The sequence below is a fragment of the Methylomarinovum caldicuralii genome, from assembly GCF_033126985.1.
GTDB lineage: Bacteria > Pseudomonadota > Gammaproteobacteria > Methylococcales > Methylothermaceae > Methylohalobius > Methylohalobius caldicuralii.
This window is the reverse complement of the sequence record NZ_AP024714.1, coordinates 1,956,549-2,010,514: the sequence shown is the minus strand read 5'-3', so window position 1 is coordinate 2,010,514 and position 53,966 is coordinate 1,956,549. Positions and strand designations below refer to the sequence as shown.

The 53,966-nt window shown below is 65.5% G+C and carries 62 protein-coding genes and 2 tRNA genes (2 of these 64 cut by a window edge); 49 read left to right on the top strand and 15 right to left on the bottom strand.

Annotated features, from left to right (window positions below):
* The 8 genes from MCIT9_RS10250 to MCIT9_RS10215 all read left to right on the top strand — a co-directional run.
* A protein-coding gene (locus MCIT9_RS10250; protein WP_317704790.1) for a M16 family metallopeptidase crosses the window boundary here: on the top strand, positions 1-813 show its 3' portion. It extends 576 nt beyond the left edge of the window; only the last 813 of its 1,389 coding nucleotides appear in the window; its start codon lies off the left edge, out of view; the stop codon is at positions 811-813.
* Positions 803-2,134 (top strand): M16 family metallopeptidase, encoded by a 1,332-nt coding sequence (locus tag MCIT9_RS10245; RefSeq protein WP_317704789.1) that lies wholly within the window; start codon positions 803-805, stop codon positions 2,132-2,134. Before MCIT9_RS10250 ends, MCIT9_RS10245 begins: the two co-directional genes overlap by 11 nt.
* Complete coding sequence (gene rsmD, locus MCIT9_RS10240; protein WP_317704788.1) at positions 2,118-2,681, top strand: 16S rRNA (guanine(966)-N(2))-methyltransferase RsmD; 564 nt, start codon at positions 2,118-2,120, stop codon at positions 2,679-2,681. Before MCIT9_RS10245 ends, rsmD begins: the two co-directional genes overlap by 17 nt.
* Positions 2,678-3,169 carry a pantetheine-phosphate adenylyltransferase gene (gene coaD, locus MCIT9_RS10235; RefSeq protein ID WP_317704787.1) on the top strand — a complete coding sequence of 164 codons (492 nt, stop codon included), beginning with the start codon at positions 2,678-2,680 and terminating at the stop codon, positions 3,167-3,169. Before rsmD ends, coaD begins: the two co-directional genes overlap by 4 nt.
* A 1-nt stretch (position 3,170) precedes the next feature.
* Entirely contained in the window at positions 3,171-3,419 is a 249-nt protein-coding gene (locus tag MCIT9_RS10230) for a YfhL family 4Fe-4S dicluster ferredoxin (RefSeq protein WP_317704786.1), read from the top strand.
* 23 nt (positions 3,420-3,442) lie between these two features.
* Entirely contained in the window at positions 3,443-5,104 is a 1,662-nt protein-coding gene (gene ggt, locus MCIT9_RS10225) for a gamma-glutamyltransferase (protein ID WP_317704785.1), read from the top strand.
* Positions 5,105-5,188: 84 nt separating this feature from the next.
* On the top strand, positions 5,189-5,710 hold the full coding sequence (locus tag MCIT9_RS10220) for a hypothetical protein (protein WP_317704784.1): 522 nt from the start codon (positions 5,189-5,191) through the stop codon (positions 5,708-5,710).
* 13 nt (positions 5,711-5,723) lie between these two features.
* Complete coding sequence (locus MCIT9_RS10215; protein WP_317704783.1) at positions 5,724-6,509, top strand: 4'-phosphopantetheinyl transferase family protein; 786 nt, start codon at positions 5,724-5,726, stop codon at positions 6,507-6,509.
* On the opposite strand, the gene tsaC is transcribed toward MCIT9_RS10215, so the two are convergent.
* The 5 genes from tsaC to MCIT9_RS10190 all read right to left on the bottom strand — a co-directional run bounded on the left by tsaC (position 6,423) and on the right by MCIT9_RS10190 (position 12,155).
* Positions 6,423-6,986 (bottom strand): L-threonylcarbamoyladenylate synthase type 1 TsaC, encoded by a 564-nt coding sequence (gene tsaC, locus MCIT9_RS10210; RefSeq protein WP_317704782.1) that lies wholly within the window; start codon positions 6,984-6,986, stop codon positions 6,423-6,425. The two genes, MCIT9_RS10215 and tsaC, sit on opposite strands and share 87 nt — an antisense overlap.
* A 147-nt stretch (positions 6,987-7,133) precedes the next feature.
* Entirely contained in the window at positions 7,134-9,446 is a 2,313-nt protein-coding gene (gene topA, locus MCIT9_RS10205) for a type I DNA topoisomerase (protein WP_317704781.1), read from the bottom strand.
* A gap of 28 nt (positions 9,447-9,474) precedes the next feature.
* Entirely contained in the window at positions 9,475-9,939 is a 465-nt protein-coding gene (locus MCIT9_RS10200) for a Smg family protein (protein ID WP_317704780.1), read from the bottom strand.
* 27 nt (positions 9,940-9,966) lie between these two features.
* Positions 9,967-11,064, bottom strand: a complete 1,098-nt coding sequence (gene dprA / locus MCIT9_RS10195; RefSeq protein ID WP_317704779.1) for a DNA-processing protein DprA — start codon at positions 11,062-11,064, stop codon at positions 9,967-9,969.
* The gene (locus MCIT9_RS10190) at positions 11,061-12,155 is read right to left on the bottom strand and encodes a LysM peptidoglycan-binding domain-containing protein (RefSeq protein ID WP_317704778.1); all 1,095 of its coding nucleotides are present in this window, start codon (positions 12,153-12,155) and stop codon (positions 11,061-11,063) included. The genes dprA and MCIT9_RS10190 overlap by 4 nt, the downstream gene beginning before the upstream one ends.
* Before the next feature lie 100 nt (positions 12,156-12,255).
* Between MCIT9_RS10190 and def the strand changes: the two genes are divergently transcribed.
* The 23 genes from def (at position 12,256) to MCIT9_RS10075 (ending at position 31,637) form a co-directional block, all read left to right on the top strand.
* Positions 12,256-12,786 (top strand): peptide deformylase, encoded by a 531-nt coding sequence (gene def / locus MCIT9_RS10185; RefSeq protein WP_317704777.1) that lies wholly within the window; start codon positions 12,256-12,258, stop codon positions 12,784-12,786.
* Positions 12,786-13,709 carry a methionyl-tRNA formyltransferase gene (gene fmt / locus MCIT9_RS10180; RefSeq protein ID WP_317704776.1) on the top strand — a complete coding sequence of 308 codons (924 nt, stop codon included), beginning with the start codon at positions 12,786-12,788 and terminating at the stop codon, positions 13,707-13,709. Before def ends, fmt begins: the two co-directional genes overlap by 1 nt.
* On the top strand, positions 13,706-15,004 hold the full coding sequence (gene rsmB / locus MCIT9_RS10175) for a 16S rRNA (cytosine(967)-C(5))-methyltransferase RsmB (protein WP_317704775.1): 1,299 nt from the start codon (positions 13,706-13,708) through the stop codon (positions 15,002-15,004). The genes fmt and rsmB overlap by 4 nt, the downstream gene beginning before the upstream one ends.
* A complete protein-coding gene (locus MCIT9_RS10170; RefSeq protein WP_317704774.1) occupies positions 14,995-15,540 on the top strand; it encodes a DUF4390 domain-containing protein in 546 nt (181 codons plus the stop codon). Before rsmB ends, MCIT9_RS10170 begins: the two co-directional genes overlap by 10 nt.
* The gene (locus MCIT9_RS10165; RefSeq protein WP_317704773.1) at positions 15,537-17,711 is read left to right on the top strand and encodes a sensor histidine kinase; all 2,175 of its coding nucleotides are present in this window, start codon (positions 15,537-15,539) and stop codon (positions 17,709-17,711) included. The genes MCIT9_RS10170 and MCIT9_RS10165 overlap by 4 nt, the downstream gene beginning before the upstream one ends.
* The gene (locus MCIT9_RS10160) at positions 17,704-19,062 is read left to right on the top strand and encodes a sigma-54-dependent transcriptional regulator (RefSeq protein WP_317704772.1); all 1,359 of its coding nucleotides are present in this window, start codon (positions 17,704-17,706) and stop codon (positions 19,060-19,062) included. Before MCIT9_RS10165 ends, MCIT9_RS10160 begins: the two co-directional genes overlap by 8 nt.
* Positions 19,059-20,435, top strand: a complete 1,377-nt coding sequence (gene trkA, locus MCIT9_RS10155; protein ID WP_317704771.1) for a Trk system potassium transporter TrkA — start codon at positions 19,059-19,061, stop codon at positions 20,433-20,435. Before MCIT9_RS10160 ends, trkA begins: the two co-directional genes overlap by 4 nt.
* On the top strand, positions 20,432-21,898 hold the full coding sequence (locus MCIT9_RS10150; protein ID WP_317704770.1) for a TrkH family potassium uptake protein: 1,467 nt from the start codon (positions 20,432-20,434) through the stop codon (positions 21,896-21,898). The genes trkA and MCIT9_RS10150 overlap by 4 nt, the downstream gene beginning before the upstream one ends.
* A gap of 1 nt (position 21,899) precedes the next feature.
* Positions 21,900-22,490 (top strand): class I SAM-dependent methyltransferase, encoded by a 591-nt coding sequence (locus MCIT9_RS10145; RefSeq protein WP_317704769.1) that lies wholly within the window; start codon positions 21,900-21,902, stop codon positions 22,488-22,490.
* The gene (locus MCIT9_RS10140) at positions 22,487-22,885 is read left to right on the top strand and encodes a rhodanese-like domain-containing protein (RefSeq protein WP_317704768.1); all 399 of its coding nucleotides are present in this window, start codon (positions 22,487-22,489) and stop codon (positions 22,883-22,885) included. Before MCIT9_RS10145 ends, MCIT9_RS10140 begins: the two co-directional genes overlap by 4 nt.
* A 22-nt stretch (positions 22,886-22,907) precedes the next feature.
* Positions 22,908-24,725 carry a translational GTPase TypA gene (typA, locus tag MCIT9_RS10135; RefSeq protein ID WP_317704767.1) on the top strand — a complete coding sequence of 606 codons (1,818 nt, stop codon included), beginning with the start codon at positions 22,908-22,910 and terminating at the stop codon, positions 24,723-24,725.
* 199 nt (positions 24,726-24,924) lie between these two features.
* The gene (hisB, locus tag MCIT9_RS10130) at positions 24,925-25,524 is read left to right on the top strand and encodes an imidazoleglycerol-phosphate dehydratase HisB (protein ID WP_317704766.1); all 600 of its coding nucleotides are present in this window, start codon (positions 24,925-24,927) and stop codon (positions 25,522-25,524) included.
* Positions 25,521-26,159, top strand: a complete 639-nt coding sequence (hisH, locus tag MCIT9_RS10125) for an imidazole glycerol phosphate synthase subunit HisH (protein ID WP_317704765.1) — start codon at positions 25,521-25,523, stop codon at positions 26,157-26,159. Before hisB ends, hisH begins: the two co-directional genes overlap by 4 nt.
* Positions 26,160-26,172: 13 nt before the next feature.
* Positions 26,173-26,904, top strand: coding sequence for a 1-(5-phosphoribosyl)-5-[(5-phosphoribosylamino)methylideneamino]imidazole-4-carboxamide isomerase (gene hisA, locus MCIT9_RS10120; RefSeq protein WP_317704764.1), 732 nt, complete (start codon positions 26,173-26,175; stop codon positions 26,902-26,904).
* Positions 26,904-27,662, top strand: a complete 759-nt coding sequence (gene hisF, locus MCIT9_RS10115) for an imidazole glycerol phosphate synthase subunit HisF (protein ID WP_317704763.1) — start codon at positions 26,904-26,906, stop codon at positions 27,660-27,662. Before hisA ends, hisF begins: the two co-directional genes overlap by 1 nt.
* Positions 27,659-28,045 (top strand): phosphoribosyl-AMP cyclohydrolase, encoded by a 387-nt coding sequence (gene hisI / locus MCIT9_RS10110; protein ID WP_317704762.1) that lies wholly within the window; start codon positions 27,659-27,661, stop codon positions 28,043-28,045. The genes hisF and hisI overlap by 4 nt, the downstream gene beginning before the upstream one ends.
* Positions 28,035-28,358 (top strand): phosphoribosyl-ATP diphosphatase, encoded by a 324-nt coding sequence (locus MCIT9_RS10105; RefSeq protein WP_317704761.1) that lies wholly within the window; start codon positions 28,035-28,037, stop codon positions 28,356-28,358. Before hisI ends, MCIT9_RS10105 begins: the two co-directional genes overlap by 11 nt.
* Positions 28,359-28,366: 8 nt before the next feature.
* On the top strand, positions 28,367-28,618 hold the full coding sequence (tatA, locus tag MCIT9_RS10100) for a twin-arginine translocase TatA/TatE family subunit (protein ID WP_317704760.1): 252 nt from the start codon (positions 28,367-28,369) through the stop codon (positions 28,616-28,618).
* Between the two features lie 6 nt (positions 28,619-28,624).
* Positions 28,625-28,927, top strand: coding sequence for a Sec-independent protein translocase protein TatB (gene tatB / locus MCIT9_RS10095; protein ID WP_317704759.1), 303 nt, complete (start codon positions 28,625-28,627; stop codon positions 28,925-28,927).
* Entirely contained in the window at positions 28,911-29,672 is a 762-nt protein-coding gene (gene tatC / locus MCIT9_RS10090; RefSeq protein ID WP_317704758.1) for a twin-arginine translocase subunit TatC, read from the top strand. The genes tatB and tatC overlap by 17 nt, the downstream gene beginning before the upstream one ends.
* An 18-nt stretch (positions 29,673-29,690) precedes the next feature.
* On the top strand, positions 29,691-30,110 hold the full coding sequence (gene gspG / locus MCIT9_RS10085) for a type II secretion system major pseudopilin GspG (RefSeq protein ID WP_317704757.1): 420 nt from the start codon (positions 29,691-29,693) through the stop codon (positions 30,108-30,110).
* A gap of 5 nt (positions 30,111-30,115) precedes the next feature.
* A complete protein-coding gene (locus MCIT9_RS10080) occupies positions 30,116-30,919 on the top strand; it encodes a sulfite exporter TauE/SafE family protein (RefSeq protein ID WP_317704756.1) in 804 nt (267 codons plus the stop codon).
* Positions 30,912-31,637, top strand: a complete 726-nt coding sequence (locus tag MCIT9_RS10075) for a pteridine reductase (RefSeq protein ID WP_317704755.1) — start codon at positions 30,912-30,914, stop codon at positions 31,635-31,637. Before MCIT9_RS10080 ends, MCIT9_RS10075 begins: the two co-directional genes overlap by 8 nt.
* Here MCIT9_RS10075 and folK read toward each other — a convergent pair.
* Together folK and folB are read right to left on the bottom strand one after the other, a co-directional pair.
* Positions 31,632-32,126: a 2-amino-4-hydroxy-6-hydroxymethyldihydropteridine diphosphokinase gene (folK, locus tag MCIT9_RS10070; RefSeq protein WP_317704754.1), complete on the bottom strand. Its 495-nt coding sequence runs from the start codon at positions 32,124-32,126 to the stop codon at positions 31,632-31,634. The two genes, MCIT9_RS10075 and folK, sit on opposite strands and share 6 nt — an antisense overlap.
* A complete protein-coding gene (folB, locus tag MCIT9_RS10065; RefSeq protein ID WP_317704753.1) occupies positions 32,119-32,481 on the bottom strand; it encodes a dihydroneopterin aldolase in 363 nt (120 codons plus the stop codon). The genes folK and folB overlap by 8 nt, the downstream gene beginning before the upstream one ends.
* A gap of 75 nt (positions 32,482-32,556) precedes the next feature.
* Between folB and plsY the strand changes: the two genes are divergently transcribed.
* Positions 32,557-33,141 carry a glycerol-3-phosphate 1-O-acyltransferase PlsY gene (plsY, locus tag MCIT9_RS10060; RefSeq protein ID WP_317704752.1) on the top strand — a complete coding sequence of 195 codons (585 nt, stop codon included), beginning with the start codon at positions 32,557-32,559 and terminating at the stop codon, positions 33,139-33,141.
* Here the strand turns inward: plsY and tsaD are convergent.
* Positions 33,131-34,150, bottom strand: coding sequence for a tRNA (adenosine(37)-N6)-threonylcarbamoyltransferase complex transferase subunit TsaD (tsaD, locus tag MCIT9_RS10055; RefSeq protein WP_317704751.1), 1,020 nt, complete (start codon positions 34,148-34,150; stop codon positions 33,131-33,133). The two genes, plsY and tsaD, sit on opposite strands and share 11 nt — an antisense overlap.
* 86 nt (positions 34,151-34,236) lie before the next feature.
* On the opposite strand from tsaD, the gene rpsU reads away from it, so the two are divergent.
* The 6 genes from rpsU (at position 34,237) to MCIT9_RS10025 (ending at position 39,852) form a co-directional block, all read left to right on the top strand.
* The gene (gene rpsU, locus MCIT9_RS10050) at positions 34,237-34,470 is read left to right on the top strand and encodes a 30S ribosomal protein S21 (protein ID WP_317704750.1); all 234 of its coding nucleotides are present in this window, start codon (positions 34,237-34,239) and stop codon (positions 34,468-34,470) included.
* Positions 34,470-34,916: a GatB/YqeY domain-containing protein gene (locus tag MCIT9_RS10045; protein ID WP_317704749.1), complete on the top strand. Its 447-nt coding sequence runs from the start codon at positions 34,470-34,472 to the stop codon at positions 34,914-34,916. The genes rpsU and MCIT9_RS10045 overlap by 1 nt, the downstream gene beginning before the upstream one ends.
* A gap of 25 nt (positions 34,917-34,941) precedes the next feature.
* Entirely contained in the window at positions 34,942-36,651 is a 1,710-nt protein-coding gene (gene dnaG / locus MCIT9_RS10040; RefSeq protein ID WP_317704748.1) for a DNA primase, read from the top strand.
* 86 nt (positions 36,652-36,737) lie between these two features.
* On the top strand, positions 36,738-37,859 hold the full coding sequence (locus MCIT9_RS10035; RefSeq protein WP_317704747.1) for an ISAs1 family transposase: 1,122 nt from the start codon (positions 36,738-36,740) through the stop codon (positions 37,857-37,859).
* A 114-nt stretch (positions 37,860-37,973) separates the two neighbouring features.
* Positions 37,974-39,767 carry an RNA polymerase sigma factor RpoD gene (gene rpoD, locus MCIT9_RS10030; protein WP_317704746.1) on the top strand — a complete coding sequence of 598 codons (1,794 nt, stop codon included), beginning with the start codon at positions 37,974-37,976 and terminating at the stop codon, positions 39,765-39,767.
* 8 nt (positions 39,768-39,775) lie between these two features.
* Positions 39,776-39,852 (top strand) — tRNA-Ile (locus MCIT9_RS10025).
* Between the two features lie 41 nt (positions 39,853-39,893).
* Here the strand turns inward: MCIT9_RS10025 and MCIT9_RS10020 are convergent.
* From MCIT9_RS10020 to MCIT9_RS09995, 6 genes are all read right to left on the bottom strand, one after another.
* Positions 39,894-40,958 (bottom strand): integrase core domain-containing protein, encoded by a 1,065-nt coding sequence (locus tag MCIT9_RS10020; protein WP_317704745.1) that lies wholly within the window; start codon positions 40,956-40,958, stop codon positions 39,894-39,896.
* 64 nt (positions 40,959-41,022) lie between these two features.
* Positions 41,023-41,307 (bottom strand): hypothetical protein, encoded by a 285-nt coding sequence (locus tag MCIT9_RS10015; RefSeq protein ID WP_317704744.1) that lies wholly within the window; start codon positions 41,305-41,307, stop codon positions 41,023-41,025.
* Between the two features lie 99 nt (positions 41,308-41,406).
* Positions 41,407-41,661, bottom strand: a complete 255-nt coding sequence (locus tag MCIT9_RS10010) for a Txe/YoeB family addiction module toxin (protein WP_317704743.1) — start codon at positions 41,659-41,661, stop codon at positions 41,407-41,409.
* Complete coding sequence (locus MCIT9_RS10005) at positions 41,654-41,890, bottom strand: type II toxin-antitoxin system Phd/YefM family antitoxin (protein WP_317704742.1); 237 nt, start codon at positions 41,888-41,890, stop codon at positions 41,654-41,656. Before MCIT9_RS10005 ends, MCIT9_RS10010 begins: the two co-directional genes overlap by 8 nt.
* 2 nt (positions 41,891-41,892) lie before the next feature.
* Positions 41,893-43,137 (bottom strand): tyrosine-type recombinase/integrase, encoded by a 1,245-nt coding sequence (locus tag MCIT9_RS10000; protein ID WP_317704741.1) that lies wholly within the window; start codon positions 43,135-43,137, stop codon positions 41,893-41,895.
* Between the two features lie 324 nt (positions 43,138-43,461).
* Positions 43,462-43,538: transfer RNA gene (locus MCIT9_RS09995), tRNA-Arg, on the bottom strand.
* A 143-nt stretch (positions 43,539-43,681) separates the two neighbouring features.
* Between MCIT9_RS09995 and MCIT9_RS09990 the strand changes: the two genes are divergently transcribed.
* The 7 genes from MCIT9_RS09990 (at position 43,682) to MCIT9_RS09960 (ending at position 50,513) form a co-directional block, all read left to right on the top strand.
* Positions 43,682-44,803: an ISAs1 family transposase gene (locus tag MCIT9_RS09990; protein ID WP_317704740.1), complete on the top strand. Its 1,122-nt coding sequence runs from the start codon at positions 43,682-43,684 to the stop codon at positions 44,801-44,803.
* Positions 44,804-44,901: 98 nt separating this feature from the next.
* Positions 44,902-46,176, top strand: coding sequence for a formylmethanofuran dehydrogenase subunit B (locus MCIT9_RS09985; protein ID WP_317704739.1), 1,275 nt, complete (start codon positions 44,902-44,904; stop codon positions 46,174-46,176).
* Positions 46,176-46,658 (top strand): DUF3592 domain-containing protein, encoded by a 483-nt coding sequence (locus MCIT9_RS09980; RefSeq protein ID WP_317704738.1) that lies wholly within the window; start codon positions 46,176-46,178, stop codon positions 46,656-46,658. Before MCIT9_RS09985 ends, MCIT9_RS09980 begins: the two co-directional genes overlap by 1 nt.
* A 28-nt stretch (positions 46,659-46,686) precedes the next feature.
* Positions 46,687-48,348 (top strand): formylmethanofuran dehydrogenase subunit A, encoded by a 1,662-nt coding sequence (locus tag MCIT9_RS09975; RefSeq protein ID WP_317704737.1) that lies wholly within the window; start codon positions 46,687-46,689, stop codon positions 48,346-48,348.
* Positions 48,348-49,244: a formylmethanofuran--tetrahydromethanopterin N-formyltransferase gene (gene fhcD, locus MCIT9_RS09970; protein ID WP_317704736.1), complete on the top strand. Its 897-nt coding sequence runs from the start codon at positions 48,348-48,350 to the stop codon at positions 49,242-49,244. The genes MCIT9_RS09975 and fhcD overlap by 1 nt, the downstream gene beginning before the upstream one ends.
* Entirely contained in the window at positions 49,241-50,053 is an 813-nt protein-coding gene (locus tag MCIT9_RS09965; protein ID WP_317704735.1) for a formylmethanofuran dehydrogenase subunit C, read from the top strand. The genes fhcD and MCIT9_RS09965 overlap by 4 nt, the downstream gene beginning before the upstream one ends.
* A 31-nt stretch (positions 50,054-50,084) precedes the next feature.
* Entirely contained in the window at positions 50,085-50,513 is a 429-nt protein-coding gene (locus tag MCIT9_RS09960) for a hypothetical protein (protein ID WP_317704734.1), read from the top strand.
* Positions 50,514-50,516: 3 nt separating this feature from the next.
* Here MCIT9_RS09960 and MCIT9_RS09955 read toward each other — a convergent pair whose 3' ends face one another.
* The gene (locus tag MCIT9_RS09955) at positions 50,517-50,834 is read right to left on the bottom strand and encodes a C40 family peptidase (protein WP_317704733.1); all 318 of its coding nucleotides are present in this window, start codon (positions 50,832-50,834) and stop codon (positions 50,517-50,519) included.
* Positions 50,835-51,031: 197 nt separating this feature from the next.
* Here MCIT9_RS09955 and dapD point away from each other — a divergent pair, with 197 nt between their 5' ends.
* From dapD to MCIT9_RS09935, 4 genes are all read left to right on the top strand, one after another.
* Positions 51,032-51,850, top strand: a complete 819-nt coding sequence (gene dapD, locus MCIT9_RS09950) for a 2,3,4,5-tetrahydropyridine-2,6-dicarboxylate N-succinyltransferase (RefSeq protein WP_317704732.1) — start codon at positions 51,032-51,034, stop codon at positions 51,848-51,850.
* A gap of 2 nt (positions 51,851-51,852) precedes the next feature.
* Complete coding sequence (gene dapE / locus MCIT9_RS09945; protein WP_317704731.1) at positions 51,853-52,986, top strand: succinyl-diaminopimelate desuccinylase; 1,134 nt, start codon at positions 51,853-51,855, stop codon at positions 52,984-52,986.
* Positions 52,987-52,993: 7 nt separating this feature from the next.
* A complete protein-coding gene (locus tag MCIT9_RS09940) occupies positions 52,994-53,740 on the top strand; it encodes a TIGR00266 family protein (RefSeq protein WP_317704730.1) in 747 nt (248 codons plus the stop codon).
* 213 nt (positions 53,741-53,953) lie between these two features.
* Positions 53,954-53,966, top strand: the 5' end (the start) of a protein-coding gene (locus MCIT9_RS09935) for a DUF255 domain-containing protein (RefSeq protein WP_317704729.1). It continues 2,279 nt past the right edge of the window; the window shows 13 of its 2,292 coding nt (coding positions 1-13); it begins with the start codon at positions 53,954-53,956; the stop codon falls past the right edge of the window.

Below are 53,966 nucleotides of genomic sequence, written 5' to 3'. Positions count from 1 at the left end.
GTCGCCGACCTGCGCCAGTGGTACCGGCAGTGGTACGCCCCCAACAACGCCACCCTGGTGGTGGTGGGAGACGTGGATCCCGAGCGGATTCTCACGTGGGCGAAAAAGTGGTTCGGCCCGCTCGAACCCAGTGAGATTCCGCCGCTCAAGCCCCGCACCGAAGTCGAGCAGCGGGGAGAGCGGCGGCTGACGGTGAAGGTGCCGGCCAAACTGCCCTATCTGCTCATGGGGTACAAGGTGCCGGTATTGGCGAGTCTGCCCGAGGACCGGCAGTGGGAAGCCTACGCCCTCACCGTGCTGGCCGGCGTTCTCGACGGCGGTGAAAGCGCCCGCCTGGCCACCCACCTGGTGCGGGGCAGACAGATCGCCGCCGCCGCCGGCGCCGGTTACGATCTCTACGACCGTTTGCCGACACTGTTTCTGTTCAATGGCACCCCTGCTCAGGGTCATGACCTGGACGAACTGGAACAGGCCCTGCGCCAGGAGGTCAAGCGGTTGCAGGAAGAACCGGTGTCCGCCGGGGAGCTGGAACGGGTCAAGACCCAGGTGACCGCCGAAGCCGTCTACGAACGGGACTCCATGTTCTACCAGGCCATGCAGATCGGCCTGCTGGAGACCAACGGACTGGGCTGGCGCCGCCTGGACGAGTACGTCGACCGCATTCAGCAGATCACCGCCGCCCAGGTGCAGGAAGTGGCGCGCAAGTACCTGACCGCCGATCATCTCACCGTCGCCCGGCTGCAGCCGTTGCCGATCAAGGCCGGTCAGCGTCCGCCCGCACCGGCAGGTTTAGGAGGTAACCATGTCCGTTAAAGCTTGTTTCGCGCTCTTTGTGGGGCTGGTGCTGGCCTTCGATGTCTGGGCCGGGCCCAAGATCCAGTCCTGGCGGACCGAAAACGGCGTGAAGGTCTATTACGTCCACACGCCGGAATTGCCGCTGGTAGACGTGCAGGTGGTGTTCGCCGCCGGCAGCGCCTGGGACGGGGACCGCTTCGGTCTCGCCCACCTGACCTCGGCGCTGCTCGATACCGGCGCCGGCCGCTGGGATGCCGATGCCATCGCCCAGCGTCTGGAAAACGTGGGCGCGCAGCTGAGCACCGGGGTGTCGCGCGACTCCGCCTGGCTCGATCTGCGCAGCCTCACCGCCGCGGACAAGCTGGACGTCGCCCTGGAAACCGCCGCCGAGATCCTGGCCCACCCCCGCTTCGCCCGGGCCGATTTCGAGCGGGAAAGGAAGCGCCTGCTGCTGGCCCTGAAACAGCGGGAGGAATCGCCCGGGCAGCTGGCAGCGATGCGTTTCTACCAGATGATCTACGGCGACCACCCCTACGCCCATCCCAGCGAAGGGGAGATCGACACCGTCAAGGCGATGCGGCGCCAGGATCTTGAGGACTTTCACCGTCGCTATTACGTCGCCCGCAACGCCCTGGTGGTGGTGGTCGGGGCCGTGAGCCGCACCGAAGCCGACCGCATTGCCCGCCGCCTCACTGATGCACTCCCGCAGGGGGAGCCGGCCGCACCGATCCCGCCGGTCCCCGCGCCGCAGCACGCCCGTACCGAGCGCAAACCCTTCCCCTCGGCCCAGACCCACATCTATACCGGCATGCCGGTGATCAGACGGGGCGATCCCGACTACTACGCCCTCTACGTCGGCAACCACATCCTCGGCGGGGGCGGCTTCACCTCGCGCATCGTCAAGGAAGTGCGGGAGAAGCGGGGGCTGTCCTACAGCGCCTACAGTTACTTCGTGCCGCTGAAGGAAAAGGGGCCGTTCGTCGCCGGCCTGCAGACCCGCAACGATGCGGCGGAGTCCGCCCTCGAGGTGCTGCGCCGGACCATCGACCGCTATCTGGCCGAAGGGCCAACCGAGACGGAGCTGGAGGCGGCCAAGAAGAACATCACCGGCGGTTTCGTGCTGCGTTACGACAGCAACGCCAAACTGGCCGACTACGTCGCCATGATCGGTTTCTACGGTCTGCCGCTGGACTATCTCGACCGCTTCCCCCGCGAGGTGGCCCGGGTCGACCGCACGGCGGTCGTCGAAGCCTTCCGGCGTCATCTGGATCCCGACCGTTTCCAGACGGTTCTGGTGGGCGGGGGCGCCGTTTCCAGGGGTGATGGCGAAAAGCAGTGAAGTCCGCCTGATCGCCGGCCGCTGGCGCGGGCGCCGGCTGCGTTTCCCGGCGGTTTCAGGATTGCGGCCGACGCCGGGGATCGTGCGCGAGACCCTGTTCAACTGGCTGCGGGAGGCGGTTTCAGGGGCCCGCTGTCTTGACCTCTACGCCGGCAGCGGCGCCTTGGGGCTGGAGGCCGCCTCGCGGGGGGCGGGTGAGGTGGTGCAGGTGGAATCCCATCCTGGCGTCGTGCGCCATCTGCAGGCGACCGCCCGCCAGCTGAACGCCGAAATCCGCGTGGTCCGTGCCGACGTGCCGCGGTTCCTGCGCCGCCCGCCCGACCGCCCCTTCGACATCGTGTTTCTCGATCCGCCCTTCGGACGCGGCCAGGTGGCACCCGTCTGCCAGGCCCTGGAACAAGGCGGGTGGCTGACGGCGACCGCCTGGATCTATGTCGAGGCCGAAGCGGTGCTGACGCCGGCGGTGCCGTCCGACTGGACGCTGTGGCGCCACAAACGGGTGGGGGAGGTCGGTTGTCATCTGTACCGGAGGCAGGCACAGGCATGAACGTCACCGCCATTTATCCCGGCACCTTCGATCCCATCACCAACGGTCACGTGGATCTGGTCGGGCGCGCCGCCGGGGTCTTCTCCCGGGTGGTGGTGGCGGTGGCGGAAAACCGCGGCAAGGGGCCGCTGTTCACCCTCGACGAGCGCGTCGCCCTGGCCCGGCAGGTCCTGGCGCCCTGGGACAACGTCACCGTGATCGGCTTCGGCAATCTGCTGGTGGACTGCGCCCGCGAGCACGGGGCCCGGGTCATCCTCCGGGGGCTGCGGGCGGTGTCGGACTTCGAGTACGAATTCCAGCTGGCGGCGATGAACCGGCGCCTCACCGGCGACGCCATCGAAACGATGTTCCTGACCCCGGCGGAGCAGTACGCGTTCGTGTCCTCGAGCCTCATCAAGGAGATCGCCCGGCTCGGGGGGGACGTGACCCCGTTCGTTCCGGAACCGGTCGCCCACAGGCTCAAGCAGGTTTTTCAAGCAGGAGAATGATATGGCCCTGAAGATCACCGACGAATGCATCTGCTGCGATGTGTGCGTGTTGGAGTGCCCCAACGACGCCATCTCCCTGGGAGAGGAGATCTACGAGATCGACCCGGACCGCTGCACCGAATGCGTGGGCCATTACGAAACCTCCCAGTGCGTGGAGGTGTGTCCGGTGGACGCCATCATTCCCGATCCCGACATCCGCGAAGACCGGGAAAACCTGCAGCGCAAGTACCTCAGGCTGCAGCAGGAATGAAGCCGGTGCGGGGTGGCGGCAGGATGAGGCCGTTTCTGCTGCTCTGGCTGGCCTGGTCGGTGGCGGTCTGGGCCGGGCCGAAACCGCCCCGGGCCGCCATCGCCTCCGCCCATCCGTTGGCGACCGCTGCCGGTTTCGAGATCCTCGACCAGGGCGGCAACGCCTTCGATGCCGCCGTGGCGGTGGCCGCCGCGCTGGCGGTGGTGGAGCCGGCCGGTTCCGGTCTCGGGGGTGGCGGCTTCTTCCTGCTTCATCGGGCCCGCGACGGCCGTCAGGTGATGCTCGACGCCCGGGAAACCGCTCCGTTGGCGGCCCGGCGCGACATGTATCTGGATGCCGCCGGCAATCCCATCCCCCGCGCTTCCATCGACGGCCCGCTGGCGGCCGGCATTCCCGGGGTGCCGGCCGCCCTGGCGCATCTGGCGGAGAACTACGGCCGCCTGCCGCTGCGCCGCTCCCTGGCCCCGGCGATCCGCTACGCCCGCGAAGGCTTCGTCGTCGGTCCCCGCTATCTGGAACAGGTCGAGCGGCGTCAGGCGGTGTTGCGCCGCTATCCCGCCGCGGCGGCGGTCTTCCTGGAAAAGGGGCAGGTGCCCCGGCCCGGCTTCCGCCTGGTGCAGCCGGATCTGGCCCGGGTGCTGGAGGCGCTTGCGGCCCGGGGCCTGGCCGGTTTCTACGACGGTTGGGTGGCGGAACGTCTGCTGGCCGGGGTGCGGGCCGCCGGCGGTATCTGGAGCCGGGCGGATCTGGCCCGCTACCGGGTGGTGGAGCGGCGGCCCGTCGTCGGTCGTTACCATGACGTCCGCATCGTCAGCGCCGCGCCACCGTCTTCCGGCGGGGTGGTGCTGGTGGAAACCCTCAACATCCTGTCGGCCTATACGCTGACCCGTCTCGATCCGGCCACCGCCAAGCATCTGATCGTGGAAGCCTGGCGTCGGGCCTACCGCGACCGGGCGCTGTATCTGGGCGATCCGGATTTCGTCTCCATGCCGCTGCGGCGGCTGCTCAGCCCCGATTACGCCGCCGGTTTGCGGGCCGCCATCCGTCCCGACCGGGCCCTGCCCAGCGCCTGGCTGGCCGCGGAACCGGAAACTGGCGGCGCCGGGGCCGACACCACCCATTTCTCCATCCTTGACCGTGACGGCAACCGGGTGGCGGCGACCCTGAGCGTCAATTACCTGTTCGGCTCCGGCTTCGTGGCGCCCGGTACCGGTGTGCTGCTCAACGACGAGATGGACGATTTTGCCATCAAGCCCGGGGTCCCCAACCTCTACGGCCTGGTCGGCGGCAGCGCCAATGCCATCGCCCCCGGCAAGCGGATGCTGTCGAGCATGACGCCCACCTTCCTGGAAACCCCGGACCGGATCGCCGTCCTCGGCACGCCCGGCGGCAGCCGCATCATCTCCATGGTGACCCTCGCGGCGCTGGATTTCGCCGCCGGCTTCCGTCCGGCCCTGTGGGTCGCCTGGCCCCGCTTCCATCACCAGTATCTGCCGGACGAGATCCAGTACGAGCCCGGCGCCCTGAGCGGCGCGGAACGCCGGGCCCTGCGCCGTCGCGGCCACCGGCTCAAGGCCCTGGGAAGGACTTACGGCAACATGCAGGCGATTCTGTGGGACTGTTTTCTGGACCGGGTGGAGGCGGCCAGCGATCCGCGCGGGGAAGGAAGGGCGGTGGTTCGATAGGTGCTGCTGGAAAGTTTTGTTACCCTACGATCTGGCGGCAAGGGGAGCCGTCGATCATTTCCATGACTTTCGAGGGTAACAATTATGCAAACAATCAGACAAATCAGCCTGGTCCTCGCCCTGAGTGCAACCGTTTCCGCAGCAGGCGCTTTGGAATGCGACGATGGAGTGCCGGTCACGGTCAGCGGCACGATCGATACAATCAATCTTTCCGAAACCATTCAGGTGGGACACATCCATTTGGTGCTGACGGACTTGGGAGGAAGCGAGGTGTTTGCGGACACCGGCGGTATCTTGGGTCAAATTAGCGGTACTCAGCCGGACGGCACGGTGCTGCTCAATCACTACGTTTGTTTTAATAACAATGACTGCCTGACGACCCGCAAAGACCAGGCGACGCTGACGCCGGCGGCGAATCCGTTGTGCGCTGATAATAGCGTGGGCCGTTTCGACGTCGTGGAAATCGTCTCCCACACCAGGGGAAAGGGGTTTTTCAAAGGAATTGAAGCAGCCATCGAGGCGAACGGGACCGTCAATTATTGCCCTGAGGACAATGGCAATCATTTTGTCCTGACAGGTGAAGCCTGCGTCGCTTCGCTAGACTGACGCAGCAATTTCCATGCTCCCCTTGCTGCCGCTGGACAACGAAATCCGCGTCTGGCGTCTGTCTCTGGATTTGCCGCCGAATCTGCTGGCGTGCTGTGAGGCGGTGCTCGCCGAAGACGAACGCCTCAGGATAAGCCGCCTGCAACGGCCCGGGCACCGCCGCCGGGCCGTTGCCGCCCGGGGGCAGCTGCGCTGGCTGCTGGCGCACGGGCTGGGCGTGGCGCCGCAGGCGCTGAGCTTCGGCCGGGAGCCCCGCGGCAAACCCTATTTGCTGGATCATCCGCTCCGCTTCAACCTGTCCCACAGCGGGGACTGTCTGCTGGTCGCCCTGGCCTGGGACGGCCGCTTGGGCGTGGACGTGGAACAGGTTCGCGTCTTGCCGCGGATGGCGGCGCTGGCCGGACGCTGCTTCGCCCCTCAGGAATATCAAACCTGGCAGGCCGCTGGCGCCAGGGGGGACGATTTTTTCCGTCTCTGGACCTTGAAGGAAGCCTTCGTCAAGGCGGACGGGCGGGGACTGGCGCTGGGGCTTGAGCGCTGCCGCTTCGACCTGCATCCGCCGCGCCTGGTGGCGGCACCGCCGGACTGCGGTCGGGTCGCGGCGTGGCAGGTGCATGCCTGGTCCCCGGCGCGAGGCTGGCAGGCGGCCCTGTGCGTGCATGGCGGCGGTGGCCGGCTGGTGACAGGAATGCTGGCGCCCGAGCGGTTGCTGTCAGGGGCGCAGGCAGCGGCCGGTGAGGGCGTCGAAGATGGGGGTGGGGCGTTCGAGGCCGCCGAGCGGGCCGGGGACCGGCAATAGCTCCGGCCGGTCGCGAAAATACCGCCGCACTTCAAGCAGGCAGCGGGCCGGCCGGTGGCCGGCGGGATTGGCGCTGGTGGACACCAGCGGGCCGCCGAAGGCGCGGCACAGCTGGGCGGCGACCGGGTGGGCGGTGACCCGGCAGGCGACGGTGGGACGCTTCCCCCGCAGCCATTCCGGCGCCAGCGGGGAGGCGGGCAGGATCCAGGTGACCGGTCCCGGCCAGGTTTCGAGCAGTCTTTCCACCACGGTTTCCGACGGCAGCCGGACGAACGGCAGCAGCTGCTCGATATCGGCAGCGATCAGGATCAGGCCCTTGTCCGCCGGCCGGCCTTTCAGCGCCAGAATGATCTCGACCGCCGCTTGGTTCCAAGGGTCGCAGCCGAGGCCGTAGACTCCCTCGGTGGGATAGGCGATCACCCCGCCGCGGCGCAGGTGACGGACGATGAGCCGCAGACGCCAGCGGGATAGGATCATGGCATTGCTTTGAGATGCAGAAGCCGGCCGGAGGGGGTGGCGGTCAGGGCGTACTCGGCCTGGATGGCCGAGTTCGAGTCTCCACGGATGGATTCACGACGTCCCTGACTGCCACTCCCTCCGGTCGGCCAGAACATGGCGGGGAAGTTATCCGGTCCCGGCGGCGGCCGCTTCCGCCGCTTCGGTTTCCTCGTAAGGGGCGGTGTAACCGCAGTGCTTCTGCGGGCAGACCTTCTCCGTGCCCCGCCGTTTGGTGGTCTTGAGGGTGAGGATGGGCCAGCCGCACTCTGGGCAGGGTTCGGCCAGGGGCGGGTTCCAGACCGCATAGCGGCACTTGGGATAGGTGGCGCAGGAATAGAAGATCTTGCCCCCGCGTGACTTGCGCTTGAGCAGGTTGCCCTGATGGCACTGGGGGCATTCGACGCCGGTGTCCTCCGGTTTTTCCAGCGGCTCGACGTAGCGGCACTTGGGATAGCCGCTGCAGCCGATGAACTTGCCGTAGCGGCTGACCTTGATTTGCAGCGGCTTGCCGCATTGGGGGCACTGGCGGTCCAGGGTTTCCGGTTCCTGGGCCTTGCCGTCGCTGTCCAGGTTGCGGGTGTACTTGCACTCGGGGAAGTTGGTGCAGCCGATGAAACGGCCGTTGCGTCCCAGGCGGATGGACAGCTGGCCGCCGCACTCGGGGCACTTTTCGTCCAGGGCCTCCTGGGTGACGTCCTTGCGCTGGACGCTGCTGTCCTTGTCCAGCACCAGGCGCTTGAAGGGTTCCCAGAAGTGCTTCAGCAGCCCGATCCACTTCTTCTCGCCGCGCGACACCGCATCGAGCTCGTCCTCCAATCCGGCGGTGAAGTGATAGTCCACGTAGCGGGTGAAGTGCTCGGTCAGGAACTTGTTGACGATGCGGCCGATGTCGGTGGGCTTGAAGCGCTTGTTCTCCAGCACCACGTATTCGCGGTTGAGCAGGGTGGAGATGATGCTGGCGTAGGTGGAGGGACGGCCGATGCCGTATTCCTCCAGCGCCTTCACCAGACTGGCCTCGGTGTAGCGGGGCGGCGGTTCGGTGAAGTGCTGGTCGGCGAGGATGTCCTCCAGGGCCACCTGCTGGCCTTCCCGCAGCGGCGGCAGGATTTTGTCACCGTCCTCTCCGCTGCCGTCGTCCTTGCCTTCCTGGTACACCGCCATGAAGCCCGGATGGGCGATGGTGGAGCCGGTGGCGCGGAACAGGTTGTCCTCGTTGCCACAGGCCAGGTCCACCGCTACGGTGTTCAGGGTGGCGTGGATCATCTGGCAGGCGACGGTGCGCTTCCAGATCAGATCGTAGAGCTTGTACTGCTCCGCCGTCAGGTACGGCTTGACCTGCTCCGGCAAGCGCCCCACCGAGGTGGGACGGATGGCCTCGTGGGCCTCCTGGGCGTTCTTGGATTTGGCCTTGAACACCCGCGGCTTGGGCGGCAGGTTGTCCTTGCCGTACACTGAAGCGATCAGGTCGCGGATCTCCGCCACCGCCTCCTGGGCCAGCTGGGTGGAGTCGGTACGCATGTAGGTGATGAGACCGACGGTCTCGCCGCCGATGTCGATGCCCTCGTACAGCTGCTGGGCCACCGACATGGTGCGGCGGGTGGTGAAGCCGAGCTTGCGCGCCGCCTCCTGCTGCAGGGTGGAGGTAATGAAGGGCGGCGCCGGGTTGCGGCGGCGCTGCTTCTTTTCCACCTTGACCACGGTGAGCCGGCCCTGGGCCAGATCCAGCAGGGTCCGGCGCACCTGATGGGCCTGGTCGGCGTCGGTGAAACTGAACTGCTTGACCTTTTCGCCCTGGTACTGCAGCAGGCGGGCTTTGAAGGGCTTTTCCTCGGCTTTGCAGGCGGCTTCGATGGTCCAGTATTCCTGGGGCTCGAAGTTCTCGATCTCGATCTCGCGTTCGACGATCATCCGCAGCGCCGGGCTCTGCACCCGGCCGGCGGAAAGTCCGCGGCGGATCTTGCGCCACAGCAGTGGCGACAGGTTGAAGCCCACCAGATAGTCCAGCGCCCGGCGCGCCTGCTGGGCGTTGACCAGATTCATGGAGATCTCGCCGGGATTTTTCAGCGCCTCCTGCACCGCCCGCTGGGTGATCTCGTGGAACACGATGCGGTGGGCGGGTTTGTCCTTGATGGACTTGTCCTGCTTGAGGATCTCCAGAATGTGCCAGGAGATCGCCTCGCCCTCGCGGTCCGGGTCGGTGGCAAGGAAGAGGGCGTCGGCCTGCTTGGCCGCCTGCTTCAGGGTCTGGACGTGCTTTTTGTTCTTGTCGATGAGTTCGTATTTCATCGCGAAATCGCGCTCGGGATCGACCGCCCCCTCCTTGGGGACGAGATCGCGCACGTGCCCGTAGGAGGCCAGGACCTTGAAGCCGGGCCCCAGGTATTTGGCGATGGTTTTCGCCTTGGCGGGCGATTCGACGATGACGAGATTCTGAGCCATTCGGTTCGGATGGGTTCGGTTGAAAAAATCAGTGCAGGGCGACCGGCGTGGTGCCGTAGACCAGGTCTTCCATGCGGGCGAAGGCCGCCTCCTGGTCCGGCTGGCTGAACAGCACCATGAGGACGATCCATTTGAGGTTTTCCAGGGTCAGTTCCTCGGCGCTGAGCGCCATGGCCCGGTCGATCACCAGTTCCCGGTTAGACGGGGTGAGGATACCGGTTTGTTCCAGAAACAGCAGCAGCCCGCGGCATTCCTGATTCAGTTTGGCCTGTTCCTCCGGCGCGTAGATGCGGAAGGTGGGCATGGTGGTCTGGATCGGCTGGCCGCAGGTGAGCGATTCCAGCCATCCGAACGCCTTGTCGATGTCGCGCTCGGGAAAACCGGCGGCGACCAGTTCGTTGCGGAGCGAATCCGGATCGGGCATGCGTTCCGGATCTTCGTCCATGTAGTTCTCGAACAGGTACAGCAACACGTCAAACACGTTTTCTTTCATGGCATTTTTTCCTGGGCCGTGGGCCGATTAACGAATCCGTTGATAACACCCGCCTGCAGCCGCGGCGATGTGACCTTCCAGTTCGAGGATCAGCAGCATCGAGGCCAGATCCTCCGGCGTCATGCCGGTGCGTTCCACCAATTGGTCCACTGAGGTGGGAGCGTAATCGATTTTAGCCAATAAGTCCCGATAATCGTCGTCAAGTTCATCGCTGGGCGTCACCGCCGGGGGATTGTCGGCGATCGGTGGGGATGTGGCAAGCAGGCCGAGGGCGGTGATGATGTCCTCCACGGTTTCCACCAGGTGGGCGCCGTCGCGGATCAGTGCATTGCAGCCCTTGGTCTGGGGATTGTGAATGTCGCCGGGGACCGCCAGCACCTCGCGGCCCTGTTCCAGGGCGCAGCGGGCGGTGATCAGGGAACCGCTGTGGCGGGCTGCCTCCACCACCAGGGTGCCGAGGGAGAGACCGGCCATGATCCGGTTGCGCCGGGGAAAATGCTGGGCCCGCACCGGCGTGCCAGGCGGGAATTCTGACACGATCGCCCCGCCGCTGGCAATTTCGCCTGCCAACTGCTTGTGGCGGGCGGGATAGACGCGGTCGGGTCCGGTGCCGATGACAGCGACGGTGGTGCCGCCGCGCAGGGCCCCGCGATGGGCGGCGGCATCGATCCCCAAGGCCAGGCCGCTGGTGACCACCAGCCCCAGGGCGGCCAGCTCGGTGGCGAAGGATTCGGCGGTCCGGCGGCCGCCGGCGGTGGGATGGCGGCTGCCGACGATGGCGATCTGGGGCCGTTGCAGCAGTGCCGCATCGCCGCGCACGAACAGCACCGGCGGCGGGGAGGGGATGGTTCTCAGCTGCGGCGGATAGCGCGGATCCGGCAACGGCAGGATGTGGCAGCCGGGTTGCTGTCCCCACTGCAGGCTGCGTTCGACCTGTTCCCAGCGGGGAGACAAGAGGGCGTCGATGGTGGCGTGGGGCAGGCCCAGTTCCCGCAGGACGGCGGCGGGCTGCTGGAAGACCGCCGCCGGGGAGGGGAAATGGCGCAGCAGGGCGGTGATGCGCTGGCCGCCCAGACCCGGGGTCTGGGTCAGGGCGAGCCAGCAGCGCAGGTCGTCTTGGTTCAAGCGTCCGGGGCGGTGACCAGATCGCCGAGGTGAATGGCGCGCGTCGCTTTCATGACGATACCGTAACTGACCCGTTCGAAGGGACGGAAGACCATCACCCAGCCCTCTTCCTCGTCCGGCAGGGTGACCCATTCCGACGCACGGCGCTCCAGATTGTCCAGCACCTTGACCCCGTGGCGCCAGACCTTCAGGACATGCCCCTTTTGTAGGCCGTCGTGCGTGCCGCGGTCGATGACCACCAGCGCGTACTGACCGATCTGGGAGACGCCGTCGAGCACCTTGACGATGTGGCCGCGCACCGATTTCGGGGCCGGCTGTGGATAGTAGTCCAGCGCCAGCTGCGCGGTGCCCACCGGCAGCAGCCGGTCACCCACCAGGATCTCGCGGACGCTGCGGTCCACCTCCAGCACGGCCGGATCACCTCGCTGCCGCAGGTGGCTGTCGGCGACGTAGAGGGCGTTGTAGCCGAGGATTTCCTCGGTTTCCGGGTCGCGGATGGCATCGTCAGGGCGGAACACGGTGTAACTGCCCTCGGCGGCGTTTTTAGGGAAGCGGCGGACGTAGAGGGTGTCACCGCTGCCGCCGATGAGGCGATTGTCCGCCAGGCTGATGATGTAAGGCGCGGTCTCCAGCTCCTCCCGGCTGACCACCTTGGGGGTGGTGAGGAACTGGCGCACCGCCTCGTAAGGGATGGTCGGGATCGCCTGTGTGACGGGACGCTCGCGGATGGCAGGTTCCAGCTTCTCCACCCCGGGCGGCGGATTTCCCCGCTGCAGGGTCAGATAGGGGCGGCCGTTGTCGAATTGCAGCACCAGGACATCGCCGGGATAGATCCAGTGCGGGTTCTTGATTTGGGGGTTGGCCTTCCAAATTTTGGGCCAGTCCCAGGGATTTTTCAGAAACCGGGCGGCGATGTCCCACAGGGTATCGCCCTTGACGACGGTGTAGCGCTGCGGATGGTCAGCCGCCAGGGGCACCTCGGCGGCCTGGATGGCGGCAATACAGCAGCCGAGCACGAGGACGAGACAGAAACGGCGAAGGCGGTGCATGACGGCGATCCCTCCAGTGCGGGCGAAGAAACTTTGGTTCATGGCTCCGGTCCGTATTCAGGAACGACTCCAAGGGTGTCGTTCAAAGTCTAGATCAATTCGGCTAGAATGCCAGGCAAACAGCACTGTGAGGATTCAAACCATGGCCCGCTTGGAGATTCTGGAATTTCCCGACGAGCGCCTGCGCAAGAAGGCGCTGCCGGTGGCGGCGGTGGACGGCGAGATCCGCCGTCTGGTGGACGACATGTTCGAAACCATGTATGCGGCGCCCGGCGTGGGCCTGGCGGCGACCCAGGTGAACGTGCCCAAGCGGGTGATCGTCATCGACGTCTCCGAGGACAAGGATCGGCCCCTGTGTCTCATCAATCCGGAGATCCTCGAACGCGACGGGGCCTGTGAGCAGGAGGAGGGTTGCCTGTCGGTGCCGGGGATCTTCGAGAAGGTGCGCCGCGCCGAGCGCATCAAGGTGAAGGCCCTCGATCGTGAGGGAAATCCCTTCGAACTGGAGGCCGACGGTTTGCTTGCGGTGTGCATCCAGCACGAGATCGACCACCTGGACGGCAAGCTGTTCGTCGATTATCTCTCGCCCCTCAAGCGCCAGCGCATCCGCAAGAAACTGATCAAGGCCAAACGCCAAAGCCGCGAGAAAACCCCGGCGGCCGCCGTCATCTGATGCGTATCGTCTTCGCCGGCACGCCGCAGTTCGCCGTCCCCAGCCTCGAGGCTTTGCTGGCCTCGGGGCATGAGGTCGTCGCCGTCTATACCCAGCCGGACCGCCCTGCCGGGCGCGGGCGCCGGCTGCGTCCGAGCCCGGTCAAGCAGCTGGCCCTGCAGCACCGGCTCCCGCTGCATCAGCCCCGGACCCTGCGCGATCCGGATGCCATCGAAACTTTCGCCTGCCTCAGGCCGGACCTGCTGGTGGTCGCCGCCTATGGCCTGATCCTGCCCCGGGAAGTGCTGGAGATCCCCACCCTGGGAGCCATCAACGTCCATGCCTCCCTGCTGCCGCGCTGGCGCGGCGCGGCGCCGATCCAGCGCGCCATCCTCGCCGGCGACCGGGAAACCGGCGTCACCATCATGCAGGTGGTCGAGGCCCTGGATGCCGGGCCGATGCTGTTGAAGAAGGCCACGCCCATCGGCCTGCGGGAAACCGCCGGGCGATTGCACGATCGCCTGGCCCGCCTGGGGGCCGAGGCGCTGCGGGAAGTCCTGCCGGCGCTGGCCGCCGGCCGGATCGAGGCGGAACCGCAGAACGAGGCCGAAGCCACGTATGCGGCCAAGATCACCAAAGAGGAAGCCCGTCTGGACTGGCGGCGTTCGGCCTGGGAACTGGACCGGGCGGTGCGGGCCTTCAATACCTGGCCGGTGGCCTGGACCCGGTTTCAGGATCAGGTGCTGCGCATCTGGCAGGCGGAACCCTTGGACCGGCCCGCCGGGGCCGAGCCGGGCACCGTCGTCCTCGCCCGCAAGGGGCTGGAGGTGGCGTGCGGGGAAGGGCGCCTGCGGCTGCTGGAGGTTCAGCTTCCCGGCGGCCGCCGTCTGCCGGCCGCCGCTTTCGTCAATGCCCACCCGTGCCAGGGGTTGCAACTGCAGTGAGCCGTCTGCGCCGCCTTGCGGCCGATGTGGTGCGCCGGGTCGAGGAAGGCCAAGCACTGGACGAAGCGCTGGCGGCGATCGTGCCGCAGGATCTGGGCGGGCGCGACCGCGCCTGGGTGCAGGCGGCGTGCTACACCACGGTGCGCTGGTATCACCGTCTCGATTTCATCCTCCGCCAGCTGCTCGCCAAGCCGCTGAAAGACCGTCGGATCCGGGCTCTGGCGCTGGTAGGATTGGCCCAGCTGGGTCACATGGCGGTCAAGCCCCATGCAGCTGTGGCCGAAAGCGTGGCCGCCGCCGGCCGCCGCAAGGCCTGGGCCCGGTCGTTGCTCAACGCCGTGCTGCGAAATTATCTGCGCCGCCGCGACGAATTGGAGGCGGCCGCCGACGGTGATTACGAAGCTGCCTACAGCCATCCGGCCTGGCTGCGGCGGCGGATCGAGGCGGCCTGGCCGGAGGATGCCTTGAGCATCCTCCAGGCCAACAACCGCCAGGCGCCGATGACCCTGCGGGTCAACCTGCAGCGCATCGAGCCGGATGCCTATCGGCGGCACCTGGCCCAGGCGGGCCTGGAGGCCCGGCCCGTGCCCGGCGTACCAGCGGCGCTGATCCTTTCCCGGCCGGTGCCGGTGGAAGCCCTGCCGGGATTCGCGGAAGGCTGGGTTTCGGTGCAGGACGCCGCCGCCCAGCTGGCCGCCTCGCTGCTGGATCTGCGCCCCGGGCAGCGGGTGCTCGACCTGTGTGCCGCCCCCGGCGGCAAGAGCGCGCACATGCTCGAGATCTGCCCCGGTCTGGCGGAGCTGGTCGCCGTCGATGCCGCGGCCGAACGCCTGGAAAAAGTGCGGGAGAACCTTCAGCGCGGAGGCTTCGACACCCCGGTGACCCTGGTTTGCGGCGATGCCCGCCGTCCCCGGGACTGGTGGGACAGCCGCCCCTTCGACCGCATCCTCATCGACGCCCCCTGTTCCGCCACCGGGGTGATCCGCCGTCATCCGGACATCAAGTTGCTGCGCCGGGATGCCGACATCGCCGCGCTGGCGCGCACCCAGGCGGAGATGCTGGCGGCGTGCTGGCCCCTGCTGCGGGAGGGCGGCTGTCTGGTTTACGCCACCTGCTCGATCCTGCCCGAGGAAAACGCCGGCCGGCTGACCGCCTTCCTCGCTGCCCGGGAGGATGCCCGGGTCATCCCCATCAATGCCGACTGGGGCCGGGAAAGCGATCCCGGCCGCCAGATCCTGCCGGGGGAACGGGAAATGGACGGTTTCTACTACGCCCGCCTGGAGCGATGCGCCTGATTGGACTGCTCCTGGGCGTGTGGACGCTGTCGGTAACGGCGGCCGGGGACTACGGCTTCCGCATCCGCCAGGCCAGCCTGGCGCGCGAAGGGGAGCTGACGCTGTTGAGCGCCGCCATCGACTACCGCTTCAGTCCCACCCTGATCGACGCCCTGCGTCACGGAGTTCCCCTGGTGCTGACCGTCGATACCTGCATCCACCGGTCCCGCCGCAGCCTCTGGGACCAAACCCTGTGGTGCCGGGCGCTGGACTTCCGGCTGCAATACTATCCGCTGGCCCAGGTTTACCGGGTGGTGGACGAAACCCACCGTTTCCAGCGCAGTTTTCCCCGTCTCGATGCCGCCCTGGCGGCGCTGGGACGGCTGGAGGCCATCGCGCTGCCGCCACCGTCGCCCCGGTTTCCCCGCCGCGGTTACGCCAGCGTCCGGGTGCGGCTGAACATCGAACGGCTTCCCTGGGCGTTGCGTCCCCAGGCCTATTTCTCTCCCGACTGGTTCCTGCGTTCCGAGCGCTACCGATGGCCGCTCAGCGGATGAAGATCCCCTTAAGCCTCGGGCTGGTGGCGCTGTTCGCCATCATCCTGGTGCCCCTGCACCTGATGAGCTCGGCCACCCAGGCGGCTTCCGAACTCAACCGCTGGTATTCGTGGCTGCTGCTCATCAACGTCGTCGGCAGCCTGCTGCTGCTGGGGCTGGTGGCGGCCAACCTCTGGTGGCTGGTGCGCCAGTTCCGCAGGCGGGCGGCCGGTTCGCGGCTGGCGCTCAGGATGATGCTGCTGTTCGTGTTCCTGGCCCTGACCCCGGCGACCATCGTGTTCTACTACTCGTTCCAGTTCCTCCACCGCAGCATCGACAGCTGGTTCGACGTGGAGATCGACCGCGCCATGGACAGTTCCCTCGAACTGAGCAAGGCGGCGCTGGCCCAGCGCATGCGTACCCTGCTCGAACGCACCCGGCACCTGGGCGAGGCGCTGGCGCAGGTGCCGGAGGAGGTGCGGATCATCGAGCTGGACCGCCTGCGCGCCCGCAGCGATGCGGCGGAACTGACCCTGTTGACCCGTCAGGGGCGCATCGTCGCCGTCAGCAGCGGCAGCGCCGATCTGATCCTGCCGAGCCTGCCGGACATCTCCCTGCTGACGCTGGCGCGGGATTTCGGCTATGTGGGGCTGGATCCGGCGCCGGGGCCGGTGGCGGACCGCAAGGCGACCTCGTTGCTGCAGATCCGGGTGCTGGTGCCGGTCGATCTGGATGCGCCCTATTTCCTCCAGGCCCTCTACCCGTTGCCGGCGCGCCTCAACGAACTGGCGCACACCGTGGAGCAGGCCTACGCCCACTATCAGCAGATGGTTTACTTGCGCCGGTCGCTCAAGTTCAGCTTCTCCCTGACCCTGGCCCTGATCCTGTCGCTGAGCATGCTGGCGGCGATCTGGGCGGCTTTCCTGAGCATCCGCCGCATCGTCGCGCCGGTGAAGATGCTGGTCCAGGGAACCCGGGCGGTGGCTCAGGGCAACCTGGACAAACGCCTGCCGATTCTGCAGAAGGACGACATGGGTTTTCTGGTCAGCTCCTTCAACACCATGACCGCCCACCTGGCTCGCGCCCGTGACGAGGCGGAGCGCTCGCGTCGCGAAGTCGAGGACCAGCGTGCCTATCTGGAGACGGTATTGGGGCATCTGTCCTCCGGGGTGCTGACCCTCAACGAGCAGACCCGTCTCAACACCGCCAATCAAGCGGCACAAAAGATCCTCGGCATTGACTTTCAGACCGTCCGCGGCCAGCCCCTCCGTGCCCTGGGGGAAGCCAATCCGGCGCTGAAGGATCTGGTCAGGCGTATCCGCGACCACCTGCTGGAACGGGACGGCGTCTGGCAGGAGGAGATCCATCTCGACACCGGGCACGGCCAGAAGGTGCTGTTGTGCCGCGGCAGCTGCCTGCTCGGCGCCGACGGCCGTCGCCTGGGGGCGGTGCTGGTGTTCGACGACATCACCGCCCTGGTGCAGGCGCAGAAACACGCCGCCTGGAGCGAGATGGCCCGGCGGCTGGCCCACGAAATCAAAAATCCCCTGACGCCGATCCAGCTGGCAGCCGAACGCCTGCAGCACAAGCTCGGTCCCCAGGTGGACGAACGCGGCGGGCAGGTGCTTGAACGTTCAACCCGCACCATCGTCCAACAGGTAGAGGCGCTCAAGGACATGGTCAACGCTTTTTCCGAATATGCCCGGCTGCCGAAGCTCAAACGCCAACCGGTGGATCTGGGTATACTGATAGACGAGGTGGTGACCCTGTATCCCCCGACCTCCGGCGTCGAAATCGACGTGGATCTGTCGCCGGAGTTGCCGGTGTTGCAGGCCGACCCGTTGCGTTTGCGCCAGGTGCTTCACAATCTGATCAAGAACGCCCTGGAAGCCGGCCAGCCGCCGGTCCATGTGGAAATCGGCGCCCGCGTGACCGAATCCCAGGGGCAGCCCTGGCTGGAATGGTGGGTAAGCGACAACGGCCCGGGTATCGCGCCGCAGCGCGCCCAGCAGATCTTCGATCCCTACGTGACCACCAAGTCCAAGGGAACGGGGCTGGGGCTGGCGATCGTGCGCAAGATCATCGAGGAACACGGCGGCTCGATCCAGCTCGACCCGGCCTGGCGGCAGGGGGCCAGATTCATCATAAGACTGCCGATCGCTACGGCGAACCAGGAACACAGCCATGCATGACACGACCATTCTCGTCGTCGACGACGAACCGGACATCTGCCAACTGCTGCAGGACATCCTGGAAGACGAGGGCTACCAGGTGGTGACCGCCGCCAACGGCGCCGAGGCCCGCAGGCGGTGGCGCGAGGTGCGTCCGGACCTGGTGCTGCTCGACATCTGGATGCCGGACGTGGACGGCGTCACCCTCCTCAAGGAATGGATGGAGGCGGATGACAATCCCGGCCCGGTGGTAATGATGTCGGGACACGGCACGGTGGAGACGGCGGTGGAGGCCACCCGCCTGGGGGCCTTTGACTATCTGGAGAAGCCGCTGTCGATGGGCAAGATCCTGGCTACCGTGGAACGGGCGCTGGAATCGGCCCGCAGCCGCCGCCAGCCGGCTTCCCCGGCGGAAACCGGATACATCGAGCCGGTGGGGAAAAGCGCGGTGATGGCCCAGCTGCGCGACCAGGTCAAACGCCTGGCCCAGTACGACACCCGGGTGCTGCTGGTGGGGGAGCCGGGAACCGGCAAGGAAACCTTCGCCCGCTATCTGCACCATCACAGTCTGCGCCGCGAAGGGCCGTTCGTGGCGGTCGGCGTCGGCACCATCGCCCCGGAGTTTTCCGCGGTGGAGTTCTTCGGCAAGGAGGAGGGCGGCGCCGTCCACCGGGGGCTGCTGGAACAGGCCCACGGTGGCATCCTGTTCCTCGACGAGGTGGGGGACATGGACCCGGAAACCCAGTTGCGTCTGGTCAGCGCCCTGGAATCCAAGACCTTCCTGCGGGTCGGCGGCAGCGCGCAGGTCCAGGTGGATGTGCGGGTGGTGGCCTCGACCCGGCGCAATCTGGAAGACGAGGTCAAGGCCGGTCGTTTCCGCAAGGATCTGTATTACCTGCTCAACGAGGTGGTGCTGACCCTCCCGCCCCTGCGTCAGCACAGCGAGGATGTGCCGGAACTGCTTAACTTCTATGTCGATCGCTTCGTCACCCGGGAGAAGCTGGCCTTCCGCCGTTTCCCGGTGGCGGTGCAGAACTTCCTGCGCAATTACGCCTGGCCCGGCAACGTGCGCGAGCTCAAGAATCTGGTCCACCGCCTGCTGATCCTCGGCAGCGGTGAGGAAGTGGAGCTGGACGAGGTCAAGACCGCCCTGGGCGAGATCGTCACCCGGGAGGCCAGCGACGCGCCGGAATTCTACGACCTGCCTTTGAAGGAGGCGCGCGAGCGCTTCGAGAAGGCCTATCTCGAATATCATCTGGAAAAGCACGGCGGCAGCGTGGCGCGCCTGTCCCAGGCGATCGGGATGGAGCGGACCCATCTGTACCGCAAGCTGCATTCTCTGGGAATCAAGTTCAAGGACAAGCGTGGATGAGGATTCTGGTACTCGGTGCCGGCCGGGTCGGTACCAGCGTGGTCAGCAATCTGGCCCAGGAGAACTACGATGTGGTGGTGGTGGACAAGGATCCAGCCATCCTGCGGACATTACGCGACCGCTTCGATATCGGCACCGTCAGCGGCAACGCCGCCCACCCGCCGGTGTTGGAACGGGCCGGGGTGGCGGGCGCCGATCTGATCGTGGCGGTCACCAGCGACGACGAAACCAACATCCTGGCCTGCCAGGTGGCCCATACCCTGTACCGGGTTCCCAAGAAGATCGCCCGCATCCGCGCCATCGAATACACCCGCAACGCCCGCCTGTTCGGACCCCAGGGGCTGGCGGTGGACGTGGTCATCAGCCCGGAGCAGATCATTAGCGACTTCATCAGCGGCCTGTTGAAGTATCCCGGCGCCTCCCAGGTGCTCGACTTCGCCCGCGGGCGGGTGCGGCTGGTGTCGGTGCAGGCGGTTGCCGGTGGGCCACTGGTGTCCCATCCGATCCGCGAGCTGCACCAGCACATGCCGCGGGTGCACGCCCGCATCACCGCCATCTTCCGGCAGGGACACCCCCTCGTTCCCAGCGGTGACCAGATCATCGAGCCGGGGGATGAAGTATTCTTCGTTGCCCCACCCGCCGAGATCAAAGCGGTGATGAGCGAACTGCGGGGCAGGGACTACGCCTACAAACGGCTCATGTTCGCCGGCGGCGGCCACATCGGCAAGCGGGTGGCCCAGAGTCTGGAGCACCGCTTCCAGGTCAAGCTGATCGAAAAGGATCCGCAGCGGGCCACCAAGCTGGCCGCCGATCTGGAGAACACCGTGGTGCTGGTGGGGGATGCGGCCGACCGCGAACTGCTTCTTAACGAGAACATCGAGAACGTCGATGTCTTCTGCGCCATCACCAACGATGACGAGGCCAACATCCTCTCGGCGATGCTGGCCAAAAAACTGGGGGCGCGGCGGGTCATCAGCCTCATCAACCGCCCGGATTACGCCGATCTGGTGGAGCGCAATCTGGTGGATCTGGTGATCTCCCCCCAGGAGGCCACCATCGGCAGCCTGCTGCGTCACGTGCGCCGGGGCGACGTGGTGCAGGTCCATTCCCTGCGCCGGGGTGCGGCCGAGGCCCTGGAGTCGGTGGCGCACGGTTGTCCGGGGCGGTCCAAGGTGGTGGGGCGCACCATCGAGAAGCTCGGCCTGCCCGGCGGGGTGGTGCCGGGGGTGATCGTGCGCGGCAAGGAGGTGATCCAGGCCCACCACGATACCCGCATCCAGGAAGGCGACCATCTGATCATGTTCCTGCTGGACAAAACGCTGATCCCGGTGGTGGAGAGGCTGTTCGCCCATCCCCTCGTCAGAGCGGCATGACCCTTCCCACCGTGGTCCAGGTGCGGGTGGTGCTGCGCATCATCGGTGCGCTGCTGGTGTTCTTCAGCTTCACCCTGCTGCCGCCCCTGGGGGTGTCGCTGTATTACCGCGACGGCGCCCAGCTGCCGTTTGTGCTCGGTTTCCTCATCGTGTTTGGCTGCGGATTGCTGGTCTGGTGGCCGTTCCGGCAGGCCCGCAGCGAGCTGCGGGTGCGCGACGGCTTTCTGGTGGTGGCGCTGCTTTGGATCATGCTCAGCCTCACCGGTGCGGTGCCGCTGGCGCTGGCGACCCGCCCCCATCTCAGCCTCACCGATGCCGTGTTCGAGGCGGTCTCGGGTCTGACCACCACCGGAGCCACGGTCGTCACCGGTCTCGACACGCTGCCGCGCTCGCTCCTCTACTACCGTCAGCAGCTGCAGTGGCTCGGCGGCATGGGGATCGTGGTGCTGGCGGTGGCCGTGCTGCCGCTGCTGCGGGTCGGGGGGATGCAGCTGTATCGCGCCGAGGCCCCGGGGCCGATGAAGGACACCAAGCTGACGCCGCGCATCGCCGAAACCGCCAAAGCGCTCTGGGGGGGGTATCTGGGGCTGACGCTGCTCTGCGTCCTAAGCTACTGGGGGGCAGGCATGTCCCTGTTCGATGCCGTCGCCCACGCCTTTGCCACAGTGGCTATCGGGGGCTTTTCCACCCACGACGCCAGCCTGGCATATTTTCGCAGCCCGGAAATCGAGGTGATGGCGACGCTGTTCATGCTGCTTGCCGGCGTCAATTTTACCCTCCATTTCGAAGCCCTCCGCAAGCGGCGGCCGCGCGTCTATCTGAGCGACAGCGAAATGCGGGTCTATCTGGGCGTGATCGCGATGGTGGCGATGGGGGTGTCCGGTTATCTGTGGTGGCATGGCGGGCTCGGGCCGGAAGCGGCGGTGCGTTACGGCCTGTTCCAGACCGTTTCCTTTCTGACCACCACCGGTTTCACCAGCACCGACTACAGCGTCTGGCCGCCTTTCGTGCAGGTGTTGCTGATCTTCGCTGCCTTTGTCGGCGGCTGTGCTGGTTCCACCGCCGGCGGTCTCAAGGTCATTCGGGTGTTGTTGCTCTACAAGCAGGGCATCCGCGAGATCCTGCGCCTGATCCATCCCCAGGCGGAGATTCCGGTCAAGGTCGGCAAAATGCCGGTTTCCCCCCGGGTGGTGGAGGCAGTATGGGGTTTCTTCTCCCTGTATGTGGTATCGTTTGCGGCCATCATGGCGGCGATGATGGCCTTCGGCCTCGATCAGGTGACCGCGTTTTCCGCCGTAGCCGCCTGCCTTAACAACCTGGGGCCGGGGCTGGGAGAAGTCACCTCCGGCTTCATGACCATGCCCGACGGGGTCAAGTGGCTGGCGTGTTTCGCCATGCTGCTGGGACGGCTGGAGATTTTCACCCTCCTGGTGCTGCTGACTCCGGCCTACTGGCGCAGCTGACATGGACCAGAACGTGTGGCAAAAATGGGACCGCATTCATGCCGAGGCCGAATGGCCGCCGCCGGCGCGGGTATTGCGCGATTTCGCCCATCTGCTCCCGGCCCGGGGAGAGGCGCTGGAAGTGGCCTGCGGCCTGGGCGGCAACGCCCTGCTGCTGGCCCGTCACGGGCTGGCGGTGACCGCCTGGGACATCTCCCCGGTGGCGATCGAACGCCTGCGCCGGCGGGCGGTCGAAACCGGGGCGGCGGTCACCGCCGAGGTCCGCGACGTGGAAACCGGGCCCTGGCCGCAGGCGGCCTTCGATGTCATCGTCGTCAGCCGGTTTCTGAGCCGGCCGCTGTGTCCGCGGCTTCAGGCCGCCCTGAAGCCTGGTGGTCTGTTATATTATCAGACGTTTATACGCGAGCGGGCCGATCCCAGGCGGGGACCGTCCAACCCCGCCTACCTGCTGGCGGAGAACGCGTTGCTGCGGCTGTTTCCCGATCTGATCGTGCGGGTTTATCGGGAAGAAGGCCGTTGTGGCGACCTCCGCCAGGGTTGGCGTGACGAAGCCTGTCTGGTGGCCCAGAAACCGAAGGAGAAAGCACCATGAGCGAGATTCTGAATCTCAAGCCCCCTGCCGCCTGGCAGTTCATGCAGGAGCACCCCGACGCGGTGCTGATCGATGTGCGCACCACCTGCGAGCATCTGTTCGTCGGCCGGCCGGTCGGCGCGGTGCTGGTGCCCCTGAAGGACGGTCTGCCGATGCAGTCCAATCCCAATTTCGTGCCGTCGGTCAAAGAGATCGTCCCCGACCCGGCCACCCCCATCCTGTTCCTGTGCCGCAGCGGCCACCGTTCCCTGGAAGCGGCCAGACTGATGGCCGCCGAAGGCTACCAGACCCTGGTCAACATCGACGAGGGCTTTGAGGGGCCGCTGGACGCCGACAAACACCGCAGCACCCTCGGTGGCTGGCGTTTCCACGGCCTGCCGTGGGAGCAAAACTGATTCAATACCTTTGGGAGACCGTGTGATCCAAAACATTCGCAACATCGCCATCATCGCCCACGTCGACCACGGCAAGACCACCCTGGTGGACAAGCTGCTGCAGCAGTCGGGGACCTTCGCTGAACACGCCCAGGTCGCCGAGCGGGTGATGGATTCCAACGAGCTCGAACGCGAGCGCGGCATCACCATTCTGGCCAAGAATACCGCCATCCGCTGGAACGGCTACCGTATCAACATCGTTGATACCCCCGGTCACGCCGATTTCGGCGGCGAGGTGGAGCGGGTGCTGTCGATGGTCGATTCGGTGCTGTTGCTGGTGGATGCGGTGGAGGGGCCCATGCCCCAGACCCGCTTCGTGACCCAGAAGGCCCTGGCACGGGGGCTCAAACCCATCGTGGTCATCAACAAGATCGATCGGCCCGGCGCCCGCCCCGACTGGGTGCTGGACCAGACCTTTGACCTCTTCGACCGCCTCGGCGCCAGTGACGAGCAGCTTGACTTTCCGGTGATCTACGCCTCCGCCCTCAAGGGTTACGCCGGTCTGGAGGCAGAGGTGCGCGAAGGCGACATGAGGCCGCTTTTCGAAACCATCGTCGCACAGGTGCCGCCGCCTTCGGTGGAAGTGGACGGGCCGCTGCAACTGCAGGTTTCCAGTCTGGACTACGACAGTTACGTGGGGGTGATCGGCGTCGGCCGCATCCAGCGCGGGCGGCTGGCGCGCAACCAGACGGTCACCGTGGTGGATCGGGAAGGGCAGACCCGCAGCGGCAGGATCGCCAGGATCTACGGTTTCCACGGGCTGGAGCGGATCAAGGTGGAGGAAGCGGCCGCCGGGGACATCGTCGCCTTCTGCGGCATCGAGCCGCTCAACATCTCCGACACCGTCTGCGACCCTGACCGTCCCGAGGCGCTGCCGCCCCTGACCGTGGACGAGCCCACCGTGAGCATGACCTTCCAGGTCAACACCTCGCCCTTCGCCGGGCGTGAGGGCAAGTTCCTGACCTCGCGCCACATCCGCGAGCGGCTGCTGAAGGAGTTGCAGCACAACGTCGCCCTGCGGGTGGAGGAAACCGAGGATCCGGACAAGTTCCGGGTTTCCGGGCGCGGCGCCCTGCATCTGTCGATCCTGATCGAGACCATGCGCCGGGAAGGCTACGAGCTGGCGGTTTCCTGTCCCGAGGTGATCCTCAAGGAGATCGACGGCAAGCTGTGCGAGCCCTACGAGCGGGTCACCATCGAGGTGGACGAGGAACACCAGGGGGCGGTGATGGAAAACCTGGGCGCACGCAAGGGAGAGCTGACCGACATGGCCGCCGACGGCCAGGGGCGGGTGCGGCTCGAGTATCTGATTCCCTCCCGGGGCCTGATCGGCTTTCAGACCGAATTTTTGTCAGCGACCTCCGGCAGCGGGCTGTTCTACCACGTCTTCGATCACTACGGCCCCATCAAGCCCGGCGACATCGGCCGCCGCATCAACGGCGTGCTGATCTCCAACTGCGCCGGCAAGGCCCTGGCCTATGCCCTGTTCAACCTGCAGGAGCGCGGCCGCCTGTTCATCGGTCACGGCGACGAGGTGTACGAGGGCATGATCGTCGGCATCCACGCCCGCAGCAACGACCTGGTGGTCAACCCCACCAAGGCCAAACAGCTCACCAACATCCGCGCCGCCGGCAGCGACGAGAATTTGCTGCTGACGCCGCCGCTGCGTTTCAGCCTGGAGCAGGCGTTGGAATTCATCGACGAGGACGAGCTGGTGGAGGTGACCCCCCAGGCGATCCGTCTGCGCAAGAAGTGGCTCAAGGAGCACGAGCGCAAGCGGCAGTTGCGGGCGGCGGGATAAAAAGCGCCCCGGCGCAAGTCCGGGGCAAATGCCTGCTTGGTTGGCTTTGGTGCTGACAGTATGGCAATCGGGCGGGCGAGTGGAATCGGAAACGATTGAGATTTCTGTAATGGATTTCCGACAACGGCCGGGATGGATTGGCACCGGCCGAGGGGCAGGGTATGATAAGCTCCCTGTCAATAGGGAGCTGAGAGGCTCAATGAAACCCTCCCGTCAGGCTGCAGTGCAGCGCAAAACTTTGGAAACCCGGGTCCGCGTTCGCGTCGATCTCGACGGCAGCGGCCAGGGCAAGTTCGAAACCGGCGTTCCCTTCCTCGATCACATGCTCGACCAGGTGGCCCGCCACGGCGTCATCGACCTGGAAGTGGAAGCCGAGGGCGATCTCCACATCGACGCCCATCACACCGTGGAGGACATCGGCATCACCTTGGGGATGGCCTTCGCCGAGGCGGTGGGGGACAAGAAGGGCATCTACCGCTACGGCCACGCCTACGTGCCTCTGGACGAGGCGCTGTCGCGGGTGGTGGTGGATTTCTCCGGCCGTCCCGGTCTGGTCTACGAAGTGGACTTTCCCCGCGCCATGATCGGCCGGTTCGACGTCGATCTGCTGCGGGAATTTTTCCAGGGCTTCGTCAACCACGCCCAGGTGACGCTGCATGTCGACAACCTGCGCGGCCGCAATGCCCACCACATCGCCGAGACCGTGTTCAAGGCCTTTGGCCGGGCGCTGCGCATGGCGCTGAGCGTCGATGAACGCCGCGCTTCCGAGGTGCCTTCCACCAAGGGGACGCTGGTATGAGGCAGGTGGCGGTCATCGACTACGGCATGGGCAACCTCCACTCCATCGCCAAGGCGCTGCAGCACGTGGGGGAGGATGTCGAGGTGGTGGTCAGCGCCGAACCCGAGGTGATTCTGGCCGCCGAGCGGGTGGTGTTCCCCGGCGTCGGCGCCATCGCCGACTGCATGGCGGCCCTGCAGCGCCTGGGGCTGGACGAGGTCATCCGCCGGGTGGCGGCCGACCGTCCTTTGCTGGGGATCTGCCTGGGGTTGCAGGCCCTGCTGGAGGAAAGCGAGGAAGGCGGCCGGGTGCGCTGTCTCGGCCTGCTGCCGGGACGGGTGGTGCGTTTCTCCGCCGGCCTGCGCGACGAACACGGCCTGCCGCTGAAGATTCCCCACATGGGCTGGAACCAGGTGTGGCCGACGCGGTCCCATCCTCTATGGGAGGGCATCGACGCGGGTACCCGTTTCTATTTCGTGCACAGCTATTATGCCAAGCCGGCGCGCGCCGAAGACGTCGCTGCGGTTTGCCGTTATCCCGACCCCTTCGCCTGCGCCCTGGCGCGGGACAACCTGTTCGCGGTCCAGTTCCATCCGGAAAAGAGTCAGTGGGCAGGTCTCAGATTACTGCAGAACTTTCTTCGTTGGACACCCTGAGAGTGGATGAACCATGTTGCTGATCCCCGCAATCGATCTGAAAGAGGGTAAATGCGTCCGCCTGCGCCAGGGCCGGATGGAGGACGACACCGTGTTTTCCGACGATCCGGTGGCGATGGCGGGCCGCTGGGTGGCGCAGGGCGCTAGGCGCCTGCATCTGGTGGACCTGGACGGGGCGTTCGCCGGCCGGCCGAAGAACGCCGACGTGATCCGGGCCATCGTCGAGGCCTTTCCGGACATCGACATCCAGGTGGGCGGCGGCATCCGTGACGAGGACACCATCCAGGTCTATCTGGATGCCGGGGTCCGCTACGTCATCATCGGCACCAAGGCGGTGACCGAGCCCCACTTCGTCGAGGATGCGGCGATGGAGTTTCCCGGTCACATCATCGTCGGCCTCGACGCCAAGGGTGACAAGGCCGCCATCGACGGCTGGTCCAAGCTGTCGCGCCACAACGTCATCGAGCTGGCCCAGCAGTTCGAGAGCGAGGGGGTGGAGGCAATCGTCTACACCGACATCAGCCGCGACGGCATGCTCGAAGGGGTCAACGTGGAAGCGACCGCCAGACTGGCCGAGGCTGTCCACATTCCGGTGATCGCCTCCGGCGGCATCCGCAGCCTCGACGACATCCGCGCCCTGGGCGAGGTCGCCGACAAAGGCATTATGGGGGCCATCACCGGCCGGGCCATCTACGAGGGCACCCTGGATTTCGCCGCAGCGGCCAAGCTGGCGGAGCAGTATTGATGGGGCTGGCCAAGCGCATCATTCCCTGCCTCGACGTCGATGCCGGCCGTGTGGTCAAGGGGGTGAAGTTCGTGGACATCCGCGACGCCGGCGATCCGGTGGAAATCGCCCGCCGCTACGATGCCGAGGGCGCCGACGAGCTGACCTTCCTCGACATCACCGCCAGCCACGAGGGCCGGGAAACCATGGTCCACGTGGTGGAGGCGGTGGCCGGCTGTGTCTTCATCCCCCTGACGGTGGGTGGCGGCATCCGCAGCCTCGACGACATCCGCCGCCTGCTCAACGCCGGGGCCGACAAGGTGGCTATCAACACCGCGGCGGTGTTCGATCCCGAATTCGTCCGCCGGGCCGCCCGCCGCTTCGGTTCCCAGTGCATCGTGGTCGCCATCGACGCCAAGCGCGTCGGTGATCACTGGGAGATCTTCACCCACGGCGGCCGTAAGCCCACCGGAATCGACGCGGTCACATGGGCCGGGAAGATGGAAGCTCTGGGCGCCGGGGAGATCCTGCTTACCAGCATGGACCGCGACGGCACCAAGGAAGGCTTCGACATCCCCCTGACCCGGGCGGTGAGCGAGCGGGTGGGGATCCCGGTGATCGCCTCCGGCGGGGTCGGCAATCTGGAACACCTGGCCGAGGGTATCCTGGATGGCAGGGCCGACGCGGTGCTGGCGGCCAGCATCTTTCACTTCGGCGAGTACAGCATCCGCGAGGCCAAGGAATACCTGGCGGCCCGAGGCATCGAGGTGCGCCTGTGAGCGGCTGGCTCGATCAGGTCAAGTGGAACACCGACGGCCTGGTGCCGGCCATCGCCCAGGATGCCGACAGCGGCGAGGTGCTGATGCTGGCGTGGATGAACCGTGAGGCGCTGGCGGCCACCGCGGCCGAAGGGGTGGCGGTGTACTGGTCGCGTTCCCGGAATCGGCTGTGGCGCAAGGGCGAGACGTCCGGCCACGTGCAGAAGGTGCGCGAACTCCGCCTCGACTGCGACGGTGACACGGTGCTGCTCAAGGTCGAGCAGGCGGGCGGCGTCGCCTGCCATACCGGACGCCGTAGCTGTTTCTACCGCCGCCTGGAAGACGGCGGCTGGGTCACGGCGGCGCCCGTGATCAAGGCACCGGAGGACATCTATGGCCGATGACGTGTTGCAACGCCTGGCGGCGGTGCTGGAGGCCCGCAAGCAGGCCGATCCGCAAAGTTCCTACGTCGCCTCGCTCTATGCCAAGGGATTGGATGCGATTCTGAAGAAGGTGGGTGAGGAGGCCACCGAGACGGTCATCGCCGCCAAGGGCGGTGACCGGGAACAATTGATTTATGAAACCGCCGATCTGTGGTTCCATACCCTGGTGCTTTTGGCCCATCAGGGGCTGGGGCCGGAGGATGTGCTGGCGGAACTGGCGCGGCGCTTCGGGCTTTCCGGCCTGGAGGAGAAGGCCGCGCGGCAAAACCAATGAGGTGAGCGATGGGAATCAGTATCTGGCAACTGTTGATCGTGCTGGTGATCGTGCTGTTGTTGTTCGGCACCCGCAAACTGCGCAATCTGGGTTCCGATCTGGGCGGGGCGATCCGCGGCTTCAAGCAGGCCCTGCACGGCGAGGAGGAGGCAGGGGAGACGGCCCCGAAGGAAAAACTGGCCGCGGCGCGCACCGAACCCGAGGGGGAAGCCACGGTCCAAGAAGACAGACCCGCCAAACCGGAACGGGAAGAGTTGTAACCGGCCATGTTCGACATCGGCTTTTGGGAACTGACCCTGGTCGGCCTCATCGCCCTGCTGGTGCTCGGTCCCGAGCGGCTGCCGGGGGCGATCCGCACCACCGCCTACTGGGTGCGGCGGGCCCGCAACGTGGCCGCCACGGTGCGGGCCGAGGTCGAGCGCGAGCTGGCCCTGGAGGAAACCAAGGCCGCGCTGCGCGACCAGGTTCCCATGGGGGAACTGAAATCCCTGGAACAGGAACTGCGCCGGCCGTTGGCGCCGGAGCCTCCCAAAGCCGCCCTCAAGGGGGAGGATGACCGCACCGCCTGAGCCCGGTTCCGGCGACCGGGAGATGCCCTTCATCGAGCACCTGATCGAACTGCGCAGCCGGCTGCTCAAAAGCATCGCCGTGGTGCTGCTGGCGTTTGCGGGGCTGGCGCCCTTCGCCGACCGCATCTACACTTATCTGGCCGGCCCGCTGCTCAGGCACCTGCCTGAATCCAGCACCATGATCGCCATCGACGTGGCCTCGCCGTTTCTGACTCCCTTCAAGCTGGCGCTGGTGGTGGCGATCTTCCTCACCCTGCCGTTCAGCTTGTATCAGGTCTGGGCCTTCATCGCCCCCGGCCTGTACCGCCACGAGAAGCGCCTGCTGCTGCCGCTGCTGTTTTTCAGCACCGTGCTGTTCTATGCCGGGGCGGCGTTTGCCTATTTCGTGGTGCTGCCGCTGGTGTTCCGCTTCATGACCGCCACGGCCCCGGAAGGGGTGGCGGTGATGACCGACATCGCCCGCTATCTGGATTTCGTCCTGACTCTGTTTTTCGCCTTCGGGGTGGCCTTCCAGGTGCCCATCGTCACCATCGTTCTGGTATGGAGCGGCATCACCACCCGGGAAAAGCTTGCGCGGGCGCGGCCCTACGTCATCGTCGCCGCCTTCGTCATCGGCATGTTGCTGACCCCGCCGGACGTGATCTCCCAGACCCTGCTGGCCCTGCCCATGTGGCTGCTGTACGAACTGGGCCTGTTGTTCTCCCGCCCCTTCGCCCGGGCGGCCGAATCCCGTCAAACCACCTGAAACCGAGAAACTGTCACCATGAAAACGAAACACAGCGGCTTTACCCTGATCGAACTGCTGATCGTCCTGGCCATCCTGGGGATGCTGGCGGCGTTCGTCGCCCCCCGGGTCATGAACGCCCTGGGGAAAGGACAGGTCAAGACCACCCAGTCCCAGATAGAAATGCTGGCCACCGCCCTCGACGCCTTCCGCCTCGACAACGGCCGTTATCCGACCCAGGAAGAGGGTCTGGAGGCGCTGATCAAGCAGCCTGAGGGGCTGCCCAACTGGAACGGGCCTTATCTGCGCAAGAACAAGATTCCGGTCGACGGCTGGGGCAATCCCTTCCACTACGAGATTCCCCCCCGCCGCGGTGGCGTCGATTACGATCTCTATTCCCTGGGGGCTGACAACGCCGAAGGCGGGGAAGGGGAAAACGCCGACATCGGCAACTGGTGATTCGTGTGGACGGCCTCGTTCTCTATGTGCCCCTCTATGTGATCGCCGGCGCCGTGGCCGGGCTGCTGGCGGGGCTGTTCGGCCTCGGTGGCGGGGTGATCCTGGTGCCGGTGCTGCTGTGGCTGTTCGCCTGGCAGGGCTTTCCGCCGCAAACCATCGCCGTGACCGCGGTAGCCACTTCCCTGGCCACCATCGTGGTGACCGGCCTGTCATCGGTGCTGGCCCATCACCGCCTGGGATCGCTGGACTGGGCCGTGGCCCGGGCGCTGATTCCCGGCATCGTGGCGGGCGCGATCCTGGGTGCTTGGGTGGCCGACCGGTTGCCGGGGGCCTGGCTGGAGACGGCCTTCGCCCTTTATCTGCTGCTGGTGGCGTTGCAGATGGCCTGGCGCTGGCAGCCGCAGCCGGGGGCCGAACCACCCAGCGCCCCGTGGCTGGCTGGGGCTGGCGGTGTCATCGGCCTGGTGGCGGCGATGCTGGGAATCGGTGGCGGCACCCTGACGGTGCCGTTGCTGGTGCGCTGGGCCCTGCCGATGCGGACCGCGGTGGCGGTCTCCAGCGCCGCTGGCTTGCCGCTGGCGGCCACCGGCACCGCCAGTTACGGGGTGCTGGGGTGGGATGCGCCGGGATTGCCGCCGGGGAGCCTGGGCTATATTTATCTGCCGGCGTTTCTCGGTATCGTCGCCACCAGCACCCTGACTGCCCCGGTGGGGGCGAGGCTGGCCCACCAGGTGCCGGCACAGACCCTCAAGCGCCTGTTCGCGGTGATTCTGGCGCTGATCGCGCTCAGGATTCTGCTGCGTGGCTAAGGTCGCGCTCATCACCGGCGGTGGTCGCCGCATCGGCGCGGCGATCGCCGACTGTCTCCACCGGGAAGGCTTCAACCTCGTGGTCCACTTCCGCCGCTCCAAGGAGGCCGCCGTGGCGCTGCGGGAGCGGCTGGAGGCGCGGCGGCCCGATTCCGTGCGCCTGATCCATGCCGATCTAGCCTCGGCGGGCGCCATCGACGCCCTCATGGCGGAGACGTTGGGATTCTGGGAGCGGCTTGACGTGCTGGTCAACAATGCCTCGGCCTTTTATCCCACTCCTTTGGGAAGCGTGACCGAGGTCCAGTGGGAGGAGCTGACCGCCAGCAATCTCAAGGCCCCGTTCTCTCTCGCCCAGGCGGCGTTTCCCGAATTGCGGCGGCGCCGGGGCTGTATCGTCAATCTGGCGGATATCTACGGTTTGCGCCCCCGCAAGGGCTATCCCGTCTACAGCGTCGCCAAGGCCGGTCTGGTGGCCCTGACCCGGGCGCTGGCGCTGGAGATGGCGCCCCACGTTCGGGTCAACGCCGTGGCCCCCGGGGCGATCCTGTGGCCGGAAGGGCCGCTCGACGAAGCGGAGAAGCAGGCGGTGCTGGCGGTGATTCCCCTCGCCCGCATGGGGCGGCCTGAGGACATCGCCAGGGCGGTGCGTTATCTGGCGTGTGAGGCCGATTACGTCACCGGCCAGGTGCTGGCGGTGGACGGCGGGCGCAGTCTATGAGCGCGGCAGTCGGCGCTGCCTGGCCTGACTGCGGTCGAATTTGGCCCACAGCTGGCGATAAGCCTTGCCCGTCAGGGGATGGTGCAGATCCGGGGCGATTTCCGCCAGCGGTTCCAGGACGAAGGCGTATTTGAGGATGTCGTCGCGGGGGACGATGATCTTGCCAGTGACCGGATCCCGGATGATCTCGTCGCCGTAGAGAATCAGGTCCAGATCCAGGGTGCGGGAGGTGAACTTGCGGTCCCGTTCACCGCGGCCGTGCCTGCGCTCGATCCGCTTCAGGATCTGCTGCACCTGATCCATGGGCCTGGCGGTGTCGAAGGCCACCACCAGGTTGTGAAACGGCGGGCCCTCGAAACCCTCCGCCTCGCTTTCGTAGATGCTGGAGGCGGTCAGGGGACCGAACTCGGCCTCCAGTTCCTTCAGGGCCTCCGGGATATGGTGTTCCCGGTCCACATTGCTGCCGATGCTGACGAAGACCTTAGGCATCGGGTTTGCGGCCCCGTTCGATGAGGATGCCCACGTCGCTGGCGCCGCGGATGGCCCCCTTCTTGTTGAGGCGCAGCCTGACCCAGGGAATGTCGAATTCGCTCAGGACGATTTCGGCGATCTTTTCCGCCAGGGTTTCCACCAGATAGAAGTCGCTGTTCTCCACGAAGTGGATCAGGCGTTTGGCCACTGCCTTGTAATCCACCGTGTACTGGATGTCGTCGGTTTCCGCCGCCTTGCGGATGTCGGTGGCCATTTCCAGGTCGAGGATCACGCTCTGGCGGACCTCCCGTTCCCATTCGTAGATGCCGATGATCGTCTCGATCTCGAGACCGCTCAGAAATATAATGTCCATCCTTTTGTTCTGTTCGGGCGTTGTTTCCGGGAAGTGCAGCCAACAGAGTGACACAGAGACACGGGGGATGGCAAGGTGTGGCAATGGGCTTGGGTTTTGCTGGGGTATCTGCTCGGTTCGGTGTCGAGTGCGGTGATCGTCTGTAGGCTCTGGGGGCTGCCCGATCCCAGGACCACCGGCTCCCGCAATCCGGGGGCCACCAATGTGCTGCGGGTCGGCAACAAGCAGGCCGCCGCCGTGACCCTGCTGGGGGATGTGCTCAAAGGCCTGATCCCGGTCCTGCTGGCGCGCTGGGCCGGGGCCGATCAGACCGTGGTGGCGGCCACCGGTCTGGCGGCTTTCCTGGGGCATCTGTACCCGGTCTTCTTCGGTTTTCAGGGCGGCAAAGGGGTGGCGACCGCGCTGGGGGTGCTCACCGGTCTTCACTGGGGGGTGGGATTGCTGCTGGCGGCCACCTGGCTGGCGGTGGCCAGGGTCAGCCGGATTTCCTCCCTGTCGGCGTTGACCGCCGCCGCGCTGTCGCCGTTCTACGTCTACTGGCTGGTGGGCGATGTCAGGACGGTCGCCGTGGTGACGGTGATGGCGGGGCTGCTGTTCTGGCGCCACCGGGAAAACATCCGCCGGCTGCTGCGGGGCGAGGAGGACCGCATTAGGACCTGATCGGCGCCAGCGCCTCCAGCGACCAGCGGGCCCGGGCCTGGATCGCCAGGCCCTCGCGCTGGCCGGCCTGCAGGCGCAGACACCCGGCGAAAGCGATCATGGCGCCGTTGTCGGTGCAGAATTCCGGCCGCGGCAGAAACAGCCGGGCGCCTTCCGTTTCGGCCACCGTCTGCAGGCGCTGGCGGATGGTCTGATTGGCGCAGACGCCGCCGGCGGCCACCAGGGTTTTGAGGCCCGTCTGCCGCAGGGCCCGACGGCACTTGATCGCCAGGGTGTCGGCGACCGCCTCCTGAAAGGCGCGGGCGATGTCGGCCTTGTCCTGATCCGTGGCGGCGGTTTTGGCCAAGGTGTTCATGACGCAAGTCTTGAGGCCGCTGAAACTGAAGTCCAGGCCCGGCCGTTCGGTCATGGGGCGGGGAAAGCGGAAGCGCGCCGGATCGCCCGCCCGTGCCAGCTTTTCCAGGGCCGGGCCGCCGGGGTAGCCCAGCCCCAGCATCTTGGCGACCTTGTCGAAGGCCTCGCCGACGGCATCGTCGATGGACTCGCCCAGGATGCGGTAGCGCCCCAGTTCGCGGACTTCCACCAGCAGGGTGTGGCCGCCGGAGATCAGGAGGGCCAGGAAGGGCGGGGTCAGGGCAGGGCTTTCCAGCAGCGGCGCGAGCAGGTGGCCCTCCAGGTGGTGGACCGCGACCACCGGACGGCCGAGGCTCCAGGCCAGGCTGTGGCCCACCGAGGCCCCCACCAGCAATGCTCCGATCAGGCCGGGGCCGGCGGTGTAGGCGATGCCGTCGAGCTGGGAAAGCGTCAGCCCGGCATCGTCCAGGGTGGCGTGGATGAGCGGCGTCAGGCGGCGGATGTGGTCGCGCGAGGCCAGCTCCGGGACGATGCCGCCGTAGGGGGCGTGCAGTGCCACCTGGCTGTGGAGACGGTGGGCGAGGAGACCTCGATGGGCGTCGTAGACGGCGACCCCGGTCTCGTCGCAGGAGGTTTCGATGCCGAGAACGCGCATGTTTGCTTCTGCCAATGGAATTTTACGAGTATAATTTAACGTTTATTCAAAACCGACTGTTTCAACCTGACACCAAAGGAGAATCGATGCCTGCCATTCGCGTGAAAGAGAACGAACCCTTCGATATCGCCCTGCGCCGCTTCAAGCGCGCCTGCGAAAAAGCCGGTGTGCTGTCGGAAGTGCGCCGCCGTGAATACTACGAGAAGCCCACCGAAGCCCGCAAGCGCAAACAGGCTGCGGCCATCAAGCGCCATCTCAAGCGTCTGGCCCGCGAACGTTACGCCCTGGAAAACCTGCGCAAAGGCCGCTCGATCGCCTGATGAGCCTCAAAGCCCGCATCCAGGAAGATATGAAAGCCGCCATGCGCGCCGGTGACAAGGCGCGCTTGGGGACGATCCGCCTCATCATGGCGGCGGTCAAGCAGCGCGAGGTGGACGAGCGCATCGCGCTCAACGACGCGCAGATCGTCGAGGTTCTCGACAAGATGGCCAAACAGCGGCGCGAGTCCATCACCCAGTACCGCGACGCCGGCCGTGAGGACCTGGCCCAGAAAGAAGAAACCGAACTGGCGATCATCCAGTCCTATCTTCCCGCCGCCTTGAGCGACGCCGAGATCGACGCGCTCATCGCCCGGGCCATCGAGGAAACCGGGGCCGGCGGCATGCGCGACATGGGCAAGGTCATGGCCTGGCTCAAGCCCCGGGTCCAGGGGCGGGCGGACATGGCGCAGGTGAGCGCCAAGGTCAAGGCTGCCCTGAGTTCGTGATTCTTTCAGCCCTCCGGCCATCGTGATGGCAGGGCGGATTCCGCAAAGCTTCATCGACGAACTGCTGGCCCGGGTGGACATCGTCGATGTCATCAATGCCCGGGTACCCTTGAAGAAGACGGGCCGCAACTACGTGGCCTGTTGTCCTTTCCACGACGAGAAAACCCCCAGCTTCAGCGTCAGCCCCCACAAACAGTTCTATTATTGTTTCGGCTGCGGTGCCTCCGGTTCCGCCATCGGTTTTCTGATGGCCTACGAGCATCTCAGCTTTCCCGAGGCGGTGGAGACGCTGGCGGCGCAATACGGCCTCACCGTTCCCCGGGAAGGGGGTGGCGGGGATGAGGATCCGTCCCGCCGCCGGCAGCTGGAGGCACTGCTGGAACTCAACCGTCAGGCCGCGCGCTTCTATGTGCAGCGCCTGCGGGCGCCAGGCGGCCGGGCGGCCAGGGACTATCTCCAGCGGCGCGGCGTCGATGCCGCGGTGGCGAAGCGTTACGGTCTGGGATATGCCCCCGATGCCTGGGACAACCTGAGCCGCCAGTTCGATCCCCGGCTGCTGGTGGAGGCGGGGCTGGCCATCGAGCGGGAGCGCGGCGGGATCTACGACCGCTTCCGCCATCGTCTGATGTTTCCCATCCGCAACCGCAGGGGGCAGGTGATCGGCTTCGGCGGCCGGGCCCTGCGGGAAGGCGAGGGGGCCAAGTACCTCAATTCGCCGGAGACCCCCGTGTTCCACAAGGGCCGGGAAGTCTACGGCCTGTACGAGCTGCTCCAGGCCAACGCCCGGCCGGAATGGATCTTGTTGGTGGAGGGGTACATGGATGTGGTCGCCCTGGCCCAGCATGGCATCGATGCGGCGGTGGCGACCCTGGGCACGGCGGTGACCGCCGAGCATCTGCGTCTGCTGTTCCGCCACAGTACCTCGCTGGTCTGCTGCTTCGACGGCGATGCCGCCGGCCGCAAGGCCGCCTGGCGCGCCCTGGAGGCGGCGCTGCCGCTGCTGGAAGAGGGCCGCCGCCTTGCCTTTCTGTGGCTGCCCGAAGGCGAGGATCCCGACTCCCTGGTGCGCCGTGAAGGGGCGGATGCCTTCCGCCGCCGCCTGGCCGGGGCCCAGCCGTTGTCGGAATATTTCTTCGCCCGGTTGACCGAGGACCTGGAACTGTCGCGACTGGAGGACCGGGCGGAGTTGTCGCGCCGGGCCGGACCGCTGCTGAAGCGTCTGCCGCCGGGGGCGTTCCGGCGCATGATGCAGGCGCGCCTGGTGGAACTCGCCGGCGAATCCCGCGTCGAATCTCCTGTATCTGCCAGGCGTCGGCGGGCGGAACTGCCGCAACCGACCCTGGACGAGCGGGCCGCCGCGTTACTGGTCCATTATCCTTCCCTGTGGCCGCAACTGCCGCAGGATTTTCGCCAGGCCGCCGCCGGCGGTCATCACGGTGAATGGCTGGCGGTGCTGGCGGCGGCGTTCGAGCGCGGCGAGGAGGGCCTGACGGCCCTGCTGGAGGGCGCCTATCGGGAACGGTTCCAGGCGTGGCGGGAGGACGAAGCCTATCGCCAGTTGCCCAGCCCGGAAGGAGAATTGCAGGCGGCAGCCACTGCCCTGCAGCAGCGTTTTCGCCGCCGGCGCATCGAGCAGCTGAGCCGCAAGACCCAATTGACACACGAAGAAAAGGCCGAATTGCGCCGGCTCCTGAGAAAGGCAGGGCAATCGCATGAATATACCCCACGAAGATGATGGTTTAAGATTCGATGACTTGCAGCAGATTACTTGCAGATTAGAGACTTCTTCTCTGAGGAGCATGCTTTTTGTGGGAGGCACAGATGTTGGAAAAGCCCCTGGCGCTGAGCGAGGTGTTCGTATCGATTCCGGACCAGCGACAATCATCGAAGGTAACCTACGATCTGGTGGAAGTGCTGGTGGTTGTGGTGTGCGCGGTGATCTGCGGTGCCGATACGTTGGTGGAGATTGAACTTTGGGGCAAAGAGAAGCTGGATTGGCTGCGTCGATACGTGCCCTTGCCGCATGGGATTCCGTCCCACGACACCCTGGGGCGGATTTTGGCGATGATCGATCCGGAAGCGTTCGGATCGGCCTTCCAGCGCTGGGCGGTGAGCGTGGTTCCGGCATTGGAAGGTCAGGTGATCGCCATCGACGGCAAGACCAGTCGGCGCAGCCGGTCCAAGGGGCAGGATCCCCTGCATCGGGTCAGTGCCTTTGCGGCTCAGTACCGGTTGGTGGTCGGTCAAGAGGCGGTGGCCGACAAATCCAACGAGAAGACGGCCATTCCCGCCCTGCTGGAGACCCTGGCCTTGAAAGGATGCGTGGTGACCCTCGATGCCATGGGGACCGATCCCAAGATTGCCAAGGCCATCCGTGACCGGGGGGCCGACTATGTACTGGCGGTCAAGGACAACCAGAAAGGTCTGGCCGAATCGATCCGGGATTTCTTCCAGGCCTTCCAGGACGCGCCGGACAAAACCCCGCATCAGCAATGCGAGACGGTCGACAAGGCGCATGGTCGCCTGGAAGTGCGCCGCTGCTATGTGTTCGACCAGCTCGACGGCCTGGACCGGCCCCAGCGCTGGCCGGATCTGGCCTGCTTTGCCGTGGTCGAGTCCGAACGCACCGTCGCCGGCAAAACCACCCGGGAACGGCGTTTCTACATCAGCAGCCTGCCGGGCGATGCCGAACGGCTGGCCTCGGCGGTGCGCCAGCATTGGGCGGTGGAGAACCCGCTTCACTGGTGTATGGATGTCGTATTCAACGATGATCAGATGCGCCTTCGAACCCGACATGCGGCTCATAACCTGGCGCTGCTCAAACAGATGGTGCTCAATCTCTTTCGCCTCGACCCCACCAAACGCCGCGGGGGTATCAAGGCAAGACGGCTCCTGGCCGCCTCCAGTGACCACTATCGGGCTCAGGTGCTTGGATGGACGTAGCGTTCATGCGATTGCCCTGCTGAGCAAGGAATCGTTGTGAATCTTTGCGTAGGACAAGATATAATGTAATGTTTTCTTCGTCGAGACGACCCATCGATCAAGGTTGAAGAATATATGAATCGAGAGCAGCAACAGTCCCGGATCAAAGAACTCATCGCCAAAGGCAAGGCGCAGGGGTATCTCACCTATGCGGAGGTCAACGACCACCTGCCCAGCGATATCGTTGACCCGGAACAGGTCGAGCACATCATCGCCATGATTAACGACATGGGGATCGACGTGCTCGAGGAGGCTCCGGACGATGCCCAGATGTTGTCGGAAGCCGCCGTGGACGACGAGGAGGAAGTCGAGGAGGTCGTTGCTGCCCTGGTTTCCAACAACGATGACATCGGTCGCACCACGGATCCCGTGCGCATGTACATGCGCGAGATGGGGACAGTGGAGCTGCTCACCCGCGAAGGCGAGCTGGAGATCGCCAAGCGCATCGAGGAGGGCCAGAATCAGGTGGCAGAAGCGCTGTCGCGCTTTCCCGCCGTGATGGAATACTTCATCGAATCCTTTGAAAACGTCCTCAAGGGCGACGGCAAGGTCACCGATCTGATTTCTGATTTCATCGATCTCAGCGAACCGGATGAGGAAGATCTGGCGGCCGCCGCATCAAGCGACGACGGTGATGCTTCTGTGGAGGAAAATACCGGTCCTGATCTCGACGAGGTCAGGGACAAGCTGACCCAGCTCAAGAAACGTTACGCCAAGGTGCGTAGGTACCTCAGGCAGTACGGCTACGAGGACAAGCGCACCCAAAAGGCCTACGACGAGTTGGCGGAGGTATTCATGGAATTCCGCCGCACGCCGCAGTTCTTCAAGGAGATGTCCGAGATTCTCGCCAAAGTGGTCGAGGAAATCCGGACCCACGAGAAGTCCATTCTCGACCTGTGCGTCAGGCAGGCGGGGATGCCGCGCAAGGAATTCATCGACACCTTCGTCGGCCGTGAGGCCGATCCCGCGTGGCTGGACGAGCTTCTCGAGGGAGACGCACCTTACGTGGCCCGTTTGAAGGAACACGCCGACGAGATTCGCCGGGCCCAGGGCAAGCTGGCGGCGATCGAGAAGGCGCACTTCCTCCGCATCGGCCAGATCAAGGACATCAACCGCCGGGTTTCCATCGGCGAGGCCAAGGCGCGCCGTGCCAAGAAAGAGATGATCGAGGCCAATCTGCGCCTGGTGATTTCCATCGCCAAGAAATACACCAACCGCGGCCTCCAGTTCCTGGATTTGATCCAGGAGGGCAACATTGGTTTAATGAAAGCGGTGGACAAGTTCGAGTACCGCCGCGGCTACAAGTTCTCGACCTATGCCACCTGGTGGATCCGGCAGGCCATCACCCGCTCGATCGCCGATCAGGCCCGCACCATTCGCATTCCGGTGCACATGATCGAGACGATCAACAAGCTCAACCGGGTCTCGCGCCAGATGCTCCAGGAAATGGGCCGCGAGCCGACCCCGGAAGAACTGGCCGAGCGCATGGAGATGCCCGAGGACAAGGTCCGCAAGGTGCTCAAGATCGCCAAGGAGCCGATTTCCATGGAAACCCCCATCGGCGACGACGAAGATTCGCACCTGGGGGATTTCATCGAGGACTCCAAGGTACTCTCGCCCGTGGAGGCGGCCACCATCGAGGGGCTGCGGGAAGCGATGCAGAGTGTATTGTCGAGCCTGACCGCGCGCGAAGCCAAGGTGCTGCGCATGCGTTTCGGTATCGACATGAACACCGACCACACTCTGGAGGAGGTAGGCAAACAGTTCGACGTCACCCGCGAGCGCATCCGCCAGATAGAGGCCAAGGCCCTGCGTAAATTGCGCCATCCCTCCCGCTCGGAGACGCTGCGCAGCTTCCTCGAGGAATGATTCCGCATGGGCCCTTAGCTCAGTTGGTTAGAGCAGGGGACTCATAATCCCTTGGTCGTAGGTTCGAGTCCTACAGGGCCCACCAACAAAATCAAAGCCCTACCGGATCGCTCTGGCCGGGCTTTTTTACTGGGTGTCAAGCCCCGTGAGATTGTATACACGTTTTTTGAAGAGCTCCGGCCGCTTCTTCTGCCAGTCTTTGAGGGCCTGTACTGGTGATATGTGTCCCAGGGCCTTCTGGGGGATCTGATGGTTGTAGACACTGGCATACTGCATCAAGGTCCGTTCCAGATCCTGGCTGCTGCGGAAGCGGGTGGTTTTGAGGATCTCGGCGATCCGACCGTTGAAACGTTCTACCATCCCATTGGTCTGCGGGTGTTTGGGTGGGATGAGGCGGTGCTCGATGCCATGGCGTTGGCAGGCCGGGTCGAAAAGGTGACGGCCGGTCGGTTCGCGTTCCCCGGTGGCCCAGAAGCGGTCAGTGAATTGCTCACCCCATCCCTGGGGTTCGCCCCTTCGGGGCCCGCTGCGCGGTCCAAATCCGCTCCCGGCGGATTTGTCTTTGCCGTTGTCGGTCAGGACCTTGGTGATTTTTAAGGGAGCCTTGGCGATCAGGCGGTCGAGGAAGGCGGCGGCGACCTGGGCTTCCTTGGTGGGATGGATTTCCAGGTAGACCCGGCGACTGGCGCGGTCGATGGCGACGAAGAGGTAACGGCCCCGAGTCTCATCGGGCATCTTGGGCAGGTACTTGATGTCGATGTGGACAAACCCGGGCTCGTAGTCCTTGAAGCCTTTCTTTTTGGCCTTGGCGGGGGCGTTCTCCCCTTCCTTGGCAGCGATCAGTTCCTTGAGATTGGAGACCCCATGGCGGCGCAGCAGCCGGTCCAGAGCCGAGCGGGACATCTTGGGATGGATGAAGCGGTGAACGACCGCCAGCAGGTCGTCCAGGGGCAGCAGCAGGGTTTCGCGCAGACAGACCACGATCGCTTCCTGCTGCGGGGTCAGGGTGGCATGGATGCGATGGGGCCGGTGCGAGGCGTCCTCGACCGAATCGCGCTGGCGCCACTTGCGGATGGTATGACGATGAACGCCGTATTTCCTGGCCAGGACCGTGGCCGGCAGATCGGAGTTCTGGATCTCCCGGCGGATCTCAGGGGTGGTGCGGGCTTTCTTGTGAAGACGGATGACCATGGCTTCCTCCTTCTCCGTCAAACTTGCACCTTCTTTCCGGCCTGAGCCTCTGCCATCAGCTCGCTCAGAACATCCCAGGCACGGAACAAAGGATAGCTCCTTTTGGGGGTATGATCACACGGGACCCAACACCATAGAAATCCCGCCACCGGGTGAATCCCATCTGTTTCAGCGGTTCAACGGCATCGGTTCGTATCTCCTCAGAAATGGCCAGTCTTTCCAATACTTGGATTTTTTGCCTGAGCACCTCCTCATCAATCGGATGAGAATCTGCAAGCGCTGTCATTGATTTGTGGTATTCAGCCAGATAGTCGACGCCTTCCTTCGGCACCCAATCGGGAATCTTCATCGCCTCCCTCCAGGCATTCCCTCAAAGGATCGCCGCGCCAACCGGGCAAGGGATCCCCGGCTTTCGGTGATCAGCCTAGGCGCGGCGGAACTCGGTCACTCAGTCATAGTGGTACCGGCATTGGGCAATGATGACGTGATTGCCCTGGACGGTGTAAACCAGGCGGTGCTCGTGGTAGATCCGGCGGGACCAGAAGCCGGCCAGTTCATGCTTGAGCGGTTCGGGTTTGCCAAGGCCGGTGAATGGATCGCGCTGGATGTCCCGGATCAGCTGGTTGATGCGCCTGAGTTTGGCCTTGTCGTGTTTCTGCCAGTACAGGTAATCCTCCCAGGCCTGGCGCTCGAAGCTAATCATCCGGCAGCAGCTCCTTGGCCTCGATGTCGCGTCCCTTGCGGATTTTCTCCACTGCCTCCAGCAGGCGGCGGCGGTTGGCTGGCTCCTTCAACAGATAGCTGGTCTCGTCTTCTCCGGCCAGGCGACGGAATCGCAGGTATTCGATGAACTTCAGCACCTCGATGGCGTCTTCCTCCGGCAGCTCCTGGGCCATCTCCCGGATGCGTTCGGCGGTCTCTTGTCGGCACATGGTCAAGCCTCCTTCTGTCGCAATGGCATGACGGCGGCGCTTTCCTTCTCTCCCACCGCCTTCAGCACGTAGTCGGTCACCTGCTGCATGGGCCCCCGCAGTCGCTCGGTGTCGATGACGATGTAGCCAGCGGTCACGTCACTGCCGGTGGCGTGGTTGAGCAGGCGCTTGAGGGCGTAGGCCGGAATGTCCAGGCTTTCGGCGATGGTGATGAAGGTTCGGCGCAGGTCATGGATGCAGAACTTCACGCTGCTGACGGCCTCCACCTTGGCCTGGGAATAGCGGAAATTGGAAACCACCCGGCCGCGGTGGTCGGCGAAGACGTGATCGGCCACCGCCAGGCAGCGGCGCCGTTCTAGCATCCCGGCCAGGTAGTCGGTCAGCGGCAGGGCGTGCGGTCGTCTGGCCTTGGTGTCGGTGACGGTGAGCAGGCGGCCCCTCAAGTCAATGTCGGCCCAGGTCAGCTCCAGGGCCTCGGACTTTCGCAAGCCGGTGAGCAGCACCAGGCGGAAGAAGTCGGCGTGCAGCGGGTTGATCTGCTCCAGGGCCTGCCACCAGGCGGGCAGCTCATGCGGCTTGATCAGGGTGCGGCGGCGGTCCACTCGCTTCCAGGCGCGGGTGAGGGTCAGGCGCTGGACGGGATTGGCCGGCAGGATCGGCGATCCGTCGGGGGCGCTGTAGCGGGCCATGGCGAAGTTCAGCACCGCCCGCAGGTAGCGCATGGTCCGGTTGGCGCAGGCTGGCGACTTCTCGCACAGGGCCTGATAGCGGCGCTCCACCATGTCCTGACGGATGGCGGTCAGGCGCTTGTCCTGCCAGTCGGCCAGCCCCCAGGCCATCATCTTGCGCACGTCGGCCACAGTACTGGGCTTCAGGTCGCGGATGGACAGATAGTCGTCCACCGTCTGGGCCAGGGTGACGGCCTCGGCCTGGCGGCGGCGTTTCTCGGTCTGCGGATTCTTGCCTTCGGCCATTTCGCCCAGCAGCTTCCTTGCGGCCTGGCGGGCCTGCTCAACGGTCATGACTGGGAAGCGGCCCAGCGTCACCTTGACGGGCTTGCCCTGGTACCAGCGGTATAACTGGAAGGACTTGGTGCCGGCGGCGGTCACCTGCACCCGCAGGCCGGGCACCTTGGCGTCATAGACGAACCGGCGACCGGTGCTAGGCGGTGCTATGGATTCTAGCAGCCGCTTGGTGAGGGTCCATTTGTCGGGCGGTGCTATGCCGGTGCTATGTTCGGTGTCCATTTCCAGCGATTTTCGTCAATTTCCGGCAATGGTAAACCGCTGAAAAATCAATGGCAAGCGAACCACGTCTAACTGCATCAACCGCTAATGCGGTGGACTCATAATCCATTGGTCGTAGGTTCGAATCCTACAGGGCCCACCAACTTAAAACAAATGTCGATTGAAAGGGCCGGCCCAGCACCGGCCTTTTTCGTGTGCGCCCAGCATGGGCGCACACATGCGGATGATGCGGGACATGGTGGTGGGGAAAGCGGGTGGAGTGGCAGAATCGGTGCCTGTGTCGCCTAGGCTGGCGGATACAAAGGAAATAAAGCGATTGAACGATGGCGCCCCGACCAGGATTCGAACCTGGGGCCTTCCCCTTAGGAGGGGGACGCTCTATCCAGCTGAGCTATCGGGGCGGATGGGCAAATTTTAACGGTTTGCAGGTGCGGCTGCCAGTGGATTTGGCTCAGATATTTCTCTTCGGTGTCCTCGGATTCCTGGTGCTGCTCACCACCTCGTGGTTGGAAAAAGAGCAGCCGGCGCTTTGTGGGAGGCACAGATGTTGGAAAAGCCCCTGGCGCTGAGCGAGGTGTTCGTATCGATTCCGGACCAGCGACAATCATCGAAGGTAACCTACGATCTGGTGGAAGTGCTGGTGGTTGTGGTGTGCGCGGTGATCTGCGGTACCGATACGTTGGTGGAGATTGAACTTTGGGGCAAAGAGAAGCTGGATTGGCTGCGTCGATACGTGCCCTTGCCGCATGGGATTCCGTCCCACGACACCCTGGGGAGGATTTTGGCGATGATCGATCCGGAAGCGTTCGGATCGGCCTTCCAGCGCTGGGCGGTGAGCGTGGTTCCGGCATTGGAAGGTCAGGTGATCGCCATCGACGGCAAGACCAGTCGGCGTAGCCGGTCCAAGGGGCAGGATCCCCTGCATCGGGTCAGTGCCTTTGCGGCTCAGTACCGGTTGGTGGTCGGTCAAGAGGCGGTGGCCGACAAATCCAACGAGAAGACGGCCATTCCCGCCCTGCTGGAGACCCTGGCCTTGAAAGGATGCGTGGTGACCCTCGATGCCATGGGGACCGATCCCAAGATTGCCAAGGCCATCCGTGACCGGGGGGCCGACTATGTACTGGCGGTCAAGGACAACCAGAAAGGTCTGGCCGAATCGATCCGGGATTTCTTCCAGGCCTTTCAGGACGCGCCGGACAAAACCCCGCATCAGCAATGCGAGACGGTCGACAAGGCGCATGGTCGCCTGGAAGTGCGCCGCTGCTATGTGTTCGACCAGCTCGACGGCCTGGACCGGCCCCAGCGCTGGCCGGATCTGGCCTGCTTTGCCGTGGTCGAGTCCGAACGCACCGTCGCCGGCAAAACCACCCGGGAACGGCGTTTCTACATCAGCAGCCTGCCGGCCGATGCCGAACGGCTTGACTCGGCGGTGCGCCAGCATTGGGCGGTGGAGAACCCGCTTCACTGGTGTATGGATGTCGTATTCAACGATGATCAGATGCGCCTTCGAACCCGACATGCGGCTCATAACCTGGCGCTGCTCAAACAGATGGTGCTCAATCTCTTTCGCCTCGACTCCACCAAACGCCGCGGGGGTATCAAGGCAAGACGGCTCCTGGCCGCCTCCAGTGACCATTATCGGGCTCAGTTGCTTGGATGGACGTAGCGTTCATGCGATTGCCCTGCGGGAATGGTGATCCGGCCTTCCCCCCGCAGGTTCAGTTGCTATAATGCGGCGAATACCCAACAGTACAGGGAGCGCCGATGGCTAAGAGGATCGAGCCGGGATTGTGGACGGAGGTGCCCAGTCCCTTCTGTGGAATCGCCGCCGATGACCTGACCCTCCGGGTCGGGGACGACGGCCGGGTCGAGGTGGTGGAAAACGGCGATGCCGTCACCCGGGCCGGTTTCGAGCAGCCGTTGGGGGATACCCGCCCCCGGGTTCGGGGAAAACCGGTGGATCTGGAAACCGCCGTCGCCGAGGCGGCGGGGATTCTGGGCAGGGCCGAGGCGCCGCTGTTTGCCGGCATGGCCGCCGACGTCAACGGTGTCCGCGCCGCCCTGTCCCTGGCCGACCGGCTGGGGGCGGTGGTCGATACCGTCAACGCCGAGGCCAGCCTCCGCAACCTGCTGGTGCTGCAGGATTCCGGCTGGATGACCTGCACCCTGGCGGAAGTGAAGAACCGCGCCGACTTGATCGTGGTGGTCGGCTGCGACATCGATGCCGCCTTTCCCCGCTTCTTCGAACGCCACGTATGGCAGGACGGCATGTTCGTTGCCGCCGGTGAGCGCCAAGTGACATTCCTGGGCAGGGCGCCTTCGGGAACCAGCGCCACTGCGCCGGATGGAACGCCGCCCCGGGTACTGGCCTGTGAAGACAGCGACCTGCCCCAAGTGGTGGCGGCCTTGCGGGCCCTGGCCAAGGACGCCCCGGTGACGGCCGAAAGCGTCGGCGGCATCAATGTCGCCGAGCTGCGGAATTTGGCCGAGGCGCTCAAGGCAGCCCGCTACGGGGTGGTGGTCTGGGCCGCCGGGGCGTTGGCCTGGGATCACGCCGAGCTGACGGTGCAGAACCTGTGCGAGCTGGTCAAGGAAATCAACCGCACCACCCGCTGCAGCGGTCTGCCTCTGGGCGGCAAGAATGGGGATCAGACCGTCACCCAGGTGTGCGGCTGGCAGACAGGCTTCCCGCTGCGGGTGGATTTCCGCCGCGGGGCGCCCAACTACGATCCTTGGCTCAACGCCGCCGGCCGGCTGCTGGCGGGCGGTGAGGCCGACGCCCTGCTGTGGCTGGCGGCCTTCGACGCCACCCAGACGCCGCCGGCAGCCGACATTCCCCAGGTGGTCGTCGGCCGCTGCGGCATGACCCTGGATCGGGAGCCGGAGGTGTTCATTCCGGTGGGTTGCCCCGGCATCGACCACGCCGGCCACACCTACCGCACCGACAACGTGGTGGCGGTGCGGCTGTACCGCCTGCGGGAGACGGAACTGCCCAGCGCCGCCGAGGTGCTGCAGGCCATCGAGGCCCGGCTGCGGTGATGACGACCCAATTGCTCGCCACCCTGATCGCCGCCGTTCTGGTCGTCGGCATCGCCGTCGCTCTGGCGATCTACGTGATCCGCCACTACGTGCTGCGCTCGGCCACCTGGCGCAAGGCCTCGGGGCGGATCGTCGCCACCCGGCTGGATGCTGACGAACATCCCCGCACCGGCGCCAGGCTGTTCGGCGTCCACGTCAGTTACGAATACCAGGGCGGCGGGCGTACCTATCACGGCCACCGCATCCACCCCGATTACATCTACACCAACCGCGAAGCCTTCCACCGCGAGATCCTGAAGCGCTATCAGGAAGGCAAGCAGGTCACCGTGCTTTACAATCCCAAAAATCCCACCGAAGCCTATCTGGAGCTGGGCATTCCCAAGGTGCTGCTGGAGTTGGTGGCCCTGGCGGTGGTCTTCATGCTGGCGGTGTTCGCGGTGCTGGTGGAGATGGTGGCGCAATACGCGGGAGCCGGGCAATGATCTTCAACCCAACGAACAGGGAGCCGATATGCTGATCGAACTCAAGGGAGGCACCGTTTACGATCCGGCCCACGGCATCGACGGCCAGGTGCGCGACCTCTACGTCCAGGACGGCCGCATCGTCGAGCCGCCGCCGGGAGCACGGGTCGATCGGGAATACGACCTGTCCGGCAAGATCGTCATGGCCGGCGCCATCGACATGCACACCCACATCGGCGGCGGCAAGGTCAACATCGCCCGTACGATGCTGCCGGAGGACCACCGCGCCGATCCCCAGTACCATACCGAGCGGCTGCGTTCCGGTTGCGGCCATGCCGCCCCCAGCACCCTGACCACCGGCTATCGTTACGCCGAGATGGGCTTTACCGCCGCCTTCGAACCGGCAGTGCTTCCGGTCAACGCCCGCCAGGCCCACATGGAGATGGGCGACATTCCCATCCTCGACAAGGGCGGCTACGCCATGCTCGGCAGCGACGATTTCCTGCTGCGGCTGCTGCGCGACGGCGCCGATCAGCAGATCATCAACGATTACGTCGCCTGGACCCTGAACGCCACCCAGTGCATCGGTATCAAGGTGGTCAACCCCGGCGGTATCAGTGCCTTCAAGTTCAACCAGCGGGCCCTGGACCTGGACGAGCAACACGCCTACTACGGCGTCACCCCGCGCCAGGTGCTCAAAACCCTGGCCACCGCAGTGCATGAACTGGGCGTGCCCCATCCGCTCCACGTCCACGGCTGCAACCTGGGGGTGCCGGGCAACGTGGAAACCAGCCTCAAGACCATTTCCGGCATCGAGGGCCTGCCCATGCACCTGACCCACATCCAGTTCCACAGCTACGGCACCGAGGGGGATTTCAAGTTCTCCTCCGGGGCGGCGCGGATCGCCGAGGCGGTCAACGCCAATCCCAACATCACCGTGGACGTGGGCCAGGTCCTGTTCGGGCAGACGGTCACCGCCTCCGGCGACAACATGCACCAGCATGCCAACGCCGGTCACGCCCATCCGAAGAAGTGGGTATGCATGGACATCGAGTGCGACGCCGGCTGCGGGGTGGTGCCGTTCAAGTACCGGGACCAGAACTTCGTCAACGCCCTGCAGTGGGCCATCGGTCTGGAGATCTTCCTGCTGGTGGACGACCCGTGGCGGGTGTTTCTCACCACCGACCACCCCAACGGGGCGCCGTTCACCAGCTACCCGCACCTGATCCGCCTGCTCATGGACCGGACCTTCCGCAACGCGCAGCTCTCGCGCCTGCACCCGGAGGCGCAGAAGATGACCACCCTGGCCTCCATCGAGCGCGAATACAGCCTCTACGAAATCGCCATCATGACCCGCGCCGGGGCCGCCAGGCTGGTGGGCCTGGACGACCGCGGCCATCTGGGGGCGGGGGCGGCGGCCGACATCACCGTCTATACCCCCAACGAGGACGTGGAGGCCATGTTCTCCAGGCCGGCCTACGTGTTCAAGAACGGCGAGCTGGTGGTGAAGGACGGCCGGGTGGTCGGCGTCACCTGGGGCACCACCCACACCGTCAAGCCGGACTACGATGCCGGCATCGAAAAGCAACTGGCCGATTACTTCGACCGCTACATGACCATGAAACTGGACAACTTCATCCTCCGTGACGAGGAGATCGCCGAGGACGGCCGTGGCAGCGTCACCGTGCATCCGTGCGGAGGGCAGGGCTGATGGTCATCAACGGCATCCACATCGACGACACCTTCGCCGAAGCCTTCCCCATGAAGGCCACCCGCGCCATCATCACCGCCCAGAACCTGGAGTGGGCCTACCACAGCGCCCGCGCCATGACGGGTTTCGCCACCTCGGTGATCGCCTGCGGCTGCGAGGCCGGCATCGAGCGCGAGCTGAGCCCGGAGGAGACGCCGGACGGCCGCCCCGGGGTGGCGGTGCTGATCTTCGCCATGGGCGGCAAGGGGCTGGCCAAGCAGCTGGAAACCCGCGCCGGCCAGTGCGTGCTGACCTCGCCCACCTCGGCCCTGTTCGCCGGCATCGAGGGGGGCAAGCCGATTCCCCTGGGCAAGAACCTGCGCTTCTTCGGTGACGGCTTCCAGATGTCGAAGAAGATCGGCGGCAAACGCTACTGGCGCATCCCGGTGATGGACGGCGAATTTTTGGCCGAGGAGACCACTGGCATGGTGGATGCGGTCGGCGGCGGCAATTTCCTGATCCTGGCCGAATCCCAGCCCCAGGCCCTGGCGGCGTGTGAGGCGGCGGTGGCGGCGATGAAAGAGATCCCCAACGTCATCATGCCGTTTCCCGGCGGGGTGGTGCGCTCCGGTTCCAAGGTGGGATCCAAGTACAAAGCCCTCAACGCCTCCACCAACGACGCCTTCTGCCCGACCCTGAAAGGGGTGACGAAAACCCAGCTGTCGCCGGAGATCGAATCGGTGATGGAGATCGTCATCGACGGTCTGACCAAGGAAGACATCGACAGGGCCATGCGCGCCGGCATCGAGGCGGTGTGCCAGCTGGGGGCCGGGGCCGGCATCCGCCGCATCAGCGCCGGCAACTACGGCGGCAAACTGGGGCCCTTCCACTTTCACCTGCGGGAGATCATGACATGAGCGCGCTGACTTTGACCCTGAAGGAAGAACCCCGCCAGCGGGTGGATATGAGCCCGTTGTCGGCAGCCCGGGAACTGACCCCGGCGGAAATCGCCGCCCTCAGGCTCTGGGCTGGAAAACGCCGCTGGCGTGTGGACGAGCTGTTCACGCTGGAAGGGGAGGACACCGCCCGCCTGGTGCTGCGCGGCGACTGCCGCAAGCTCGACTACATCGGCCGCGATGCCCGCGATCTCGACATCACCGTGGAAGGGAATGCGGGCGCCTATGCCGGCATGGGGATGCGTTCGGGCCGGCTGCATGTCAAGGGCGATGTCGATCTTTTCGCCGCCTGCGAGCTGCGCGGCGGCCTGGGGCAGATCGACGGCAACGCCGGAGATTTCCTCGGCGCCGCCCTGCCCGGGGACAAACGCGGCATGCGCGGCGGCATCGTGCTGGTGAAGGGGGATGCCGGCGACCGCTGCGGCGATCAGTTGCGCCGCGGGATCATTTTGGTGGAAGGGAACGCCGGCGCTTACTGCGGTTCGCGCCTGATCGCCGGCACCATCGCGGTGATGGGACAGGTAGGGGAAAATCCCGGTTACGGCCTGCGCCGCGGCACCCTGCTGTTGTGGCGTCAGCCGGCAGCCGTCCCTCCCACCTATGGTGACTGCGGCACCCACACCCTGGGATTCCTGCCGCTGTGGTTCGCCGGCCTGCGCCACCTCGACAGCCGCTTTGCCGATCCGGCTAACGCCTTCAACCGGGTGCGCCGCTACGGCGGGGACCTGGCCTCGGTGGGGAGAGGGGAAATTCTGGTCCGCGCCGCTTAGTTAGAATAACGATACGAGGGGAGGAAAATGCATGTTCGAACTGTTAGTCGCTTTGACCGTGTTGTTCGTAGTCTACACGCTGTACATTTTCATCAGCGTGGCCGTCAAGGGCTGTCCCCACGAGGAAGGACCTGAAGCCACTGCCCCGACACCGCCGCAGCCCCCGGTCCAGCCTGAAGCGCCGGAGGCGGCCGCCGAAACCGCGCCTGCCACAGCCGAACCCGAACCCAGCGACGAGGAAGTCGCCCAGGTCAAGCAGTTCAAAAATCCGGAAACCGGCGAACTGGCCGCCGTGCCCACCAACTACCGCTTCGCCAAGCGCTGGATCAAGGAGGCCCTGGTCAAGGAGGGCCTGCTCGACCGCATCTACCGCAACAACGAACTTCAGGATCCGGAAACCGCCGCCAAGGTCAAGGCGGCACTGGAAAGGTTCAAGCGGCTGCGCAAGTACTGGGCCTGAAGCTCACCAGTACCGCCCGGCCCCGATGAAATGCCGCCACCAGTAGCGGTTGAGCCGGGTGCGTTGGATGCGCTTGCCCTCGGAAGGGGCGTGGACGAAATGGCCGTCGCCTACGTAGATGCCCACGTGCCAGCCTTTGCGCGCGGGGCGGAAGAACAGCAGGTCGCCCGGCTTTAGCGCCTCGGCCGGTATCTTGCAGGCGTGGCGCCATTGTTGCCTGGCGGTGCGGGGAACGCCCAGGCCGAAGCGGCGGTGGGTGAACTGGACCAGGCCGCTGCAATCGAAGCCGCTGGGGTCGTTGCCGCCGTAACGGTAAGGCACGCCCTGATACCGCAGTGCGGTGGCGGCGATCCTCGCCCCCAGATGTGTTGCCGAAGCAGCGGGCTAGGGCGGATGGTTTGCGCATCCGCCCAGCACGGCAGCCAGAATCCCCAGTCCAATGAGCTGTGCTTGAATCCGCTGGCGCATGGCGGGTATGCTTTGCCGTTTCCATCGACAACCATGGCAGGGAAATCGCAATGAGTGAACTGGCGCGTGTCATCGAGGACGCCTTCGAAAAGCGGACCGAATTGAGCCCCCAAAGCGCCCCGGCGGAAATCCGCGAGGCGGTGGAGCAGGCATTGTGCCTGCTTGATTCCGGCCAGGCGCGGGTAGCGGAGAAAAAGGACGGCCAGTGGGTGGTGAACCAGTGGCTCAAGAAGGCGGTGTTGCTGTCGTTCCGCCTCAACGACAACCGCATGATGGACGGGGCGCCGACCAACTTCTACGACAAGGTGGAGCTGAAATACGCCGGCTACCGCCCCGAGGACTTCCGCCGCGACGGGGTGCGGGTGGTGCCCTTCGCCAATGTCCGCCGCGGGGCCTACGTGGCGCCGGGGGCGGTGCTGATGCCGTCCTACGTCAACATCGGCGCTTACGTGGATTCCGGCACCATGGTGGACACCTGGGCCACGGTGGGTTCCTGCGCCCAGATCGGCAAGAACGTGCATCTGTCCGGCGGGGTCGGCATCGGCGGGGTGCTGGAACCGCTGCAGGCCAATCCCACCATCATCGAGGACAACTGCTTCATCGGCGCCCGCTCGGAAATCGTCGAGGGGGTGATCGTCGAGGAAGGTGCGGTGATCTCCATGGGGGTCTACATCGGCCAGTCCACCAAGATCTACAACCGCCAGACCGGCGAGATCAGCTATGGCCGCGTGCCCGCCGGCTCAGTGGTGGTGCCCGGCAGCCTGCCGGCCAAGGACGGCAGCCACAGCCTCTACTGCGCGGTCATCATCAAGCAGGTGGACGAGCGCACCCGTAGCAAGGTGGGGATCAACGAGCTGCTTAGGGACTGACCGTGAGCGAAACCCTGGAGCTAGCCAAGGCCCTGATCGCCCGCCCGTCGCTGACGCCGGAGGACGCCGGCTGCATGGAGCTGGTCGTGGAGAAGCTTGAGCCTTCGGGATTCGAGGCGGAATTCCTCGACTTCGGCGACACCCGCAACCTGTGGCTGCGCCGCGGCAGCACCCGGCCCCTGTTGGTGTTCCTCGGCCACACTGACGTGGTGCCCCCCGGCGATCTTGCTGACTGGACCTTCCCGCCCTTCGAGCCCCACGTCCACGAGGGCAAACTGTACGGCCGCGGCGCCGCCGACATGAAGGGGGCGGTGGCGGCCTTCACCGTCGCCTGTCGCCGCTTCGTGGAGAAGCACCCGGATCACGCCGGTTCCATCGCCGTGCTGCTGACCTCCGACGAGGAGGGGATCGCCGTCAACGGGGTGGTGAAGGTGGTGGAGGTGCTCCAGGCCCGCGACGAAACCATCGACTGGTGCCTGGTGGGGGAGCCCTCCAGCGAGGCGAAGCTGGGGGATATGGTCAAGATCGGGCGCCGCGGCTCCCTCACCGGCATGCTGCGGGTCTTCGGCGTCCAGGGGCACGTGGCCTATCCCCACAAGGCCAGAAACCCCATCCACCAGTTCGCCCCGGCCCTGAACCACTTGGTCAACGAGGTCTGGGACGAGGGCAACGACCACTTTCCCCTCACCACCTTCCAGATCGCCAATATCGAAGCCGGCACCGGGGCCGAGAACGTCATCCCCGGCCATCTTGACGTCCAGTTCAACTTCCGCTTCTCCACCGAGCTGAGCGCCGGGGAGATCCAGCGCCGGGTGACCGAGATCCTCGACCACTATGGCCTCGACTACGAACTGGACTGGCGCCTGTCGGGCAATCCCTTCCTGACTGCCGGCGACGAGATCATCGGCGCGGTACAGCAGGCTCTCAGGGAGGTGCTGGGCCACGAGGCCGAACTGTCCACCGCCGGCGGCACCTCCGACGGCCGCTTCATCGCCCCCACCGGCGCCCAGGTGCTGGAGCTGGGGCCGGTCAACGCCACCATCCACCAGGTCAACGAGCACGTGGCGGTGGCCGATCTCGACGCCCTGACCGAAGTGTACGAGCGGGTGCTGGGGAATCTGTTGTTGCGAAGGTGAAAAGACCATGCAAAGCCACGAAGTCGATTACCGCATCGTCGGTGAGGACCTGCAGCTGGTGGAGATCGTCCTCGATCCCGGCGAGACCGTGGTGGCCGAGGCGGGGATGATGCTCTACATGGAGGAGGACATCGCCTTCGAAACCCGCCTCGGGGACGGCTCCGAGGCCGGGGTTATGGGCAAGCTGTGGTCCCTGGGAAAGCGCATGCTCACCGGCGAGTCGCTGTTTTTGACCCATTTCACCAACGAGGGGCAGCGCCCGCGTACCGTCGCCTTCGCCGCCCCCTATCCCGGCTCCATCATTCCCGTCGATCTGGCCCAATTGGGCGGGGAGGTCACCTGCCAGAAGGACGCCTTCCTCGCCGCCGCCAAGGGGACGAAGATCGACGTGGTGTTCCAGAAGCGCCTGGGCACCGGCTTCTTCGGCGGCGAGGGCTTCATCCTCGAGCGCCTGGAGGGGGACGGCATGGCCTTCCTCCATGCCGGCGGCAAGGTGGTGAAGAAGGATCTGGCGGGGGGGACGATCCGCATCGACACCGGCTGCCTGGTGGCCTTCGGGCCGGGGATCGACTACGGCATCGGCCTGGCCGGCGGGCTCAGGAGCATGTTCTTCGGCGGCGAAGGGATGTTTCTGGCCACGCTTTCGGGCACCGGCAGCGTGTGGATTCAGAGCCTGCCGTTCTCGCGCCTGGCCGAGCGGGTCATCGACGCCGCCGTCGGCATGGGCCGGCTGCGCCTCGGGGACGAGGGCTAGACAAAAAAAGGCCCGCCGGGAAGGGCGGGCCAAGGCATGGGAGCAATACCCATGAGGAGGACCCTAAGAAGGAGGTAAGTGATGAACACTCGTTTCCATAGACTGCATAAATATGGATTTGTTCCCGCAATTGTTTCTTTTTTGTTGTGATTGTGGTGGCATTATCGGCCCTGGCGTAGAACCGCTCTTTTCCTCACCTTCGAGGCCAGTGCCATGTCCCTTCCCC

Bases quoted from the DNA above. Each gene is read 5' to 3' on its own strand.
- MCIT9_RS10200 (WP_317704780.1), bottom strand. From the start codon at position 9,939: ATGAAAGAAAACGTGTTTGACGTGTTGCTGTACCTGTTCGAGAACTAC.
- MCIT9_RS09975 (WP_317704737.1), top strand. From the start codon at position 46,687: ATGCTGATCGAACTCAAGGGAGGCACCGTTTACGATCCGGCCCACGGC.
- topA (WP_317704781.1), bottom strand. From the start codon at position 9,446: ATGGCTCAGAATCTCGTCATCGTCGAATCGCCCGCCAAGGCGAAAACC.
- hisA (WP_317704764.1), top strand. From the start codon at position 26,173: ATGTTGCTGATCCCCGCAATCGATCTGAAAGAGGGTAAATGCGTCCGC.
- MCIT9_RS10215 (WP_317704783.1), top strand. From the start codon at position 5,724: ATGCTCCCCTTGCTGCCGCTGGACAACGAAATCCGCGTCTGGCGTCTG.
- tsaD (WP_317704751.1), bottom strand. From the start codon at position 34,150: ATGCGCGTTCTCGGCATCGAAACCTCCTGCGACGAGACCGGGGTCGCC.
- gspG (WP_317704757.1), top strand. From the start codon at position 29,691: ATGAAAACGAAACACAGCGGCTTTACCCTGATCGAACTGCTGATCGTC.
- MCIT9_RS10010 (WP_317704743.1), bottom strand. From the start codon at position 41,661: ATGATTAGCTTCGAGCGCCAGGCCTGGGAGGATTACCTGTACTGGCAG.
- MCIT9_RS10190 (WP_317704778.1), bottom strand. From the start codon at position 12,155: ATGAACCAAAGTTTCTTCGCCCGCACTGGAGGGATCGCCGTCATGCAC.
- MCIT9_RS10150 (WP_317704770.1), top strand. From the start codon at position 20,432: ATGACCCTTCCCACCGTGGTCCAGGTGCGGGTGGTGCTGCGCATCATC.
- tsaC (WP_317704782.1), bottom strand. From the start codon at position 6,986: ATGATCCTATCCCGCTGGCGTCTGCGGCTCATCGTCCGTCACCTGCGC.
- MCIT9_RS10145 (WP_317704769.1), top strand. From the start codon at position 21,900: ATGGACCAGAACGTGTGGCAAAAATGGGACCGCATTCATGCCGAGGCC.
- MCIT9_RS09980 (WP_317704738.1), top strand. From the start codon at position 46,176: ATGACGACCCAATTGCTCGCCACCCTGATCGCCGCCGTTCTGGTCGTC.
- MCIT9_RS10170 (WP_317704774.1), top strand. From the start codon at position 14,995: ATGCGCCTGATTGGACTGCTCCTGGGCGTGTGGACGCTGTCGGTAACG.
- MCIT9_RS09940 (WP_317704730.1), top strand. From the start codon at position 52,994: ATGCAAAGCCACGAAGTCGATTACCGCATCGTCGGTGAGGACCTGCAG.
- MCIT9_RS10035 (WP_317704747.1), top strand. From the start codon at position 36,738: ATGTTGGAAAAGCCCCTGGCGCTGAGCGAGGTGTTCGTATCGATTCCG.
- MCIT9_RS10245 (WP_317704789.1), top strand. From the start codon at position 803: ATGTCCGTTAAAGCTTGTTTCGCGCTCTTTGTGGGGCTGGTGCTGGCC.
- MCIT9_RS10015 (WP_317704744.1), bottom strand. From the start codon at position 41,307: ATGAAGATTCCCGATTGGGTGCCGAAGGAAGGCGTCGACTATCTGGCT.
- MCIT9_RS10140 (WP_317704768.1), top strand. From the start codon at position 22,487: ATGAGCGAGATTCTGAATCTCAAGCCCCCTGCCGCCTGGCAGTTCATG.
- MCIT9_RS10220 (WP_317704784.1), top strand. From the start codon at position 5,189: ATGCAAACAATCAGACAAATCAGCCTGGTCCTCGCCCTGAGTGCAACC.
- MCIT9_RS09960 (WP_317704734.1), top strand. From the start codon at position 50,085: ATGTTCGAACTGTTAGTCGCTTTGACCGTGTTGTTCGTAGTCTACACG.
- hisF (WP_317704763.1), top strand. From the start codon at position 26,904: ATGGGGCTGGCCAAGCGCATCATTCCCTGCCTCGACGTCGATGCCGGC.
- dnaG (WP_317704748.1), top strand. From the start codon at position 34,942: ATGGCAGGGCGGATTCCGCAAAGCTTCATCGACGAACTGCTGGCCCGG.
- MCIT9_RS09965 (WP_317704735.1), top strand. From the start codon at position 49,241: ATGAGCGCGCTGACTTTGACCCTGAAGGAAGAACCCCGCCAGCGGGTG.
- hisH (WP_317704765.1), top strand. From the start codon at position 25,521: ATGAGGCAGGTGGCGGTCATCGACTACGGCATGGGCAACCTCCACTCC.
- MCIT9_RS09985 (WP_317704739.1), top strand. From the start codon at position 44,902: ATGGCTAAGAGGATCGAGCCGGGATTGTGGACGGAGGTGCCCAGTCCC.
- fmt (WP_317704776.1), top strand. From the start codon at position 12,786: ATGCGTATCGTCTTCGCCGGCACGCCGCAGTTCGCCGTCCCCAGCCTC.
- MCIT9_RS10045 (WP_317704749.1), top strand. From the start codon at position 34,470: ATGAGCCTCAAAGCCCGCATCCAGGAAGATATGAAAGCCGCCATGCGC.
- def (WP_317704777.1), top strand. From the start codon at position 12,256: ATGGCCCGCTTGGAGATTCTGGAATTTCCCGACGAGCGCCTGCGCAAG.
- MCIT9_RS10160 (WP_317704772.1), top strand. From the start codon at position 17,704: ATGCATGACACGACCATTCTCGTCGTCGACGACGAACCGGACATCTGC.
- hisB (WP_317704766.1), top strand. From the start codon at position 24,925: ATGAAACCCTCCCGTCAGGCTGCAGTGCAGCGCAAAACTTTGGAAACC.
- ggt (WP_317704785.1), top strand. From the start codon at position 3,443: ATGAGGCCGTTTCTGCTGCTCTGGCTGGCCTGGTCGGTGGCGGTCTGG.
- rpsU (WP_317704750.1), top strand. From the start codon at position 34,237: ATGCCTGCCATTCGCGTGAAAGAGAACGAACCCTTCGATATCGCCCTG.
- folB (WP_317704753.1), bottom strand. From the start codon at position 32,481: ATGGACATTATATTTCTGAGCGGTCTCGAGATCGAGACGATCATCGGC.
- dapD (WP_317704732.1), top strand. From the start codon at position 51,032: ATGAGTGAACTGGCGCGTGTCATCGAGGACGCCTTCGAAAAGCGGACC.
- rsmD (WP_317704788.1), top strand. From the start codon at position 2,118: ATGGCGAAAAGCAGTGAAGTCCGCCTGATCGCCGGCCGCTGGCGCGGG.
- rpoD (WP_317704746.1), top strand. From the start codon at position 37,974: ATGAATCGAGAGCAGCAACAGTCCCGGATCAAAGAACTCATCGCCAAA.
- trkA (WP_317704771.1), top strand. From the start codon at position 19,059: ATGAGGATTCTGGTACTCGGTGCCGGCCGGGTCGGTACCAGCGTGGTC.
- tatB (WP_317704759.1), top strand. From the start codon at position 28,625: ATGTTCGACATCGGCTTTTGGGAACTGACCCTGGTCGGCCTCATCGCC.
- folK (WP_317704754.1), bottom strand. From the start codon at position 32,126: ATGCCTAAGGTCTTCGTCAGCATCGGCAGCAATGTGGACCGGGAACAC.
- fhcD (WP_317704736.1), top strand. From the start codon at position 48,348: ATGGTCATCAACGGCATCCACATCGACGACACCTTCGCCGAAGCCTTC.
- MCIT9_RS10005 (WP_317704742.1), bottom strand. From the start codon at position 41,890: ATGTGCCGACAAGAGACCGCCGAACGCATCCGGGAGATGGCCCAGGAG.
- MCIT9_RS10105 (WP_317704761.1), top strand. From the start codon at position 28,035: ATGGCCGATGACGTGTTGCAACGCCTGGCGGCGGTGCTGGAGGCCCGC.
- tatA (WP_317704760.1), top strand. From the start codon at position 28,367: ATGGGAATCAGTATCTGGCAACTGTTGATCGTGCTGGTGATCGTGCTG.
- MCIT9_RS10165 (WP_317704773.1), top strand. From the start codon at position 15,537: ATGAAGATCCCCTTAAGCCTCGGGCTGGTGGCGCTGTTCGCCATCATC.
- tatC (WP_317704758.1), top strand. From the start codon at position 28,911: ATGACCGCACCGCCTGAGCCCGGTTCCGGCGACCGGGAGATGCCCTTC.
- MCIT9_RS10020 (WP_317704745.1), bottom strand. From the start codon at position 40,958: ATGGTCATCCGTCTTCACAAGAAAGCCCGCACCACCCCTGAGATCCGC.
- MCIT9_RS10230 (WP_317704786.1), top strand. From the start codon at position 3,171: ATGGCCCTGAAGATCACCGACGAATGCATCTGCTGCGATGTGTGCGTG.
- MCIT9_RS09990 (WP_317704740.1), top strand. From the start codon at position 43,682: ATGTTGGAAAAGCCCCTGGCGCTGAGCGAGGTGTTCGTATCGATTCCG.
- coaD (WP_317704787.1), top strand. From the start codon at position 2,678: ATGAACGTCACCGCCATTTATCCCGGCACCTTCGATCCCATCACCAAC.
- MCIT9_RS10000 (WP_317704741.1), bottom strand. From the start codon at position 43,137: ATGGACACCGAACATAGCACCGGCATAGCACCGCCCGACAAATGGACC.